Below are 57,671 nucleotides of genomic sequence, written 5' to 3'. Positions count from 1 at the left end.
GCTGATCGCCAAGAAGATCGTCGGCGTGCTGCGCAAGCGCAAGCAGCAGGCGGGCTTCACCAAGCCGAAGACCTTCGACTACGACATGGTCGTCATCGGTGCCGGTTCCGCCGGCCTTGTCACCAGCTATATCGCCTCCGCCGTCAATGCGCGTGTCGCGCTGATCGAGCGGCACAAGATGGGCGGCGACTGCCTCAATACCGGCTGCGTGCCCTCCAAGGCGCTGATTCGTGCCGGGCGTGCGGCTCATGAGATTCGTCAGTCCCAGCGCTTCGGGATCACCGCCAATGAGCCGGAAATCGATTTCGCCAAGGTGATGGGCCATGTGCATGACGTGGTGGAAAGCGTCGAGCCGCATGACAGCATCGAGCGTTACGAAGGCCTCGGCGTGGAAGTGCATACCGGCAGCGCCATGCTCAAGACGCCCTGGGAAGTGGAAGTCGATGGCCGCGTGCTGACCACGCGCAACGTGGTGATCGCTACCGGTGCCCGTCCGCGTGTGCCAGCTATCCCGGGTATGGAATTGATCACACCGCTGACCTCAGAGAACCTGTGGGACCTCAAGGTGCAGCCCAAGCGTCTGGTGGTGCTGGGCTCCGGCCCCATCGGCATGGAGCTGGGTCAGAGCTTCGCGCGTCTCGGCAGCCAGGTCTCCATCATCGAGGGCGCACCCCGTGTGATGCCGCGTGAAGACGAAGAAGTCAGCGCGCTGATGCATGAACAGCTCTCGGGTGAAGGTGTTGATCTGCGAGTGAACTCCAAGGCGACTCGCATTGAGGTGCTGACCGGCAAGGACGGCGAGCCGATGCGCAACATCGTGGTCGAATCACCGGAGGGCGAAGAGAGCTGGATCGAATTTGACGAGCTGCTGGTGGCCATCGGCCGCGAAGCCAACGTCGAAGGCTTCGGTCTGGAAGCGCTGGGCATCGCGGTCTCCGAGCGCGGCACCATCGATGTCTCCGAGTCGCTGCAGACCCTGCAGCCGAATATCTGGGCGTGTGGCGATGTGGCTGGTCCGTACCAGTTCACCCATGCGGCGGGCCACCAGGCGTGGCACGCGGCGGTCAACGCGCTGTTCGGTGGTCTGAAGACCTTCAAGGTCGACTACCGTATCATGCCGATGGTCACTTACACCGAGCCGGAAGTGGCACGTGTTGGCCTCAACGAGACCGAAGCCAAGGCCCAGGGTTACGAGTACGAGGTCACGCATTACGAGATGGGCGAGAGTGATCGCGCGCTGGCCGAGCGTGCGACGGAAGGCTTCGTCAAGGTACTGACCGAGAAGGGACGCGATCGTATCCTCGGCGTGACGCTGGTCGGTGCCTCGGCAGGGGAGTGGCTGGCCGAATTCACCATGGCGATGAAGCATGGCATCGGTCTCAACAAGATCCTGTCCACCATCCATCCGTATCCGACGCTGTCCGAGGCCAACAAGGCCGCGGCGGGCATGTGGAAGAATGCCCACAAGCCGGAAGGCGTGCTCAAGGTGCTCGACCGTTACTTCACCTGGCGCCGCAACGGCCGCTTCGAGCCGACCAAGACCCTCAAGGCAAATACTGCCGAGCGGACCGTGGCTGTCGAAAAACAGTAATTGCTGATTCATGCCGCGGGCCTGCAGATGCAGGGTCGCGGCATTTTTCCATCAGGAGAAGCCCTTCATGAAGACGAATCATCTGGCGGGTCGCCGTCGTGCCCTGGCGCTGATGGGCGGCTCGCTGGTCTTGCTGGCCGGCGTCACTGCCAGTCCCTGGGCCGCTTCTCTGGCGTATGCCGCCGACGCGCAGGCCGGGCGCCCGACCCCTGAGCTCGCCTCGCTCGAGTGGCAGGTGATCGCCGAGCGCGCGCGCGGTCAACGTATCGACTTTCATGCCTGGGGCGGCAGTGAGGCGACCAACGCCTATCTGCGCGACCAGGCCAAGACAGCGGCGGCTCAGCATGGCATCGAGGTGCGCCACGTCAAGATCGCCGATACCGCCGAGAGCGTCTCGACCCTGCTGGCCGAGAAGGCGGCCGGGCGCCGCGACGGCAGCATCGATGTGATCTGGATCAACGGCGAGAACTTCCGTGCGCTCAAGCAGGCCGAGCTGGTGTGGGGGCCCTTCGTCGAGCGTCTGCCCAACAGCGACTATCTGCTCGAGGAGATCGGTGCGCGCGATTTCGGACTCGCCACCGATGGTCTGGAGGCGCCCTGGGGGCGTGCGCAGCTGATCTTCATGTACGACACCGCGCTGCTGGAATCGCCGCCGCGCTCGATGCAGGCGTTGCTGGAGGTGGCCAGAGAGCATCCCGGGCGGGTGACCTATCCACAGCCGCCCAGCTTCCACGGCACCACCTTCCTCAAGCAGGCCTTGATTGAATTGATGCCAGTGGAGCAGCGCGAGGAGCTGGCCACTGCCGTGGCGAGTGATGCTCAGTTCGCTGAGGTGACCGCACCGCTGTGGGACTATCTCGATGCGCTGCATCCGCTGATGTGGGCGCAGGGCGAGCGTCAACCAGCCGGTGCCGAAGAGCAGATGAAGTTGCTCGCTCAGCGCAGCGTGTGGATCGCACTGACCTTCGTGCCCCAGGAAGTGGCCAATGCCCGTCAGGAAGGGCGGCTGCCACCGACCATCGAGCCGTATATCCATGACGGCGGCACCCTCGGCAATGTGCACTATCTGGCGATTCCGGCCAGTGCACCGCACAAGGCCGCAGCCCTGGTGTGGATCAATCAGTTGATGTCCGCCGAGGCCCAGGCTGCCAAGGCCGACCCCTCACGCTGGGGCGATGACACGGTGCTGGATGTCGCCCGCCTGCCGCCGCAAGAGCGCGCCGCCTTCGAAGCCTTGCCGCAGCTGCCCGGCAGCATGTCGCCCGAGGCGTTGGGCACACCACTCAGCGAGCCACACCCGAGCTGGACCGATGCGTTGGAGGCCGAGTGGGCGCGACGCTATCGCAACTGACGCAATGGGTCGCTGATCGCTGGCGTGTCGCTCCCGCCACTGGTCATGCGCCGCTGACGCCCGCCCGCGTGCTGCGCTGGGGCGTCTTGCTGTTGCTGCTCGGCCCGACGGCGCTGGGCCTGGCTGGACTGGTCGCGCCGGCCTTCGGGTTGTGGCCGACGCTGGGCTTCGAGCAAGTCTCGGCGGTCGCCTGGCAACGCTGGTGGGCCTTGCCCGGGCTGGCGGAGGGCTTTCGGCTGACGCTGGTCAGTGGCCTCGGCGGCACGCTGCTGGCGGTGCTGCTGACCATGGGGTGGGTCTCGGCGGCGGCCGGGACTCGCTTCGGTGAGCGCATGGAGCGCCTGCTGGCCCCGATACTGGCGATGCCGCATCTGGCGCTGGCACTGGGGCTGCTGTGGCTGGCCGCCCCGAGTGGCGTGCTGATGCGCCTGCTGCTGGCGCCCTTCGAGGTGCTGGTACCGCCGCAGTATCCGCTGCCGGATGCCCACGGCATCTCGCTGGCGATCGGGCTGGCGCTCAAGGAGGCGCCATTCTTGATGCTGATGGCGCAGACGGCGCTGTCACGCCTGCCGGTCACGGCGCAGCTGCAGGCAGGCCAGGCGCTCGGCTACAGCATCCCTCAGCTGCGCTGGCGCATTCTGATGCCACAGGTGATGCGCGCGATCGCCTTGCCCATCGGCGCGGTGCTGGCCTACTCGCTGGCGGTGGTAGATGTCGCGCAGGTGCTGGGGCCGACGCGTACGCCGACGCTGGCGGTGCGCCTGATCGAGCTGTGGCGCGACAGTGACCCGACGGCGCGCCTGCCGGCGAGTGTCGGCGCCCTGATGCTGGCCCTGTTGGTGATCGGGATGATGGCGCTGGGCGCGGCGCTGGGACGCGCTCTGCTCGCCTGGCATCGCGACTGGGTACTGAGCCATCACCCGGCGCGCGCAAGCCGCCTGGCGCTGGCGAGCGAAGCCATGTTCGGGCGTGTCGCGCGCGGAGTGCTGGGCGTGGTCACGCTGATCTCATTGCTCGCCTTCGTGGTGATCGGCGTGCAATCGGTGGCCAGAAGCTGGTTCTTCCCTGCGCTGTTGCCGTCTCGCTGGGGCTGGGAGAGTTGGCAACAGGCCCTCGCTGGCCTGGGGGATGCCTTCAGCAACAGCCTGTGGCTGGCACTGCTGGTGGCGACGCTGGCCGTCATCCTCAGCGTCGCGGTGTTCGAGCGAGAGCGGGAAAGTGGCCGTCTGCGCGGCTTCGTGGTCTGCCTCTATCTACCATTGCTGCTGCCGCAGGCCAGCTTCCTGTTCGGCTTTCAGGTCGGCTGGTTGAGCCTGGGGGCCAGCCCCGGTTGGGCGGGAGTGGTGATCGGCCATCTGCTGTTCGCCCTGCCTTACGCCTGGCTGACGCTGGCCGGCCCCTGGGCACGCTTCGATACCCGACTCGAGCAGGCGGCACGCCTGCTGGGGCGTTCACGCCTCGAGGTGCTGATCGGTATCCGTCTGCGTCTGATGCTCAGGCCGCTGGCCATCAGCTGGGCAGTGGCCTTCGCGGTCAGTATCGCGCAGTACGTGCCGACGGTGGTGCTAGGCGGCGGGCGTGTCCCGACCCTGACCACCGAAACCCTGGCCCTGGCGACGGGAGCCGACCCACGCCTGACGGCAGTGGCCGCCTGCCTGCAGGCCTGTCTGCCGCTGGTGGTCTACCTGCTGGCGCGTGCGGTGCCTGCCGGGCGCTCGGTCTCGCCGACGCGCGGCTGAGCGCCTGTCAGGCGCTGGAATGACGATGACCTCAACGACTTCATGGGAGTAGATGCAACATGCTGGACAAGTGGACCTCACGCTGGGTACAGCCGCCTCTGAAACGTCTTGCGAAAAGTGCGGCGGCGCGCGATCTGCATCCGGATCAGCTGACCCTCGCGGGCTTCGCCATCGGCATGCTGGCGTTGCCGTTGCTGGCTTATGGGCATTTCGGGCTCGCGCTGATCGCGATCCTGATCAATCGGGTGGTGGACGGGCTGGATGGCGCGCTGGCGCGGCACGCCGGCCTGAGCTCCGATGCCGGTGGCTTTCTGGATATCTGTCTCGATTTCCTGTTCTACGCCGCCGTGGTGGTGGGCTTCGCTCTGGCCGACCCTGGTGCCAATGCGATGGCGGCGGTGGCATTGCTGTTCGCCTTCGTCGGCACGGGCTCGAGCTTTCTGGCCTTTGCCATCATGGCGGCCAAGCATCAGCTGGAGCGACCCAATTTCACGCGCAAGGCCTTCTATTATCTGGATGGCCTGACCGAGGGCACCGAGACCATCGCCTTCTTCGTGCTGGCCTGCCTGATGCCACAGTATTTCGCGTGGTTGGCATGGATCTTCGCCGCGGCATGCATCCTGACCACGCTGACGCGCGTATGGGGAGGGTATGTCACCTTGCGAGCCCAGGATCAGAATGAGCATCACAGCACCGACCAGAGTTGATGCGCTGCGAACCTGGCCTTGCTGATGATACGGCTCGTTACCTTTCTCACTCGCCTTGCTCACTTGCCTTGCTCGGGCGCCTCGGAGTCCTGCCAATGAAGATTGCTTCCCGTCAGTTACCATCATTCCTGCCCCTGTTCGCGGCAGTCACCTCCAGCGGTCTGCTGACGGCGCTAATGCCCTCGGTGGCCCACGCGGCTGACAAGTCCTTCTCGCCTGCGCAGATTCTTGCCTGGGGCGAGAAAACCTTCGAAGGCCAGACGGCCTATCGCGTGGTGGAGCGCGACGGCAGGCCTGCGCTCGAGGCGCGCGCCCGGGGCAAGGCGTCCGCGCGCTATCTGGAGCAGGATATCTCGCTTGAAGAGACGCCCTATCTGAAATGGTGCTGGCAGGTGGATGGCATCTACCCGGGCGTGAACGAGAAGACCAAGGGCGGCGACGACTATCCGGCGCGTCTCTACGTGGTCAACAAGACCGGCATCCTGCCGTGGCAGGTCGAGGCCATCAATTACGTCTGGTCCAGCAATGAAGCCAAAGGCAGCCATTGGGACAATGCCTTCACGGATCGTGCCGTGCTGCTGGCCGTTGAATCCGGCGATGAGAAGGTGGGGCAGTGGGTGGCGGAGGTGCGTGATCTGCGGGCTGATTACGCGTCACTGTTTGGCAGCACGCCGAGCGAGATTGCCGGGCTTGCGCTGATGGCTGACGGTGACAATGCCGGCGGTGATGCCACGGCGCTGTTTCGTGGTCTGAGCCTTTCCAGCGATGCCACGCCGCCCAGCTGCGGTGCCTGATCCGGAATCATGAGTGATCAGGGCTGTGAAGAGAGGGCTGAGCCAGTCTGACAAGCGCGCCAAGCCAGTCAGGCCGACACGAAGCCAGACACGAAAAAGCCCCGCGACTGATGACTCAGTCGCGGGGCTTTCGGTTCCGGCCTCCCACAGTGTGGGAGGCGCTCATCTGAGGCATCGCCCCGGATGAGGGAAGAGGCGGAGCTTAGTGCTCCACGCCGCCTTCGCCGTGAACGTGGCCGTGTTCCAGCTCTTCGGCAGAAGCTTCACGCACGTTGGTGATCTGCACGTCGAAGTTCAGGGTTTCGCCGGCCAGCGGGTGGTTGCCATCGACAGTGACAGTGTCGCCTTCGACCTTGGTGACGGTGACCATCAGCGGGCCGCCCTGAGTCTGTGCCTGGAACTGCATGCCAGCTTCGATGTCTTCGACACCCTGGAAGGCTTCACGCGGCACTTCCTGGACCAGGGCTTCCTGGACTTCGCCGTAACCTTCTTCCGGAGAGACGGCAACTTTCAGCTCGTCGCCGGAAGTCTTGCCGTCGAGTTCCTTCTCGAGGCCCGGGACGATGTTGCCAGCGCCGTGGATGTAGGCCAGCGGCTCGCGACCTTCGGAGCTATCCAGCACTTCCCCTTCGTTGTTGGTCAGGGTGTAGTGGAAGGATACGACGGCATTCTGGGCGATTTGCATGATGAGAGCCTTTCGATAGGTATATGAACGTCAATGGTAACGTGCCCCTGAGGTGACTGTCAGGGGGGAAACTGGAAAAAAGCCGCGTATCACGTGGCTCCTGGCCCGCTGATGACATTGCCTGAGAGGCAATCCAGCGCACGTTACCTTGTCTTGAAAGTATAGGTGACGCTCGCAGGCGTACATTTCAACCCTGAAACAGGGTTTTTTCTCACCCCCGACGCCATCGGTGAAGAAAGGGGCAAAACGGTTGGATTATCAGGTGTCTGGCGGGGTTGCCCTGTCAGCGCACAGCGGCCTTGCTGCTGGCGGCCAGACAAGGTTGGGGCGATGGCTTGCGAGGGCCACAGGGTCTGGTTACTCTGCCTACTCGGATATTGCGGATTCTGACGCGCGGCCCGAGGTGGCCTCGCTCTGCACACTCTGTCCCGTCGCCTGACGGGAAATGACAACTCAGGCGCCATGCGACCCTATTTTTCAGGAGAGAATTTCGATGACCGTGACATTGATCTGGCTGGTGAGCTTCGCTGCGATCTTCATGCTGTGCTTGAACCGCTGGGAAGGCTCGCTGGGTGCCACCGTCAAGCGTGTCCTGCCGGAGGCTCTGAGCATCGATAGCGGTGACCGCTACGTCTGGGGCGTGGCCCTGGGTATCCTGGGTGCGACCTTCATCGTCAATCCCGTCTCCATGCTGATGGCATTGATCGTGCTGGCGCTGATCGTTCTGATCGGCGGCAAGCTGATCTGCTGGGGCATGAGCAAGGTCAAGATGCACTGATCTCACCAGCAGCAACCTTCCGGGAAGCATGACGTTTCCCGCAGACAGAAAGGCCGGGCTATCTGCCCGGCCTTTCTGTTTCTGCTCATCAGACTTTTCTCATCAGACTTTTCTCATCAGACTTTTCTCATCAGACACTTCTCATCAGGCTCTGCTTATCCAGCGCGTCTTGTCAGTGCCGCCTGCAGCTCAGCGCCGAGTCATAGCCAGGTCGAGAGCGTCAACGAGCCGAATTGATCGCTCTCCTGCTGCGTCTCGAATTCGTGGGTGCGCCACACGTTGACGAACGCCAGTTGCCAGCGTTGCCAGCTGAGTGCGAAGCCCAGCTGCAGGTCGCCGACCAGCGGACGACGGTCCACCGAGGCGCTGTCCTCGAAGCCATTGCCATCCAGCAGCATGTTGTAGGCCATCGCGCGGCCCTCGATATTGGCGAACAGGTACCAGGCGAAATCGCCGTCGGGATGGAAGTACTGTCGGCCGCCCTGGGCCGGCGCCACTGTCGGTATCCCGTAGCTGCGGGTCAGCCCCTGGCCGACGCGTACCCCGCCACCGACGCCCGCATAGGTGTAGAGATTGCCCAGCGCCACGGAAGCCGAGGGGCCGTACTCCACCTCCAGCCCTGCGGCCCTGGCCGGCAGCCATAGCTGCGTCTGCCAGCCGGTGCTGATCACCGGCTCGTTGTGCAGCTGGTGATCCCAACCCTCCGGCTCATCACTGCCGGTCAGCTTGTGCACCGCCTTCTGAGCATCCTTGGCGCCCGAGGCCGGGCCGACGATGCCGAGATCCAGATTGAAGGTGTCCACCCGTCGCCAGTCATCTCCCTCTTCACCGGCGAACAGCGAGACGCCACCGAACAGGTAGCCCGCGTAGGGGCGGTCATCCTGATCCGGTTGCTCTCGCTTGATGTCATTGGGGGTATAGATCTGCTGTCCGAAGCGGTAGGCCGTGGCGTCCAGTCGCGCCGCGCTGAAGCCGGGCACCCAGTCCGCGAATGAGCGTGACCAGTGCTGCTCTGGTGTCTTGAAGGTGTAGCTCAGCGCAAAGCCGTTGGTGTAATGGCCATCATCGCCGGAGGTGAGAATGTCGTTCTCGACCTTCAATGACAGCACGCCACCCTCGTCCTCGGCTGCCTCCACCATGGGGGCCAATGCCACCGCGCCCAGCATGATCAATGCCATGCCCAGGCGCCGGGTCGAGAAGGCCGGCGCCATCTGCGGGGCGTGGCTTGAGGCGGCGGTACCGCCGGGACTGTCATTGACTGGACTGGGATAAGCGCGGGGATCGTTGCTTGAAGATGACGTGACACAAGACAACTTGCGGGTGCCTGGGCGAGAACCTGGCGGACGGGCAGTGACGGGACGCATCGCAACTCCTGGGACGGGTAGTTGTGTACAGAGTCAAGTTAGGCTGCAGGCGTATAACTTTGCACAAAAATTCCCGATTTCATAGCCTGTTAATCAATAGGCAGTCTGCCTATCCCCACGGCAGCGAGCCGTGCCGGTGTGAGATCGAGGGAGGGTATGCGAAGCGAGGGGGGGGGGGCGTGTGGGAGATGCAGGAGCGCGAGAGGTGTGAGAAACGCGAGAGAGGCGAGAGACGCGAGAGAGGCGGGGATGCGTGAGCCAGGCGAGATGGGGGAGAGCGTGGCGGCGTTACCCGCGCAGGGCTGCGACAGGCGCCGCTGAAGGGCGCAGAAACAAAGCGGCTGGCGCCCCGGCAAGGGAGCGCCAGCCATCGAGAGGCTCAGTAAGGCGCGACGCTCAGGTTGGCGCCGTAGCCGACCAGGCGGACACGTTGGCCAACCGAGAAGGCGGTGTCGGCTTTCTGGACGACGATGAGGCTGTCGCCGGCATCGCGGCGGACTTCAATCTCGTAGGCGTCGATCTGGTCGACATTGTCAGCGATCGACTTGCCGGCCACGCTGCCGCCGATGGCACCCGCGGCAGTGGCGATCGCACGACCGGAGCCGCCGCCGATCTGGCTGCCGAGCAGGCCGCCGACGACCGCACCACCCAGGCCACCGAGCACGCCGCTGCCTTCATCCTGTGCCTGGATCTGCACCGGGCGCAGCGAGGTGATGGTGCCGTAGCTGACGGACTGTGCGCGCTTGGCCTGATCGCCGGTGTAGACGTTGCCGGAATAGATGTCGCTGTTCGCGCAGCCGCCAAGCGTCAGCACGCCGAGTGCGATCACGGGCAGCCAGCGGCGTGCGCCAGTCGATCGTTTGTGAGTCAGTGAGAGTGTCATGGTGTGTCTCCTCGCATGATGCGGTGCAGCTTGAGGTTGTGATGGAGAATGCTGAGTGCTGAGAGAGCAAGGCTCAGGTAGGCGATCACTTCCTTGGGCCGCCAGCAGGTTCTTGTCACGACGGGCGTGCGAGAACACTGTTTCTTAACATTATAGACCACGTCGACCATGACGGGTTCCCGACCTGAAACGCTGAGGTGACGCAACTTCCGCACTTCCCTGTCGCGTGAGTGCTACCACGTGAGTACCGACCACGTGAGTATCGGCGCATGAGTGCTGCCACGTAAGCACTTCCGCGTGAGCACTTCTTCTTGAGCCATGACGCGTAAATGTCAGCGGCAGGGCATCCGTCGACGTGGGTTGGCATCCACGGCGGGAATTCAAGGCGTAAAGCACGAAAAAGCCCGCGTGAGCGGGCTTCGGTCAGTCTGTTGGATTGGCACCTCGCGCAATCCGGTCATTGCGAGGTGCCATGTCTAGGTGTCATGCCGCGATAATCAGCGGCCTAGAACTGGTCTTCTTCCGTGGAGCCCGTCAGCGCGGTGACGGAGGAGTTGCCGCCCTGAATGACGTTGGTCATGTCATCGAAGTAACCGGTGCCGACTTCCTGCTGGTGCGCCACGAAGGTGTAGCCCTTCTCGGCTGCGGCGAATTCGGCTTCCTGCACCTTCTCGACGTAGTGCTTCATGCCTTCGCCCTGCGCATAGTCGTAGGCAAGATCGAACATGTTGAACCACATGTTGTGGATACCGGCCAGGGTGATGAACTGGTACTTGTAGCCCATGTCCGACAGTTCCTGCTGGAACTTGGCGATGGTGGCGTCGTCGAGGTTCTTCTTCCAGTTGAAGGAAGGCGAGCAGTTGTAGGCCAGCAGCTGGTCCGGGTATTCCTTCTTGATCGCTTCGGCGAAGCGGCGCGCCTCCTCGAGGTCCGGCTTGGCGGTTTCACACCAGATCAGGTCGGAGTAGGGCGCGTAGGCCAGGCCGCGGGCAATGGCTTGATCCAGACCGGCCTTGACGCGATAGAAGCCTTCGTCGGAGCGCTCACCGGTCAGGAACGGCTTGTCGTAGTCGTCGACATCGGAGGTGATCAGGTCAGCGGCATTGGCATCGGTACGTGCGATGACCAGGGTCGGGACACCCGCCACGTCGGCAGCCAGGCGAGCGGCCACCAGCTTCTGCACCGCTTCCTGGGTCGGCACCAGTACCTTGCCGCCCATGTGGCCACACTTCTTGACCGAGGCCAGCTGGTCCTCGAAGTGCACGCCGGAGGCACCCGCACGGATCATGGCGGTCATCAGCTCGTAGCCGTTGAGCACGCCACCGAAACCGGCCTCGGCATCCGCCACGATAGGCGCGAAGTAATCGACGAAGCCGGCATCGCCCGGATTGGCCCCTTTCTGCCACTGGATCTGGTCGGCGCGGCGGAAGGTGTTGTTGATGCGCTTGACCACGGTCGGCACGGAATCCACCGGGTAGAGCGACTGATCCGGGTACATGGCTTCACTGGTGTTGTTGTCGGCGGCGACCTGCCAGCCGGACAGGTAGATGGCCTCGATACCGGCCTTCACCTGTTGCATGGCCTGGCCACCGGTCAGGGCGCCCAGACAGTTGACGTAGCCCTTCCTGGCATCACCATTGACCAGTTTCCAGAGCTTCTCTGCACCGCGGGTCGCCAGAGTATTGGCTTCCGGAACGGAGCCGCGCAGGCGCACCACATCCTCGGCGGAATAGGGGCGAGTGACCCCTTTCCAGCGCGGATTCTCGGCCCAGTCCTTTTCGAGCGCGGCAATCTGATCGGCACGTGTGTGACTCATGGTGGCATCTCCTGATGGCTTCGTCGTCGGGGCTCAGCCCCTGGCGTGTTGTCTGTGTCTTGTGTCTGTTCACTTGTCTTTCGTCTGGCGGTCGACGCGAGAGCGACGCGTGAAATGGGAGTGTCGGTGCTCTGCGTCTTGAGTTGCTGCATGACAGTTTGTTGTTGTTATTGATCTTTCAGGCGTTACCAGTGGAGTCACGCCGTGCGACAGAAGGCGTCGTCGGTGGCGTTGTCGAGCTCCGCTGGCTCAGCAAGTCTGAAGCGAGCCTTGATCACGCCAAGGCAGGCAGTTTCCAGGCCGGGTGCCGCTGTCAGCGTGATGCTGTCCAACCAGGGCATCAGGAAGTACAGGCTGGCTTCCAGCGTGGGTAACGTGCAGTGGCTGAGGGTGAGGGCGATGCGTGGTGGCCTGCCGTCCGGCGCGCGCAGCCGTGAGATCAGCTCTCCCCAGCACAGCGCTTCGCGCACGCTGCTGATCTGGGCAATGGCCAGCACCGAATGACGTTCGCCGCGATGCCGCGCGGCGGCCAGGGTCCAGAGGGCCCGGGGGAGCGGGCGGTTGCCCAGCTGCATCCCCGTCACGCCATCGGTGAGTCCGGCAAGCGCCAGCTGGTCAGGCGCGTCCTGCGTCTCGCCTGCGGTTGCCGGCTGCACACTGCACTTCAGCTTCCCATTGCACTTCAGCTGCCAGCCGCTGCCCTGTGAGCGCAGTTGCCACTGCTCGCCGGGAAGCTGCCAGCGCTGGTCGCGACTCAGATGGCAGATCGTCTGCGCCTGTGCCGCCACCGACTCCGCTGTCTGCGGTGGCAGCAGGTCCTTGAGGGGACGTGCCAGCTTGAGAATCCGCGTGCGGATCTCGGCGTTGTGCCATTGCTCGGCCAGAGCGGCATCCTCAGGCTGCCCGAGTACCTGGTCACCTCTACCGCCCATCAGGGTGGTCTGCGTTCGTGAGTCTGAGGTGAGCATGGGCGAATCTCCTGAAGGCGGTGCCGGGTCGGGCAGCGTGTCATGTCGCAGTGCAGCGTAAATGACCTGATCTCTAGCATCGCTCCGAAATTGAGTGCTGTCTTTCATTCCTTGGTCGCATTAAAACGATCGTTTTATACCAGTTTCAACGTTGTGGAATTCCTGTCGACAAACAGTCGTTTTAATATTTCTCAATGACGTCATGATGTCAGTATCCATGGGCCTTGGGGAATGATGACTTGGTCAAGGAGCGGGTTGTAGCCAGACTACAAGAAACTTCAAGGCACAAAAAAACCGGCCCCAAATGGGGCCGGTTTTTGTAAGGCGGACGCTAAAATTCAGTTCAGAATCAAGCGCATGCTGCGGTGCGGTATGCCGGCATCGAGAAACTCGTCGCCGTAAGCCGTGAAGCCGAGGCGTTGATAGAATTCCAGCGCATGGGTCTGAGCATCCAGTAGCACTTCAGCATGACCAGCCTGGCGCGCAGCATGGATGACCGCTTCCATCAGGCGTTGGCCAAGCCCCAGTCCGCGTGCTTCGGAGAGGATGGCGACGCGGCCGACATGGCCGTCCGGCAACAGACGGGCCGTGCCGACGGTGCGGCCATCCAGATGCACGAGGAAGTGTTCGCAGGCGTCATCGCGCCCGTCCCACTCCTCATTCTGCGGCACCTGCTGTTCCTCGATGAACACGACGCGGCGGATCTCGCTGGCCTCGTTGCCCAACGTCTGCCAGTCGCCCCGTTCCAGGCTGATCATGGCGTCACTCATTCTTCATCGTCCTCTTCGTCCTGAAGGTCACATTCCAGTATCAGGCTGCCGCGGTTGATCAGCGCCGTCAGCAGGCTGACCACGGCACTGCGATCAAGGTCTGCCGTGGTGTAGTCAAGCAACACCGCCGTGAGGCGCTGATCGGAGGCCAGTGCTTCCGCCAGCAGCTGAGGGGCCAGGATGCCATCGCCATCGACGAACAGCGTGCTGGTGCCATTCTCGCCGTGACGGAAGGCGAAGCGTGAGCCCAGGGAGCGCACCAGTACGCCTTCATCTTCCAGATACTCGACCAGCTCATGGGTCTTGAGGGCCGGCTCGCGGGCGGCGAGCTGCTCCAGATACTTGGGCTGGGTCATGTAGCGACCGAACCACTGCGCCAGCTGGGTCGGGTTGTCCAGCGTGCTGAGCAGCAATTCACGCACGCGCTCGAGCGAGGCGTCGTCCAGCTCACCGGCATTGGCGACCGGTGCCATGCCCTGGTCACGGTAGCGCAGCGATTCCGGCAGGCTGGCACCCAGATAGTCGGCGTAGGAGGTGACGACTTCATCGGCGGAAGGCGCACGGAAGCCGACGGAGATGGTCATGCAGTCATCGGACTGGCTGACACCGTGGTGCGCCAGGCGCGGCGGCACGTAGAGCATGTCGCCGGGTTCCAGCACCCAGTCCTCGCCCGGAGTGACCTCGAAGTGCTTGAGGATGCGCAGGTCGATGCCATCGATGATCTCGGCGTCGTCACCGTGCATGCCGCCCAGCTGCCAATGACGCTGGCCCTGGGCCTGCAGCAGGAAGACATCGTAGTTGTCCAGGTGCGGGCCGACGCTGCCGCCGGTCGGCGCGTAGCTGATCATGATGTCATCGAGGCGCCAGCGCGGCAGGAAGGTGAAGGGCTCGAACAGCGCGGCGACGTCGGGGACGTAATGGTCCACCGCCTGTACCAGCAGGCTCCACTGGCTGTCGTCCTTGGCGTCGAGACGCGCGAAGGTCGCCTCATCGAAGGGGCCGTGGCTGACCTGCCAGGCCTTGTCCGGGCCGTTTTCCTCGACCAGACGGGCTTCGATGCCATCTTCACAGGCCAGACCGGCCAGTTCATCGGCTTCCAGCGGCGTCTCGAAGTCTGCGAAGGCTCCGCGGATCAGCAGCGGCTTCTGCTGCCAGTAATCGCGCAGGAATTCACGGATGCTCAGGCCGCCCAACAGTGCCAGTGGCGTGTCGGTGTCGCGGGGGGCGGGGGATGTGCTCATGCAGAACCTCTCGAACGCGAACGGCAACCTGTCAGGGGGCGGCGGTCTCGCGATGACGTCGTTGAAGCCGTGTTGCCGGATGGCAGACGGCGATGCGTTCCATGCCTAGCCTTGAGAGCGTGGCATGTCGTGCCCACTGACGGAGAGCGTCAGTGGTCGTGAATCCAGTGTGTCGTTCAGCGTGCTGCGTAATGCGTAATGTATGACGCCGGAGCAGAGGCCCCGGCGTCTTGAGACTTGCAGTGAACCTGCGCCGCTTAGAGCGCCTTGGCCTGTGCAATGGCGTTACCGATGTAGCTGGCCGGGCTCAGTGCCTTCAGCTCGGTCTTGACGTCGTCCGGCAGTTCCAGCGTCTCGATGAAGGCGGCGAAACCGGCCTGGTCGATACGCTTGCCACGGGTCAGCTCCTTGAGCTTCTCGTAGGGTTTCTCGATGCCGTAACGACGCATGACGGTCTGGATCGGCTCGGCCAGCACTTCCCAGCTGTTGTCCAGATCGGCGTTCAGGCGCTCCGGGTTGGCTTCCAGCTTGCTGATGCCTTTCAGGGTCGCCTGATAGGCGATCAGACCCTGCGCCAGGCCGGTGCCTAGGTTGCGCAGCACGGTGGAGTCGGTCAGATCACGCTGCCAGCGGGAGATCGGCAGCTTCTGTGCCAGATGGCCCAGCACGGCGTTGGCGATGCCCAGATTGCCTTCGGAGTTCTCGAAGTCGATCGGGTTGACCTTGTGCGGCATGGTGGAGGAGCCGATCTCGCCGGCCACGGTACGCTGCTTGAAGTAACCCAGCGAGATGTAGCCCCAGACGTCACGATCGAAGTCGATCAGGATGGTGTTGAAGCGGCAGATGGCATCGAACAGCTCGGCGATGTAGTCGTGCGGCTCGATCTGGGTGGTGTACGGGTTGAAGGTCAGGCCGAGGCTCTCGACGAAGGTTTCGGCGTTGGCCGCCCAGTCGATGGCCGGATAGGTGGTCAGGTGGGCGTTGTAGTTGCCCACGGCACCGTTGATCTTGCCGAGCATCTCGATGCGTTCGATCTGCGCCAGCTGACGACGCAGACGCGCGGCGACGTTGGCCATTTCCTTGCCGAGGGTGGTCGGGCTGGCAGTCTGGCCGTGGGTGCGCGACAGCATCGGCTGTTCGGCGTGCTGGTGGGCCAGTGCGACGATCGCTTCGGTCACTTCACGCATCTGCGGCAGCAGCACGTTGTCCAGGCCGCCACGCAGCATCAGGGCGTGAGACAGGTTGTTGATGTCTTCACTGGTGCAGGCGAAGTGGATGAACTCGGTGACGGCGTTGAGTTCGGCGTTGCCCTCGACCTTTTCCTTCAGGAAGTACTCGACCGCCTTCACGTCGTGGTTGGTGGTGCGTTCGATGTCCTTGATGCGCTGGGCATCCTCGACACTGAATTCACTGACGATGCTATCCAGCACGGCGTTGGCATCCGCGGAGAAGGCCGGCACTTCAGCGATCTCGGCGTGGGCGGCCAGGCGTTGCAACCAGCGCACCTCGACGATGACGCGGGCACGGATCAGGCCGAATTCACTGAAGTGCTCGCGCAGGGCCTCGGTCTTGGCGCCATAGCGGCCATCGACGGGAGACAGGGCGGTGAGGGCGGACAGCTGCATGATGAGAATCTTCCGATGGTGGCAGGACATGATGCGCTGCCGGTTCAAGTGTCTCGGAGCCCGGTTGATGGGCCCCAGCGTTGTTGAAGCGAATTCGGGTGTGAATCTGGTGCGTCAGGTGACGCGCTGGCGCTGGCGCGAGCGCGTAGGCGGGCTCGGCTCAGCCCAGCTGCTGCAATGACTTCTTGAGCGCGCTGCGCTGGAAGACCAGCTTCCAGCGACGGCCACCCTGCTGGTCCCACAGCAGCGCGAAGCGCACGCCTGCCAGTAGGGCGCAGCGGATGCGTTCCGGCATCATGCGCTGCTGCAGCAGGCCGGGGTCGCCCTGCACCACGATCCGGTAGCGGAAGGTGGAGAGGGTCTGCTGGTAAAGCTCGCCCAGACTTGCGATCACGTTCTCGTGGGTCGGCCCGAAGTGCTCGGCCTGGCCCTGGATGCGGGTCAGGCCCGCGCCCAGCTTGTCCAGCATGTCCGGGTCCTTCTTGAGCTTGCTCATCAGCATCACCAGCGAGAAGCCGTAACGCATCACCACGGGCGAGACCTGGCGACGTTCCATCACCGCACTGACGGTGTCGATGCCGAGCCGCAGGCGGTTATGGTGCCCGCCGTAGATGGCTTCGAAGCTTTCCGGATTGGTATCCAGCGTGGCATTGACTAGGGTTTCCCAGGCGCGCTCATCGCACTGGCCGTGGCGGGCCAGCTCATCGACCAGCGCGGCTGCCTGGAAGACGCCCGCCAGCGAAAGTGCCTGGCGGGTAGTGGTATCAGTGACGGGACGGATCGGCACGCTGGTCATTGCGCGGCGGACTCCTCGGGGCCAGAGAGCGGGGCGGTGGAAGCGCTGGCGTCCGCCGCCGGAAGTTTCCAGGCGGCATCGATCACGCCGCCGCCCAGACAGATGTCGCCGAGATAGAAGACGGCGGACTGGCCGGGCGTGACGGCGCGTTGCGGTTCATCGAAACGCACCTCGACACGCTGGCCGTCATTGACGATCAAGGTCGCAGCCTGATCTTCCTGGCGATAGCGGTTCTTGCAGCGAATGCGCAGCTCGCCATTGGCATCGGTCTGCGGCGGCTCGCCCGCGACCCAGTCGACGGATTCGGTGCTCAACGCCTGAGTGTAGAGCAGGTCGTGGTGCTTGCCCTGCACGGCGATCAGCACGTTGCGCTCCAGGTCCTTGGCACACACGAACCAGGGCGCGTCCGGATAGCGCTTGAGGCCACCGATTCCCAGCCCCTGGCGCTGGCCGAGGGTGTAGTACATCAGGCCCATGTGCTCGCCGATGACATCGCCATCGGGGGTCTCGATCTTGCCGGGCTGAGCGGGCAGGTACTGCTTGAGGAAGTCGGCGAAACGCCGCTCGCCGATGAAGCAGATGCCGGTGGAATCCTTCTTGCGCGCGGTGATCAGCTCATGCTTCTCGGCGATGGCGCGCACTTCGTGCTTCTCGAGCTCACCGACCGGGAACAGGGTGCGCGCGATGGCCGCCTGCGGCACGGCATGCAGGAAGTAGCTCTGGTCCTTGTTAGTGTCCAGGCCCTTGAGCAGGCGCGGAAGACCGTCACGCACGCCGCCACGCACGTAGTGACCGGTGGCGATCAGCTCGGCGCCCAGCATCTCGGCATACTCGAGGAAGACCTTGAACTTGATCTCGCGGTTGCACAGGATGTCGGGATTCGGCGTGCGACCGGCCTTGTACTCGGCCAGGAAGTGCTCGAAGACGTTGTCCCAGTACTCCGCGGCGAAGTTGGCGGTGTGCAGCTTGATGCCGAGCTTGTCGCACACGGCCTGGGCATCGGCCAGGTCTTCGAGGGCGGTGCAGTATTCGCTACCGTCGTCTTCGTCCCAGTTCTTCATGAACAGGCCTTCGACGTGGTAGCCCTGCTCCATCAACAACAGGGCAGAGACGGAGGAGTCGACACCGCCGGACATGCCGACGATGACCTTGGTTCCGGTACCGGTTTCAGCGGTCATCAGTTCTCTCGTCACCCGCATGGCCGCGGGTTGTCACAAACAGGGGAGGCGGCAGACCCGTCATTCTGGCGCCGCTTGAATGGGCGGGATTATACCTGAATGCGGGGGTGGGATTCACCCCGCCTGCGCCGTCTGCCGCACTGGGCCAGATGAGCCGCTCGACAGCACGCCCGGCGGCGGACTTCCGGCGCGGGCAATCGCTCAATCGTGCAGCACATCCAGCGGGAAACGCTTGCCACGTTGGCTGTCGCGAATACGCCGGGTCACCAGCGGGCTGCGCAGGCGACCCATGTCCTCGAGCTGCTCGATCTCCTCAAGCGACAGCCAGTGCGTTCTGACGATGTCAGGGTCCAGCGGCGTGCACAGGTGCTCAAGGGCGGCGGCCTCGAAACTGTGGGAGTGGAAGTGGGTGCCGTCCTCGGCCACATGCACATAGAGGCCGAGATAGCCGGTCAGCAGGATGCGCCAGGCGGTTTCCTCGCGGACTTCGCGTTGTACGCCGTCGATGATGCGCTCATGGGGTTCGAGATGGCCGGCCGGCTGGTTGAACACCGTGCAGGGCCCGCCCTTGTCTTCCTCGACGATCAGGTAGCGCCCGGCGCGTTCGACGACGCAGGCGACGGTGACATTCGGGGTCCAGCGAGCAGCCATCAGGATTTCCTTCCTTTCTTGGGGGATGAGGGACGACGGGAGGGGGCGCGGGCGCCGGGTGTCTTGCCTGAACCCTTGCCTTCAGTCTGGCCAGAACTCCGACGGGAACCCCGACCTGAGCCCTTGCCGCTCTTGCCCGCGCTGTTGCCTCTATTGTCACTGCCCCGGGGGCCAGCGTTGCCGGTGCGGCGCTCGCCCGGCTTGCCAGTCGCGCCCTTGTGGCGTGGCGAGCGGGACTCGCGACGAGGTGGCGCAGGCATCTCGACTTCCTCGCTGCGCCATTCACCGGGGGCAAGGCCGTCGAGCTTCCACGGCCCGATGGCCGCGCGGATCAAGCGCAGGGTCGGTAGGCCGACGTGGGCGGTCATGCGGCGCACCTGGCGATTGCGACCTTCGCTGATGATGATCTCCAGCCAGTGGGTCGGAATGCTCGCACGGAAGCGCACAGGGGGTTGCCTGTCAGGCAACTCGGGGGGCTCGATGCGCCGCACTTTGGCTGGGCGCGTCATGCCATCCTTGAGTTCGACACCGGCACGCAGCGCGGCGATGGCCTGCTCGTCAGGGGCACCTTCCACCTGTACCCAGTAGGTCTTGGGCTGCTTCTTCTTCGGGTGCGCGATCTGGTGGGAGAGTGCGCCATCACTGGTGAGCAGCAGCAGTCCCTCGGAGTCATAGTCGAGGCGCCCGGCGGCATAGACATCCGGTACGTCGATGAAGTCAGCGAGTGTCTGGCGGCCCTGATCGCGGTCGGTGAACTGGGTCAGGACGCGGTAAGGCTTGTGAAGCAGATATATGAGAGACATGGTTTAGACTTTTGTCGCGGCTGCCGTATAAGCCTACTGTGAGAAGCGGCACGGGTGCTATACTCGCGCCTCCACTGAATCCATGACAGGGGAGTTATCAATGGGGTTCCAGAAGATTGTCGTCCCGGAAGGCGGTGCCAAGATCACCGCTAATTCCGACAATACCCTCAACGTTCCGAATAATCCGATCATCCCGTTCATCGAAGGCGATGGTATCGGTGTGGACGTGACTCCGGCCATGAAGATTGCCATCGACGCTGCTGTCGACAAGGCCTATGGCGGCGAGCGCAAGATTCACTGGATGGAAGTCTACGCCGGTGAAAAAGCCACTCACGTTTATGATGCTGACACCTGGCTGCCGGAAGAGACTCTCGAGGCTGTCAAGGATTACATCGTTTCCATCAAGGGTCCGCTGACCACTCCGGTGGGCGGTGGTATTCGCTCCCTGAACGTCGCTCTGCGTCAGAAGCTGGATCTGTACACCTGCCTGCGCCCGGTGCGCTGGTTCACTGGTGTGCCGAGCCCGGTCAAGAAGCCGGCTGACGTCGACATGGTCATCTTCCGCGAAAACTCCGAAGACATCTATGCCGGTGTCGAATGGAAGGCGGGAACGCCGGAAGCCGACAAGGTCATCAAGTTCCTGCGTGAAGAGATGGGTGTCACCAACATCCGCTTCCCGGAGAACTGCGGTATCGGCGTCAAGCCGGTCTCCGAAGAAGGTACCAAGCGTCTGGTCCGTCAGGCTGTCCAGTACACCATCGACAACGACCGTGAGTCGCTGACCCTGGTGCACAAGGGCAACATCATGAAGTTCACCGAAGGTGCCTTCAAGGACTGGGGCTACGAAATCGTCAAGGACGAGTTCGGCGGCGAGCTGCTGGATGGCGGCCCGTGGATGACCTTCAAGAACCCGAACAACGGCAAGGACATTGTGGTCAAGGACGTCATCGCTGACGCCATGCTCCAGCAGATCCTGCTGCGTCCGGCGGAATATGACGTCATCGCCACCCTGAACCTGAACGGTGACTACCTGTCCGACGCTCTGGCGGCGGAAGTGGGTGGTATCGGTATCGCGCCGGGTGCCAACCTGTCCGACACCGTCGCCATGTTCGAAGCGACTCACGGTACTGCACCGAAGTACGCTGGCCAGGACAAGGTCAACCCGGGCTCCGTCATCCTCTCTGCCGAGATGATGCTGCGTCACATGGGTTGGGTCGAAGCGGCTGATCTCGTGCTGAAAGGCGTCGAGAAGGCCATCGCCAAGGGCGAAGTCACCTATGACTTCCATCGCCTGATGGACGATGCCAAGCTGCTGAAGTGCTCCGAGTTCGGTCAGGCTGTTGCTGACAACATGGATGCCTGAGACCCTGCGTTGATCTGATGCCCAGGCATCAGGTTGCGTGACAGGTTTCAGCAGAAGGCCCCCGGACATGTCCGGGGGCCTTCTTGCGTTTGAGATGGAAGCTTCTCGGTCGCGCGCTCAGTCTGCTGCCAACGATTGCCACTCCTGGGCGTTCTGCGCGGTAGCATTCCGGGTTCCATTGAGCGGCGAGACGCTTGAATGGGTCGCCAGTTGGCGACGCCTGTCGAGAGGTGTCTGTCGCGTATGTGAGCGAAAATGCATGCAAATGTCCGCATTCATGTCAGAGCGTCGCGATGAAGGCATGAACGTGTACGCCTGGACGTACGTGACTAAAGCTTGCAACCAGATCGACAAGCCCCCATCTTTTCCTTATCACACCCACATTGAGACGACGTGGCAGCGCTTGACCTTCTCCGCGGCGCGTTGAGGCAATCTGCTTCGTCACGGCTTGTGTTCACCGGATCAGCCCCTTATGTTCAAGACAGAGACATCGCGCGGCAGTCCTCCCTTTCTGGAGACACTGTCGATCAGCAATCAGGCCCCGTCGGCTCAGGAACCCGGATACCAGGAAGACCACGAAGGTGATCTGGCATTCGAGACCGCTGAGCCTGAACTGGCTCCACCGCCCATGTACAAGGTCGTTCTGCACAATGATGACTTCACGCCGATGGACTTCGTCGTGGAGGTGCTGACCACCTTTTTCAACAAGGATCAGGAGCAGGCAGTACAGATCATGCTCGCTGTCCATCATCAGGGAAAAGGAACCTGTGGCATCTTCAGTCGCGATATCGCGGAAACGAAATGCCACCAAGTCAATCAATATGCTCGAGAGTGCCAGCATCCGCTGCTGTGCGACATCGACCGGGCGGAGTGATCCGTCCAAGACGCGGCCTAGAGGGGACTTGCCATGTTGAGCAAAGAACTTGAACTGACCCTGAACACGGCCTTCACCGTGGCACGTTCCAAACGCCACGAATTCATGACCGTGGAACACCTCCTGCTGGCACTGCTGGACAATGCCTCCGCTGCCGATGTCCTGCGCGCCTGTGGTGCCAATCTGGACAAGCTGCGAGTCGACCTTCAGGACTTCATCAATTCCACCACCCCGCTGATTCCGGAAGAGCAGGAAGACCGCGAGACGCAGCCGACGCTGGGCTTCCAGCGCGTCCTGCAGCGTGCCGTCTTCCACGTGCAATCCTCCGGCAAGAGTGAAGTGACCGGCGCCAACGTGCTGGTGGCCATCTTCTCCGAGCAGGAAAGCCAGGCCGTCTACTTCCTCAAGCAGCAGAATGTCGCGCGTGTGGATGCGGTCAATTACATCGCGCATGGCATCTCCAAGGTCGCGGGTCACACTCAGACGCCCCAGGCGTCGGTCGAGAATGAAGAGAGCGAAGAGGCGAGCAGCGAGGGCGGCAACAACCCGCTGACCAACTACGCCACCAACCTCAACGAGCAGGCGCGTCTGGGCAAGATCGACCCGCTGATCGGCCGCGATGGCGAGCTCGAGCGCGTGGTGCAGATTCTGGTGCGTCGCCGCAAGAACAACCCGCTGCTGGTCGGTGAGGCCGGTGTCGGCAAGACCGCCATCGCGGAAGGTCTCGCCAAGCGCATCGTCGAGGAGGACGTGCCGGACGTCATCAAGGAAGCCGTGGTCTACTCGCTGGATCTCGGGGCGCTGCTGGCCGGCACCAAGTACCGCGGTGACTTCGAGAAGCGTCTCAAGTCGCTGCTGGCGGAGCTGCGCAAGGAGCCGAACTCGATTCTGTTCATCGACGAGATCCACACCGTCATCGGTGCGGGTGCTGCGTCCGGTGGCGTGATGGATGCCTCCAACCTGCTCAAGCCGCTGCTGTCTTCCGGCGAGCTGCGTTGCATCGGTTCCACCACCTTCCAGGAATTCCGTGGCATCTTCGAGAAGGACCGCGCCCTGGCGCGTCGCTTCCAGAAGGTCGATGTCATGGAGCCGTCGGTGGATGACACCATCCGCATCCTCAAGGGGCTGCGTGGTCGCTTCGAGGAGCACCATGCCATCAAGTACACCGATGCTTCGCTGGAAACGGCAGTGCGTCTGGCGGACCGCTACATCAACGACCGTCAGCTGCCGGACAAGGCCATCGACGTGATCGACGAGGCCGGTGCCCACCAGCGCTTGCTGCCGGAGAGCATCCGCGTCGATACCATTGATACCGAGCAGGTCGAGGCGATCGTCGCCTCCATCGCCCGCATTCCGCCGAAGACGGTCTCCAGCTCCGACAAGAAGCTGCTGTCCAATCTCGAGCGCGATCTCAAGATGCTGGTGTTCGGGCAGGACGACGCCATCACCGGGTTGTCCGCGGCGATCAAGCTGTCGCGTGCTGGCCTCAAGGCGCCGGACAAGCCGGTGGGCAGCTTCCTGTTCGCTGGCCCGACAGGCGTCGGCAAGACCGAGGTCGCTCGTCAGCTGGCGGCGCTGATGGGTATCGAGCTGGTGCGCTTCGACATGTCCGAGTACATGGAGCGCCACACCGTCTCGCGCCTCATCGGGGCACCGCCGGGCTACGTCGGTTATGACCAGGGTGGTCTGTTGACCGAAGCCATCACCAAGCAGCCGCACTGCGTGCTGTTGCTGGATGAGATCGAGAAGGCACACCCGGAAGTCTTCAACCTGCTGCTGCAGGTGATGGACCACGGCCGCCTGACCGACAACAACGGTCGCGAAGCGGACTTCCGCAACGTCATTCTGGTGATGACCTCCAATGCGGGTGCCGAGCAGGTGGCGCGTCGCTCCATCGGCTTCAAGCACCAGGATCACTCCACCGACGCCATGGAAGTCATCCGCAAGACGTTCTCGCCGGAATTCCGCAACCGCCTGGATGGCATCATCCAGTTCGGCGCGCTGGATCTCGCCGTGGTGCGCAATGTGGTCGACAAGTTCCTGGTCGAACTGCAGGCGCAGCTGGATGAGAAGCGCGTGCAGCTGGACGTCGCTGATGAGGCGCGCGACTTGCTGGCGACTCTCGGGTATGACCCGGCGATGGGCGCTCGCCCTATGGCACGCGTGATTCAGGAGAAGCTCAAGAAACCGCTGGCAGAGATGATCCTGTTCGGCGACCTATCCGAGTCGGGCGGCATCGTGCATGTCACGGTCGACAATGGCGAGCTGCACCTGGAAACGGAAGCGGAAATGGCGTAATCTGACGCTCAGCTTGCTGCCCTGAAGGGGCGACATGAACGGTCAGTGCTCAAGCACTGGCCGTTTTTTATGCCCGTCAGTCAGCAAGCTGTCCGCACTGGGCGTGCGTCGAGTCGATCGCCCAAGGCCTGATGCGCGCGCACGCCAAGGGGCTCGCCATCCTCAAGGGAAGGGCGGGGAGTTGGATGAGTACTGGAGGAGGCGAATGCGTACTGGGGGAGAAGATGCCCAGCGGGGATGAGCCGCCTGTCATCATTGAATGGGAGCGAAGACCAGATTGGCGTTCGGGCTCAAGACGCATTCATGGGACAAGGCGGCATCATCGGAATACTCAGGCATACGCCATCGAGGTGGCGGGTGTCTCGCCGCGAAGGGCAAGTCTTGCAACCTCGATGCGTTCCGGGTCCGGGCGGAGGGTTCAGGCGGAGGTGACGCTGGTGCCTGAGATGCCGGGAACGACCGGTTCAGCCAGCCGGTGTCATGATGATCGCATGCAGGTCCAGGACGTGCAGAGTGATCGATGGCATGGCAACCGGCAGGGCAGTCTGACCGTGCTTAGCGCGAACGGTAGACGATACGGCCCTTGGACAGGTCGTACGGAGTCAGCTCAACCTTGACCTTGTCGCCAGTCAGGATGCGGATGTAGTTCTTGCGCATCTTGCCGGAGATGTGAGCGGTCACGATGTGGCCGTTTTCCAGTTCAACACGGAAAGTGGTGTTCGGAAGGGTGTCGACGATGACGCCTTCCATTTCAATATGATCTTCACGCGCCATATAGGCTGATCCTCACTTATTACAGGGAATACTGCTGGTAGTTCCGAGCCGCCTCAGCACAAAAAGTGCCCGATTCGGGACTTCGATACGCGATATTGTGCCGTAAGGGCGGCGGCAAGGCAAAGTCGAAGCGCGATTGTACGCTCCTTGAGCGCCTGTGGGCAGCTCAGGAGGAAGATAAAAATCGGCATCTTGCGCCGGGGCAACTCCCGGCAGGCGGTTGGTCGGCACTCGGCGCTGTCTGGTGAGCCCAGCCAGCTGAGCGTTGCGTCACCTTAGCGTTGTCAGAGCGCTTGCGTCGAGAGGGCGCCTGGAGAGAGTGTCGAAAGAGCCTATGGAATGAGCCCTTGGAATGAGCCCTTGGAATGAGCCCATGCAATGAGCTCAGCGCGTCACTCGCCGGATGTCACTGACGCGCCTTGCTTGACCAGGCTCAGTGGCAGATGACTGTCGGTATGATTGGCCGGGATGCGTCGCCGCCAGTGGCTGCCATCCAGATACTCGAGCGGCTGGAAATGCTGCTTGTAGTTCATCTTGCGGCAATCACGGATCCAGTAGCCCAGATAGAGGTGGGTCAGGCCTTCGCGGCGTGCCTGCTCAATCTGCCACAGCACCGCGTAGGTCCCCAGCGAGCGCTGATTCAGTGACTCATCCGGATCGTAGAAGGTATAGATGGCGGACAGGCCATGACTCATGCGGTCCATGGCGGCGACGGCCACCAGACGGCCATCGAGGCGAAAGCTCACCAGGCGGGCATAGTCATCGCGGGAGGTGAGGAAGGTGCGATACTGCTCATGACTGGGCGGGAACATGTCGCCATCCGCATGACGGCTGCGGATGTAGTGGGCGTACAGGCGATAATGCTCGGGGTCGAAGAGTGCCGGCCCCTCTTCGATGACCAGGTCGGCATTGCGACGCACCAGACGCTTCTGGGTGCGGTTGGGCGTGAAGTCGGCGATCGGCACGCGTACGGAAATGCAGGCACGGCAATCACCGCAATGCGGACGATAGAGATGAGAGCCGCTGCGGCGAAAGCCGAGCAGGGCAAGGGCGTCATAGACACCGGAATTGGGCGCTTCCTGCGGATCGAGAAACAGCGTGGTCGCCTGGCGGCCTTCCAGATAGCTGCAGGCGTGCGGTACCGTCAGAAAGAAGCGCAGATCGCGTTGCGGTTGCTTGGGGGTATTGCTGCTCACCGTTGCATCATCTCCCTCTTGGAATTGCCGTGGCCATCATTCCCGGGCGTGCTGCGTGGGCCAGGATGTCAGTGACCACTTGCCCTCATGCCCTTGGCCAGTGGCATACTGGTCAAGATAGCTGATGAAATCGCTGCGGGCGATGCTGCGGGCGCCAAGACTTGCCAGGTGCGGAGTATGCATCTGACAGTCGATCAACGGAAAATCCCGTGCCTTCAATTCCTGGCACAGGATCACCAGCGCCAGTTTCGAGGCATCGGGCACGCGCGAGAACATCGACTCGCCGAAGAAGATGCGTCCACAGGCGACGCCATACAGGCCGCCCACCAGAGAATCGCCCTGCCAGACTTCAACGCTGTGGGCATGTCCCATGGCATGCAGGGCGATGTAGGCCTGCTGCATTTCTGGCAATATCCACGTGCCTGCCTGGCCATCGCGAGGAATGCTGGCACAGGCATTGATCACACCGGTAAAGTCGCGGTCGATACTGTAGCTCAGGCCTGCATTGCGCAGGCGCTTGGCCAGACTGCGGCGTACACGGACTTCCTCTGGCTTGAGCACCATGCGTGGGTCCGGTGACCACCATAGGATGGGGTCACCCGGACTGAACCAGGGAAATATGCCGCGGGGGTAGGCCGCCAGCAGCCACTCGGGACTGAGTTCGCCCCCTGCACACAGCAGGCCGTCGGGCTCGCTCAGGGCGGTGGAAGCATGCGGAAAGCGGACAGGGGCAGGGGGAAGCCAGGGAAGCATGGGCAGCCTCTTGTCGGTTCGGGAACATGCACGGAGCAATGGGCTCCTGGCGCCTTGGCGTCATGAGCAGACGTGAATCGGCAATTATGACGTCACTGCCATCGAATGGTTATGATAACCGGCTGAAGGTACATGGAAAATCGCCCACAAGGTGCAAGGGGGATGGCGACTTGACTGCCAAGAGTGCCAGAAAGACAAGTCGGGAACAGGCCAAGCCTGAAACCCGTAGCCGCCGTGCGGCAGCAACACCCAGGAAGCGTGCCCGTCAGAAAGCGGACTCGCCGGGCTTCTTCGCGCGTCTGCGCGGTGCTTCGGCCACTGAGTCCAGCCCGGCACGCAAGACGCCGCGCGTCTCGGGCAAGCCCGCGAGGAAGGACGCCAGCGGCCAGCCTGCTGCCAAGGCCAGAAACAAGCCGCGCGTGCAGGAAGAGAGTCCTGCAGCCCAGCGCCGCGCCGAGCGTCAGGCCGAACGCGCCGAACGCCAGGCCATCCGCGCCGAGCAGCGTGCGGAGAAGGCAGCGCGACCACCGTCACGCCTGACCACCACCCTGCAGGGCGTCAGCCGTGAAGGCGTGGTCATTCTCATGCTCAGCCTCTGTGTCTTCATGCTGCTGGCGCTGTTCAGCTATGCGCCGACGGACCCCGGCTGGTCCTACAGCGGCCCTGAGCTGACGCCCAGCAACTGGATGGGCAGCATCGGCGCCTGGCTGTCAGACGTACTGTATTCGCTGTTCGGCGGCAGTGCCCTGTGGTGGCCGGCGATGCTGGGCTTCGGTGCCTGGCGTCTGATGCGTCAGCCCAGTACAGAGCTGGTGTGGGACCCGACGACCATCGCGGTGCGCGCTGGCGGCCTGTTCCTGCTGATCATGGCGACCTGCGTCATCGGTGATATCCAGTTCTACAGCCCCGACAGCCAGCTGACCAACGGCGCAGGTGGCATTCTCGGCAAGGGCATCGCCGGGGCACTGACGCCATTGATCGGCATGGGCGGCACGGTACTGGTCGCGATGGCCAGCTTCCTGTGCGGCTTCACGCTGTTTACCGGCATGTCGTGGCTGACGGTCATGGATGAGCTGGGCAATGGCTGCATGCGGGTGTCCGGCTGGTTCGCCGAGCGCTTCAACAGCCGCCGAGACGATCAGGACGGCTACGATGACGAGGCAGCCTACGCCGAAGAGTCGCTGACGCACGAGGACGGTGAAGAGGATGACTCGGATCGCGACCCGGCCCCCAGACTGAGCTGGTGGCAGCGTCTGCTGCCGGGCCGCCGTGCCCGCGAGGAGGAGCGGGACGAGGACAGCGACGAGATTCTGCTTGGTCGCCGGCAGGAGGCAGAAGGCATCGCCGCCGAGCCGCGCGGCCAGCGCCGTGTCGAGCCGTCTCTGGATGGCGGCACCGACGAGGCGATCAGCGCTCGCGATGACTTCGCGGATGACCGCAGCACCGATATCCCGTGGCAGACCGCTGAAACCACGCCTTCCGCCAAGGTGCCGGGCGCTGCCTACACCGAGCGCATGACGGTGCAGAGCGCCAATGTCAGCATCGAAGGGGTTGATCTGGCCGCGGCCCTGAAGACCGCCGTGGCGGCAGAGGCCGCCTCCGCGCCGCGTGTCGCGCATGCCGATGTCACGCGCTCCCGTCTGCCGCAAGCCGCTGCCATTGAGGCCGAGCGCCAGCGTCATGCTGACGCCTCAGCCACGACACAGGCTCCCAAGGCGGCGACGCCAACCCCTGGCGTCGAAGACACGGCATCAGCCTCCGACAGCACGGCTGCCCCTGCTGCCTGGGACGCCGCCTCTGCCTTTGCGCCGACCGCTCGTCACGACACGGCTCGTCATGAGACCGCCCGTCACGAGACGGCGCAAGACGCTCAGGTGCAGAGCGAGGCCGAAGCTCACAAGGCACAGGCACAAGCACAAGCTCAGGCTCAAGAGCTGGCTCGCGAGCAGGAGGCGCAGCGCGAAGCTGAACAGAAAGTACAGCGTGCAGCCGAGCAGCAAGCGGCAGAGCGACAAGCGCAGCTTGAAAAGCAGGCACAGCTCGAGAAACAGGCGCAGATTGAGAAAGAGGCACAGCGTGAGCGCGACGTGCAACTTGCGCGCGAGCGCAGCGATGCCGCACCGGATAGCCGCAATCAGCCGCCGGAGCCCAGGGACGACGATGATGCGCCCCTGCCCGGCAATGGTGGTCAATTCGCCACGGCCGCAGGGCTGGCTGCCGGTGCGGGTGTGATGGCGGCCGGTGTCGCGGCGGCCTCATCCGAGACTCCCGCTCGCAAGGCGGTCGTCTCCTGGGATGATGCCTTCGAGCAGCCGACGGGCAACGCGCCGACACAGGCAGACGCGCCTGCGGCGCCGAGCAGCCCGTCTGCCACGCCGCAGCAGCATGCCCCTGAGCCGCGTCAGCCTGCAGTGCCTCATCAACCGGCCGAGCCGGTCGCGCCAGCGGAGCCCGATTCCGTGGCGCCTCAGGCCGAGCATGTGCCGCCTTTCGAGGCGCCGACAGCCACGCCGGAAGCGACCCCCACTCCGGCCGAGCGCCCCTCCTGGGCCTATGACGGCGATGAGTCCGGCATGGTGCCGGGCGGCGGTCGTCTGGCGACGGCGGAGGATGCACAGGCGGCTGCCAGTGATCCCTCCGGCCCGACCCTGTGGACCGTGGAGCACATGCAGAGTCAGCGCCATGAAGGTGCCGATCACGAGGACGAGCCGGAAGGGGACCTGCCGCAGCTGAGCCTGCTGACGCCGCCGGATGCCCAGAAGCCCAACTACAGCGAAGAAGAGCTCGACCAGATGGCCGAGCTGCTGGTGGTGCGTCTGCGCGAGTATGGCGTCAAGGCCGAGGTGGCGGATGTCTGGCCGGGGCCGGTCATCACGCGCTTCGAGATTCAGCCGGCGCCGGGCGTCAAGGCGTCCAAGATCTCCAACCTGTCGACGGACCTGGCGCGTTCACTGCTGGTCAAGAGCGTGCGTGTGGTCGAGGTGATTCCGGGCCGTCCGACGGTCGGCATCGAGATCCCCAACCCCAACCGCGCCATGATTCGCCTGCGTGAAGTGTTCGATTCCGATGCCTATCAGCTGGCGGAATCTCCGGTCACGCTGGCGCTGGGGCAGGACATCGGTGGCGCCCCTGTCGTGGCCAACCTCGGCAAGATGCCACACCTGCTGGTCGCCGGTACCACCGGTTCGGGCAAGTCAGTCGGCATCAACTCGATGCTGATCTCGATGCTGCTCAAGGCCACGCCGGACGAAGTGCGCATGATCATGGTCGACCCCAAGATGCTGGAGCTGTCGGTCTATGACGGCATTCCGCACCTGCTGGCGCCGGTGGTGACCGACATGAAGGAGGCCGCCAACGCCCTGCGCTGGTGTGTCGCCGAGATGGAGCGTCGCTACAAGCTGATGGCCGCCATGGGCGTGCGCAACCTGGCCGGCTTCAATGCCAAGATCGATGAAGCCGAGGCACATGGCGCCCAGATCGCTGACCCGCTGTGGGAGCCGCAGCCCTGGGAGATGCACCAGCATCCGCCGGTGCTCGCCAAGCTGCCTTACATCGTGGTGGTGATCGACGAGTTTGCCGACATGTTCATGATCGTCGGCAAGAAGGTCGAGGAGCTGATCGCACGTCTGGCCCAGAAGGCGCGCGCCGCGGGCATTCACCTGATTCTGGCCACCCAGCGTCCGTCGGTGGACGTCGTGACCGGCCTGATCAAGGCCAATATCCCGACGCGCATGGCCTTCCAGGTCTCTTCCAAGATCGACTCGCGCACCATCCTCGATCAGGGCGGCGCCGAGGACCTGCTGGGCCACGGTGACATGCTCTACCTGCCGGCCGGTGCCGGCATGCCGACGCGCGTTCACGGTGCCTTCGTCGATGATGACGAGGTTCACCGCGTGGTCGATGACTGGAAGCGTCGCGGCTCGCCGGAGTACATCGAGGAAATCCTCACCGGTGGTGTGCAGGCCGATGCATTGGCCGGTCTCGAGGCCGAAGGCGAGGACAGCGATGCCGAGCAGGATGCGCTCTACGATGAGGCCGTGGCCTATGTGGTCGAGTCGCGTCGTGCCTCCATCTCTGCCGTGCAGCGTCGCTTCAAGATCGGGTACAACCGCGCCGCGCGTCTGGTCGAGGCGATGGAGATGGCGGGTGTCGTCTCCGCGATGGGCACCAACGGCTCGCGGGAAGTGATCGCGCCCAACCACAGCGGCTAGTCGCCGCAGGCCTGGTCGCTGAAACACACGAAGGGGAGCTTTTTGCTCCCCTTCGTGTCAAAGACGTCAGATAACAGATCACTGCCAGCAGGCTGTTGGCAGCAATCATCCCGAATCGCTGAAATGATGATGGTCAGCTGCAGGGCCTCGGTGCCGAGGCTTGCCACTGGTCTTCCTCATCGCAAGGAGTTTCATGAAGACATTGTCCCGTTCTTTCGCTTCTTCGTTGACCGCTCGTCTGGCCAAGGGGCTGGGTGCCGCCCTCATGCTGGGCATGGCCGCTCTGCCAGCGCACGCCGAGGAATCGGCAGGCGATCGTCTGTCGCGCCTGCTGGAGCCGCTCAAGACCTATGCTGCCGACTTCGATCAGCAGATCCTCGATGCCTCCGGTCAGCGTCTGCAGGAAGCCAAGGGCAAGATGTGGCTGTCGCGCCCGGGCAAGTTCCGCTGGAGCGTCGATGCGCCGTACCGTCAGGAAGTGGTGTCGGATGGCAAGGAAGTCTATCTGCATGATCCGGACCTCGAGCAGGTCACCGTGCAGCCGCTGGATGAGCGCGTCACCCACACGCCGGCGCTGTTGCTGTCCGGTCGTGCCAGTGAGCTGACCGCCAACTATGCGGTCAAGCGTCAGCAGCAGGGCGCGCGTGAGACCTTCACGCTGACGCCAAAACAGGCCGATACGCTGTTCGAAAGCCTCAAGCTGACCTTCGACAGCGAGCAGCTCGACATGCTGCAGATGGCGGATTCCACCGGCCAGCGCACGGCGATCGACTTCAGCAACGTGCAGTACAACCCGTCGCTGCAGGATAGCCGTTTCGTGTTCCAGATCCCGCAAGGCGCCGACGTCATTCGCGAGCAGTGATCACGCCCAAGGTGCAGCGCAAATCCTGAATACGCTTGACCAGACAGGAACGCCCGGACCAGGTGGTCCGGGCGTTCTTGTCTGTGCCAGTCGCGACTCGGCAGCCACGTGCGCGCAGGATTCGCCGCTGATCAGCTCTGTCCGGGCGTCTCGCCACGGTCTGCGGCGGCGTCCTGCTCGCGGCGCCAGCGCTCAATCTCGGCGAAGCGCTTCTCGCCACCATGCTGGGTCGGGCGGTAGAACTGCTGGGTCGGCAGCTCTTCTGGCCAGGCATCGTGAGAGCGGCCGGCCGGATAGCCATTGGGCTCGTTGTGGGCATAGCGATAGCCTTCGCCCATGCCAAGCTCCTTCATCAGCGTGGTCGGGGCATTGCGCAGGTAGACCGGCACCCCGAAGTGGGGCTGCTGGCGCACGAAGGCCTTGGCTTCCTTCCAGGCCACCTCGATGGCATTGCTCTTGGGCGCGATGGCCAGGTGGATCGCCGCATGCGCGATGGCGCGCTGGCCCTCGTAGTCACCGAGGCGCAGATAGGCGTCCCAGGCGGCAATGGTCAGCGGCAGGGCGCGTGGGTCGGCGTTGCCGACATCTTCCGAGGCAATCGCCGTCAGACGCCGCACGACATCGAGCGGGTCGCCGCCGCCATCCATGAAGCGCGCCATGTACAACAGCGCCGCGTCGGGCCGCGAGGAGCGTATCGACTTGTGGATCGCCGACAGTAGGTCGTAATAGTCATCGCCCTGCTTGTCGAAGCTGGAGGCCTGATGGCCCAGCACGGCCTCCAGCGAGCTGTCCTCGAGTATCTCGCGCGTTCCCCCCTGAGCGTCTGGCTCACGACGCACGAAGTCACAGGCGGTCTCCAGCAGGCCGAGAGCGCGGCGTGCATCGCCGGAGGCCGAGCGCGCGATGCGGGTCAGCGTCTCGCGGCTGGCTTCGATATGACGCTTGCCGAGGCCGTTGACCTCATCCTGCAGGGCGCGCGTCAGCACCTCGATCAGGTCGTCCGTCTCCAGGGCCTTGAGCACATAGACCCGCGCCCGTGACAGCAAGGCCGAGTTGACCTCGAAGGACGGGTTCTCGGTGGTCGCACCGATCAGCGTCAGCAGGCCGGATTCCACATGCGGCAACAGGGCGTCCTGCTGGCTCTTGTTGAGGCGGTGGATCTCATCGAGAAACATCACCGTCTGGCGATCGCTGGCCTGGAAGTGTCTGGCGCGCTCCACCACCTCACGGATGTCCTTGACGCCGGCCATCACCGCCGAGAGCTGCTCCAGGTGCGCATCACAGCCCTTGGCGAGAATCTCCGCCAGCGTCGTCTTGCCGACCCCCGGCGGCCCCCACAGGATCATCGAGCGCACCACGCCGGAGGCCACCATCTGGCGCAGCGGCATGTCAGGCCCGACCAACGCTGTCTGTCCGATGTAGTCGTCCAGGGTGCGGGGACGCATGCGGAAGGCCAGTGGCGCATGGGAATTCGAGGCGGTATCGGCAAAAAGATCCATCGGCGAGTCTGGCTCCGGCAGGCGTGGGGCAGTATTGCGCTCATCATGGCCGATCCTGCAGGCCTGTACAAATCAGCAGGGGCGGCGCGGTCAGTCAGCGGCCTCAGGCCGCGCGTGGCATTGCACCAGACTGTCATGTTTTCCTGACAGCATGACACGCTCATTTAGGCAATCCCACCCAACGTCTAACTGGCGCTCGGGGGATGTGTCCTACACTTCTAGGTGACGACATTGCTACATTCGGTAGCAATGCCCGAGGCGGCAGCGCTGTCTGCCAGCATCGGCCACCTGTTCCGTAAGGAGGAGGAAGTCATGCCCAATGTGACTCAGCTGCGCCAGGACCACGCCAACATGGCCCGTCTGCTGCACGTGCTTTCGCACCGCCACAAGACGCTCGTCAGTGGTGAGCGTCCCGACTTTCGCATGATGCGTGAGGTGGTGGATTACATTCTCGATTACATGCAGGGCTTCATCATTCCGCTGGAGCGTCAATGCACCCAGATGCTGTGCGAACGCTCCGAAGACGCCGCGCCACTCTGTCAGCGCCTCATCCAGCAATATCGCACCCTGCACGAGCGTCTGGACAAGCTGTCCGACAATCTCGACAGCATCCTGATGGACCAGATCATCCCGATGGATCAGTTCAATGCCGACCTGCGCGAGTATGTGGAGGCACACCGTGACTACCTGCGTGCCGAGCGCCAGGAGCTGTTCCCGCTGATGCGCGACAACCTCAGTGACGAGGAATGGCAGCAGCTGACCGATGCCATCCCGCATGCGCGCACCGAGCTTGAGCGTCTCCAGGAAGCCTATCCGGAACTCTACGCCGAGCTGACCGAGAGTGATGTCGTGACCGCCTGAGCCACGTCGGTCCGATCAGTGACGCTCTGATCCATAACGGTCTAGTCAGGAACTCGCCACACAGAAAGAATCCGCACTTTGCCCGCCACAACAGAAAGAACGCCAAGTCGTTGGCGGGTATTCCGAAAGTCTCCACGTCCCATCTCCCCCACACTGAGGTCATCACATGACGCCCGCCGCGTTTCGGTGGGCGTTGTCTTTGGCGGTGTTCCGCCTTCTCTGATGACGGCCGTGCGGCCCGGGAGACAAGCGATGAGTGCTCAATCTCTTGCACGACAGTGGGCAACTTCCCAGGACGGAGCGACGTCCGAGCCCGCCCAGTTCGCCAGCCAAGGCATTGCCCTGGAAGATCCGCGCCTGTTTCGCCAGCTCGCCTACGTGAATGGCTGCTGGGTGCATGGTGAAGGCGGACGCGAGGAGGCGGTCTTCGACCCCGCCACCGGCGAGCGTCTCGGCCAGGTGCCGTGGCTCGAGGAGGCGCAGATCGACGCCGCCATCGCCACTGCCGATGAGGCCCAGCGTGAATGGCGCAAGCTGCGCGTCGACCAGCGCGGCGAGCTGCTGGATGCCTGGTACGACCTCATCCGCGCCCACAAGGAAGACCTGGCCATGCTGATGACGCGTGAGCAGGGCAAGTCGCTGGACGATGGGCGTGGCGAGGTGGAATACGGTGCCAGCTTCGTACACTGGTTCGCCGAGGAGGGCAATCGTGCCTTCGGCGAGACCATTCCCAGCCATATCCCGAATGCCGCGCTGGGCACCGTGCGTGAGCCTATCGGTGTCGCGGCGCTGATCACGCCGTGGAACTTCCCGCTGGCGATGATCACTCGCAAGGCCGCGGCCGCGCTGGCGGCGGGCTGCACGGTGCTGGTCAAGCCGGCCGGCGAGACGCCGTTCTCGGCGCTGGCGCTGGCGGAGCTGGCCGAGCGTGCCGGCATTCCCGCAGGTGTCTTCAGCGTCATCACCGGCGAGGCCTCCGAGGTCTCCAGGCAGCTGTGTGACGACCCGCGCGTCGCCGGGCTGTCATTCACCGGCTCCACCCGGGTCGGGCGTCTGCTGCTGAAACAGTGCGCCGACAGCGTCAAGCGTGTCTCGCTGGAACTGGGCGGCAACGCCCCCTTCATCGTCGGGCCGGACATGGACCCCGAGGAGGCTGCGCGCGCCGCCGTCGATGCCAAGTTCCAGACCTCCGGTCAGGACTGCCTCGCGGCCGACCGTATCCTGGTCCACGACAGCCTCTACGAGGACTTCCTGAGCCACTTCGCGCGCATCATGAAGCAGCTCAAGGTCGGCAATGGCCAGGTGAAGGGGATCGACCTTGGCCCGCTGATCCACCGCGACGCCGTCGCCAAGGCGCAGACCATCGTCGATGACGCCGTCGAGCGTGGCGCGCGGCTGATCCACGGCGACCAGAGCATGGCGCCGGGCCCCAACTTCTTCATGCCGGTGCTGCTGGCCGACATCACGCCGGACATGCGCGTCTGGCGCGAGGAAACCTTCTCGCCGGTGGCCGGCATCACCGCCTGGCACGATGAGGAAGAGGTGATCGCGATGGCTAACGACACCGAATACGGCCTCGCCGCCTACGTCTATACCCACGATGTGCGCCGCATCTGGCAACTGATGCGTGGCCTGCGCTTCGGCATGGTCTCGGTCAATTCCGTCAAGATGACCGGCGCGCCGATTCCCTTCGGTGGCGTCAAGCAATCCGGCCTGGGTCGCGAAGGTGGCCGTCAGGGGCTCGAGGAATATCTCGATATCAAGTACTACTGTCTGGGTGGACTGGAAAGCGCCTCCGGAAGTTGAGACGGACATCCTTCACTGTCACATGTCGATCATGGCGACCGGTGGCCATTGAGCACCGCCGGTCGATCGCCCCTAGTTGAGCATTCGGAGAGTCACATGAGCACCGATAACACCCTGAGTCAGGCCGCCAGCTTCGACGACGCGACCTCGACCGATGAGCTGATTCGCCGTGATCGCAAGGTCACCTTCCATGCCTCGACCCACCTGCGCGATTACGCCCAGGGCGATGCACCGGGTCGCGTGATCACAGGTGGCGAAGGCATCCGCATCCGCGAGCGTGACGGGCGTGAGCTGATCGACGGCTTCGCCGGCCTCTACTGCGTCAACATCGGTTACGGACGCACGGAAGTCGCCGATGCCATCCACGAGCAGGCCCTCAAGCTCAGCTACTACCACACCTATGTCGGCCACTCGAACGAGCCGCAGATCGCGCTGTCCGAGAAGATTCTCGAATTGGCCGGCCCCGACATGTCCAGGGTCTACTACGGCATGTCCGGCAGTGATGCCAACGAGACCCAGCTCAAGCTGGTGCGCTATTACCACAACGTGATCGGCAAGCCGGAGAAGAAGAAAGTCATCTCGCGCTGGCGCGGCTATCACGGCTCCGGCATCGCCTCAGGCTCGCTGACCGGGCTGGCGGCCTTCCATGATCACTTCGATCTGCCGATTCCCGGCATCCTGCACACCGAGGCGCCGGACTACTATCGCCGTCCCGCCGAGTGCGCCGAGATGAGCGAGCGCGAATTCTCCACCTGGTGCGCCGAGAAGCTCGAGGCGATGATCCAGGCCGAAGGACCGGAGACCGTCGGCGCCTTCATCGGCGAGCCGGTGCTGGGCACCGGTGGCATCGTGCCGCCGCCGGAGGGCTACTGGGAGGCCATCCAGGCCGTGCTCAAGCGCCACGACATCCTCTTGATCTGCGATGAGGTGGTGTGCGGCTTCGGGCGCATCGGCAGCCAGTTCGGCTACCAGCACTTCGGCATCAAGCCGGACCTGGTCACCATCGCCAAGGGCCTGACCAGCGCCTATCAGCCGCTGTCCGGGGTCATCGTCGGTGACCGCGTGTGGAAGGTGCTGGAGCAGGGCACCGGCGAATTCGGCCCCATCGGCCACGGTTGGACCTACTCCGGCCATGCGCTGGGCGCCGCCGCCGGTGTCGCCAACCTGGAGATCATCCGTCGCGAGGGCCTGGTCGACAACGCCCGCGATACCGGCGCCTATCTGCAGAACGCCATGCAGGAGGCTTTCGCCGATCACCCCATCGTCGGCAATGTGCGTGGCATCGGCCTGCTGGCAGCGCTGGAGTTCTCGCCGCAGCCGTCACAGCGCAAGGCGTTCGACTCAGCGCTCAAGGTCGGCCCGCGCATCTCCGCGGCAGCCCTCGAGGAAGGCCTGGTCGCCCGCGCCATGCCGCAGGGCGACATCCTCGGCTTCGCGCCACCGCTGGTGGTCACGCCCGAGGAAATCGATGACATCGTCGCCCGCGCGCGTCGCGCCGTGGACAAGGTGCATCAGGAGCTTGTCGACAATGGCGATCTCACGTCCGGTGATCCCGCTTCTGGTGACCCCGCATCTGGTGACAAGTAGGCCATGGCATTGACCTTACCCCCGCTCAAGAGCACACGGGAAACGCCGCTGGCGCTGGCCGATATCTATGCCGCGCGCCAGCGGCTGTTTCATTCATCGATGGCCACGGGTGTCGAACGCACGGCGCTGGTGCCTTCACCGGCGCTGTCGCGACGCTTCGATGCCGAGATTCTGCTCAAGCTGGAGACCCGCCAGCCCACCGGCGCCTTCAAGCTGCGCGGGGCCAGCAATCTGCTGGCCGCCGTGGCGGAGCAGGCCGCCGGGGAGGCCTTCGAGCGCCTCCAGCGCGGCGTGACCACCGCCTCCACCGGCAACCATGGTCGCGCGCTGGCCTACGCCGCGATGCGCCGTGGCCTCAGGGCGGTCATCTGTCTCTCCGAGCAGGTGCCCGCCAACAAGGTGCGTGCCATCGAGGCGCTGGGTGAGCTGGGTGGTGCCACTGGTGGCAGTGTCGAGGTGCGCCGGGTCGGGCGCAGCCAGGACGAGGCCTTCCACGAGGTCAATCGGCTGGTCGAGGAGGAGGGCATGCTGGCGGTGCCACCCTTCGATGACCCGCTGATCGCGGCCGGTCAGGGCACCATCGGGCTTGAGTTGATGGAGGATTGCCCGCAGCTCGATCAGGTACTGATCGGACTGTCCGGCGGCGGCCTGCTCGGCGGCATCGGGGCGGCGCTCAAGGCGATTAGCCCCGAGACGCAGGTGCATGGCATCAGCCTCACCGAAGGCGCGGCCATGTGGCACAGCCTGCAGGCGGGCACACCGGTGGAGGTGGAAGAAGTCGCCAGCCTCGCCGATTCGCTGGGCGGCGGCATCGGGCTTGGCAATCACACCACGCTGCCGCTGGTGCGCCGCGTGATGGATGAACACCATCAGGTCAGCGAGCGCGCCATCGCTCGCGCCATGCTGATGCTGCTGGAAGAGGAGAAGCTGCTGGTCGAGGGCGCCGCCGTGGTCGGGCTTGCCGCACTCGAGGCCTCGCGGCTGGGCGAGACCGACCCGGCGCTGGCCGAGTCGATCCGTGGCCAGCGTGTCGCGCTGATCATCAGCGGTAATGGGGTCAGTCTGGAGACCTTCGATCAGGCCCGAGCGCTGCTGGCGGACGCTCAGCAGTGATTTTTTCGCCCATGGCTCACAGCGTGAGACAGATGACGGCACACCAGGAGGAGGGCGCATGACGGAACCGACTCAAGAAAGCATGCAGACGTATTCCCGTGAACAGATCGAGCAGGTCGTGGGGCTGGACGCCACGGCACTGGGCACCATTCGCGATGCCTTCATCGCGCTGGGCCAAGGCAAGGTGGTGCAGCCGCCGATCCTGTCGATGGCCATCGAGGAGGCCAACGGCGAGGTGGACGTCAAGACCGCCCATATCCAGGGGCTCAAGCACTTCGCGATCAAGATCAGTCCCGGCTTCTTCAACAATCCCGCCCGCGGCCTGCCAAGCCTCAATGGCCTGATGGTGGTGTTCTCCGCCGAGACGGGACTGGCCAAGGCCCTGCTGGATGACGGTGGCTATCTCACCGCCATTCGCACCGCGCTGGCCGGTGCCGTGGCGGCAGAGGCCCTGTCACGCCCCGACAGCAAGCGCGTCGCGCTGATCGGCGCCGGTGAGCAGGCGAGCCTGCAGCTGGAAGCGCTGCGACTGGTGCGCGATATCGAGAGTGTCGATGTCTGGGCACGCGACAAGGAGCGCGGCGAGCGCTTCGCGCGGGACACCGAGCAGCGTCTTGGCCTCACCGTGCGCAGCCATGACAGCCTGCATGCGGTGTGTCAGAACGCCGATATCATCATCACCGCCACGCCGTCCCACACGCCGCTGCTGGATTACTCGATGCTGCCGGAAGGCGTGCATGTCACCGCGATGGGCTCCGACAGCCCCGAGAAGCGTGAGCTGGAAGCCGACGTGCTGACCGATTGCGACTACTTCGTGTGTGACAGCCGCGCCCAGTCGGAAATCAATGGCGAGCTGAAGGGGCTGGATGAAGACCAGGCCAAGGCATGCGAGGTCTACGAGCTGGGCAAGCTGCTGGCCGATGGGCGTCGTCTGCGTGACGGTGACCAGAACAGCGGTGACCAGAACAGCGGTGACCAGAACAGCGGTGAACAGGCCGAAACCGCCACTGATACCCTCATCACGGTGGCAGACCTTACCGGTACCGGCGTGCAGGACACCGCGATTGCCAGCCTGGCGCTGGCTCGGCTCGCCCAGCGCTAGCGCCGCACGCAGCGACAGCGGGTCATGAAGGCGCGACGGACTTGCCCAGCGCGGCGCCGCATGCGAGGGTCACGCAGTAACGGCAGGAAGCCGTTGACTCCCTCGTCCACTCGGAGCCTGTCGTGACTCGAACCATGCCCTCACCCTCTGCTGCGCCGCGCGCCCTCAATGCTGCCCCCGGGGTAGAGGTCCGCCGCTCGCCGCTGGCGGATCTCTGTGCCGACTGCGATGCCGTGACGCTGCTGCCACCGCTATCGCCGCCGGGTGAGGGGTATCTGCGCCATTTCTGCCAGCTGGATTCCCCGCTGGCGGTGTTCGATCTCGACGATACCCTGCTCGACGGCGACTGCACCGGCATGTGGATGCGCTGGATGGCCGCCTGTGGCTGGATCGAGGATGTCGAGGCCTTCATGGCCATCGGCGAGCGCCACCAGAGCGAGTATCACGCCGGCACCCTGGACATCCACGAGCACACCGGCCATCTGCTCAGCCCGCTCATCGGACGGCACCGCGATGAGGTACGTCGTGAAGTCGATGATTTCGTGGAAGAAATGGTGATGCCGCGTCTGCTGGAAGGCGGCATCGCACGGCTGGCCGAACACGGCGAGGCGGGCCATCGCACCCTGATCATCTCCGCCTCCATGCATCATCTGGTCGGCCCCATCGCCAGTCGCCTGACCGCCGATGGCGCGCTGGCCACCCATCCTGCCTTCGATGATCAGGGCCGCTTCACCGGCGAGACCACCGGCATCGTCACCTTCCGCGAAGGCAAGCTGGCGGCGCTGGATGCCTGGCTGGAAGACGCCAGCCAGCTCAAGCGTGCGCCGCAGGCACTGTGGGGCTACTCCGATTCCCACAACGACCTGCCGCTGCTCGAGCGGGTCGATCATCCCCACGCCACCCAGCCGGATGCGCCGCTGCGCCAGTTCGCCGAAGCGCGTGGCTGGCCGGTGGTCGACTGGCGCCAGTCGCACCTGTCCATCGAATCGGACTGAGCGTGCATGAAGCCGTCGACTGACTCCCATCTTTCCCGTGATCACAGCCCGGATGCCAGAGCCCTGCAGGCGCGCGGCGTCGCGCTGACGGCGCTGGGCGTACTGCTGATCTCGCCGGATGCGCTGTTGCTGCGCCTCGCCGATGTCGCCGATGGCCCGCTGGTGTTCTGGCGCGGCCTGCTGACGGCCATCGGCTTTGCGCTGATTCTGCTGCTCACCCAGCGCGGCGGGCCTGGCCAGCGCTGCGCCAGTGCGCTGGCGCGCATGCGTGGCTGCGGGCGCACGGGGCTGTGGGTCGCGCTGCTGTTCACCGGCTCCACGCTGGGCTTCGTGCTCGCCAATCAATACACCCGCGCCGGCAATGTGCTGATCATCCTCGCCGCCAGTCCGCTGTTCGCGGCGCTGATGTCACGGCTATGGCTGGGCGAGCGCCAGCCGCGCCATGTGTGGGGCGCGATTCTGGTCTCGCTGGCGGGCATCACGCTATTGGTGATGGACGAGGCGGGCAGCGGCTCGCTGACCGGCAATCTGCTCGCGCTGGGCTGCAGCCTGTCACTGGCGGGCAACTTCACGCTGTGCCGCACGCGCCCGGGCCTCGACATGAGTCCGATGCTGACACTGTCGGGACTGCTGACCGCGCTGTGTGGCCTGCTGGCCTGCATATGGTTGGCGGTCTCTGGGGTAGGAGAGGGTGCAGCAGAGGGCCTCGAGAGCGTACTCACCCAGCTGTGGCCCTCGCACAGCGATGATTTCGCCCGGCGCGCCGGCTGGCTGGTGCTGCTGTGTCTGGTGCTCTCGCCGCTGGGCTTCACGCTGATCCAGCGTGGCCCGCTGTATCTGCCGTCCGCCGAGGTGGCGCTGCTGATGCTGCTGGAAAGCGTGTTCGGCATCCTGTGGGTGTGGTGGGTGCTGGACGAGTCACTGACCCTGCGCGGCTGGGTGGGCGGCGCCATGGTGCTGGGCGCGATGCTGATCAAGAGCCTGATCGACCGCCGCCTGCGTCACCTGCAGGCCACGCGCACGCCTTCTGCGGATGCGTCTGCGGGCGGCAACTGATACAATCCCGCCCATCCCCGAGTTTATTCACTGTCAAATGACAGCCCTCTGGACGCCTCACGGCGACCGGAGCGAAGAGCTCATGGCGCGAAGAAAGCCACAGGGCGACCGGAAACGACGGCGACTTCACGACGCGAGCCAGGCGCGAGCGACACTGCCCCTGACGGCAGTGATGAAGATTGCAACAACCGGACGCCAGACTGACTCGACAGCGCCAGGATTCAGCACGCACACCACCTTCCCCAACCTGTTGCGGACGACTCGATGACAAGCAGCCTCAAACAGCAGTGGCTCTCCAACCTCCGGCCCGACATCCTGTCCGGCCTGGTGGTGGCGTTGGCCCTGATCCCCGAAGCCATCGCCTTCTCCATCATTGCCGGTGTCGACCCCAAGGTCGGCCTGTATGCCTCCTTCTCCATCGCCGTGGTGACTGCCATCGCCGGTGGCCGTCCGGGCATGATCTCCGCCGCCACCGGTGCCATGGCACTGCTGATGGTCGACCTGGTCAAGGACCACGGCCTGGAATACCTGCTGGCCGCCACCGTGCTGACCGGCGTGATCCAGATCATCTTCGGCTACTTCAAGCTCGGCTCGCTGATGCGCTTCGTATCGCGCTCGGTGGTCACCGGCTTCGTGAATGCGCTGGCGATCCTGATCTTCATGGCCCAGCTGCCGGAGCTGACCAACGTCACCTGGCACGTCTACGCCATGACGGCGGCCGGTCTCGGCATCATCTACCTGCTGCCGCTGGTGCCGAAGGTCGGCAAGCTGCTGCCGTCGCCGCTGGTCTGCATCATCGTGCTCACCATCTTCGCGATGGTCGTCGGTCTGGATATCCGCACCGTCGGCGACATGGGCGAGCTGCCGGACAGCCTGCCGGTGTTCCTGATTCCGGACATCCCCTTCAATCTGGAAACCCTGTGGATCATCCTGCCGTACTCGCTGCCGCTGGCGGTCGTGGGCCTGCTGGAATCCCTGATGACGGCCACCCTGGTCGATGATCTGACCGATACGCCGTCCGACAAGAACCGTGAGTGCAAGGGCCAGGGCGCGGCCAACGTCGTCACCGGCTTCCTCGGCGGCATGGCGGGTTGCGCGATGATCGGCCAGACGATGATCAACGTGAAGTCCGGCGGTCGTACGCGTCTCTCCACCATGGTGGCGGGTGTCGTGCTGCTGATTCTGGTCGTGTTCCTCGGTCCGTGGGTCTCGCAGATTCCGATGGCCGCACTGGTCGCGGTGATGATCATGGTCTCCATCGGCACCTTCTCCTGGCAGTCGATCCGTGACCTCAAGACCCACCCGATGTCCACCAACATCGTCATGCTGGGCACCGTGGCCGTCGTGGTCGCGACCCACAACCTGGCGATCGGCGTGCTGGTCGGCGTGCTGCTCTCGGCGCTGTTCTTCGCCAACAAGATCGGCCAGGTGCTGCATATCGGCAGCGACATGAATGCCGATGGCCGTACCCGCGAATACCGCGTGGTCGGTCAGGTGTTCTTCGCCTCCAGCGAGCAGTTCCAGGCCGGTTTTGACCTCAAGGAGACCGTCGAGCGTGTCGTCATCGACGTCAGTCGCGCGCACTTCTGGGACATCACCGCCATCGGCGCGCTGGACACCGTGGTGGTCAAGTTCCGCCGCGAGGGTACCGAGGTCGAGGTGCGTGGCCTCAACGAAGCCAGCGCCACGCTGGTGGATCGCTTCGCGGTGCATGACAAGCCGGATGCGGTCGAGAAACTGATGGGTCATTGATCCCGTTGGCGCCACCCGCCTGAACGAGGGCGGGGGCGCCAGCAGCGTGATTGATGCGTAAAGACGGCGGGCAGTCCTTCACGGGCTGCCCGCCGTTTGCGTTGGTGGGGTCGGAAAGTGGTAATCTCGAAACAGGCGCCTGAAGCGCCACCTTGATCGTCAGCATAAGGAAGCACGCCATGAGCCAATCCTCTGCCAGTGCCCTGACAGGCCATGACAAGGTCACCGCCTGCATTGACGGCTCCGCCTTTGCCGTCTCCGTGTGTGATGCCGCCGTATGGGCAAGCCAACGTCTCGCGGCGCCGCTGAGCTTCCTGCATGTGATCGACCGCCAGGAAGGGGCGGGCGAGGCCAGCAGTGATCTCTCCGGCAGCATCGGGCTCGGCGCGCGCGAGCACCTGCTGGAAGAACTCGCCACCCTGGATGAACAACGCGGGCGTATTGCCCAGGAGCAGGGCCGCCTGATGCTGGAGGCCGCCTACGAGCGCGCCGTGCAGGCGGGTATCGCGGAGCCGCGGCCACGCCAGCGCAATGGTGAGCTGGTCGAGACCCTCGCGGAGCTGGAAGACGAGATTCGCCTGCTGGTGATCGGCAAGCGCGGCGAAGGGGCAGAGCAGGCCAGCGAGCACCTGGGCAGTAATCTGGAGCGCGTGATTCGCAGCCTGCATCGTCCGGTGCTGGTGGTGCCGGGCGAGTTCAATCAGCCGACGCGGGTGCTGATCGCCTTCGATTGCAGCACCACCATCAAGCGCGCCGTTGAGGTGTTGGCGGCAAGCCCGCTGCTGCAAGGCGCGGAGCTGCATCTGGTGATGGTCGGCGCCGAGTCGGTGGAACATCAGGCCCCGCTGGACGCCGCGCGCGACACCCTCACCGCGGCAGGTTTCAGCGTGCAGGCCAGCTTCAGAGCAGGGGAGGTGGAAGCCTGCCTGCGCGAATATGCCAAGGAACACGCCATCGACATGCTGGTGATGGGTGCCTATGGCCACTCGCGCATCCGTCAGCTGCTGGTCGGCAGTACCACCACCGAGATGATTCGCAACGCCACGGTGCCGCTGCTGATCCTGCGCTGAGCCGTGTCTGAGTCGCTCAGGCGGCTCTCCGAGCATTGGCTGATGAGCGAGCCGCTCCATCATTGCCGTGACGCCGCGCATCCGTCATCTCTCGGGCGCGGCGTCTTGCTGTCTGGCGGGTGTCTTCGTATACCGGCAGTCTTGAGTTCACGCCCGTTTTCCTGCATCACCGGCAGCATGCGTGAAACAACAGGTGTCACCACAAGAGCCACCACAAGAGACCTCATAACTGAAACCACAGGTTCCCATGATGCAGGGTAATATCCCCCGCAGGTCGCGTTGCGCCGCTCGCGCGAATCTGGAACGCTGAAGGACTGATCTCACCCTGCTTCGCCAGCGGTCTTTTCTGTATCAGCGCCGTTGGCGGCATTTTTCCACTACCCAAGAAGAACAGCACAAGGACACTCTCGATGAACATCCAACGCCATGACACCAAGCCGCGTATGAGCCGCGCCGTGATCCACAACAACACCATCTACCTGTGTGGCCAGGTCGCCGGTCCGGACCATCGCTTCGGTAATATCACGGACCAGGCCAACAGCATGCTCGCGCGTGTCGATGCGCTGCTGGAAGAAGTCGGCACCGACCGCGAGCACCTGCTGTCTGCCACCGTCTATCTCAAGACAATGGACGACTTCAAGACCTTCAACGACATCTGGGACACCTGGGTACCACAAGGCCATGCCCCCGCCCGCGCCTGCGTACAAGCCGCCATGGCCAGCCCGGAACTGCTGTGTGAAATTACCGTGGTCGCTGCCGTTAAGTAGTATTTAAAAAATAAGCCCTTCTTTTACTACATGTAATGGGAGGGTCTTTAATATGGACAAGAGTAATTATATGGATATTTATAATGTGGGTGATCTGATAGACCAGCGTTTTAAAGTTACTGGAGTATGCAGTAATGCGGGAGGTATGGGGCAAGTTTTATTTGTCGATGATGAAAGCGGAACACTTCAAGGCGAATTGGCTTTAAAATACTGCAAAAGTGATAATGAAGAATACAAAACTAGGTTTCGTCGTGAAGTTAGATTGCTTGAAGAATTCGTCGGCAATCCTCGAGTTGTAAATATTTTATCTAGTAATGTTGATTTTGAAGTTCCTTATTTTGTCATGCCTTATTACTCGCAAGGGGATCTTTACAGCAATATAGATTTAATTGTTGGTAAACATGAAGTTCAAGATATAGTTTTTATGAAAATGATAGATTCTCTTTCTCAGCTTCATGAGAAAAACATTTATCATAGAGATATCAAGCCTCAAAATTTTCTTATGAATGGTGAAGAAATACTTGTATCTGATTTTGGGCTAGGTTTGGAGCCTTCATCAGAAACAAGAATTACTAGCAGTGCTATGTTTGCTGGCACCCACGGTTATTTACCTCCAGAATTCAGAAATGGTGGATTTAAGCGAGCATCTGAGGCAAGTGATATATTTATGTTAGGTAAGAGTTTCTATGTTTTAATGACTAACCAAGATCCTACTTACATTATGGATGGTGCTATTCATCCTGCAATGAAATATGTTATTGACAGAGCTTGTCATCTTGATGCAAATAAACGTTATCAAAACCTTTCTGAGTTGAAACAATCTATTAAACAGGCATATGATGTTATTCTAAATCGAGGTGGGGAATTAGGCGTTGCAAATCAGCTTTTATCTACTATATGTGATAGATTAGATAATGAAAGCAAGTATAGTCCTCCAGATGTTATAAGGTTTATAGAAAATCTCGCCCTTACTGAAGAGCAAGATAAAGTTCGTGTTTGTCAAGAGATTCCAGATAAGTTCTTTAGGATTTGTGGCCAAGATAAAATAATACCGCATGTTCCTAGTCTAATTGAGTCCTATAGGTGTATGGTTGAGAGCAATAATTACTCTTTTGCTTTTGCTGAGAGTATAGCACGTAGAATGAAGTTGATTTTCGATATGCCCGTTATTTCATGCGAGACAAGAGTTCTATCCCTAGAGTTGGCAATAGATGCCGCTTATAGAATGAATAGATATGTGGCAATGGATACTTGTGCGGTTATGATAAAATCTGTAAAAGATGCTAATCTAGCGATTCATGTTGCAGCTATTATGGATAGAAATAAGCACGATTTTATCACTAGCATCGAACCTTCCCAATGTAATAGTGGCCCTATTATGGATTTTTTGAAGGCTAGTTAACTATTATAAATTTTTACTCCACTCTCATACCTCACCCATTCTCGATAAAACCCGTCCAGTCGTTCTGTCTCGCTGAGGTGTGATGCTTCAGCGAGGCGTTCGCGTGCGTCCAGGGGCAGCATGGCGATGCGGGCGTCGAGGTCGTGGGCGTGGCGGGGGTTGCGGTATTCGAGGTCCAGCCCGAGTGGGAGGGTGGCGAGGCCGACGAGGACATGGCCGTGGCGGTGGGCGATGGAGACATAGAAGCCTGCCGGTAGCGCAGGATGATGGGGTGCCTGGCCACGCGGCGACCAGTCGGCCTGTGGCAGCGCAATGCCTTGGGCAGCGGCGAGTTCGCCAAGTAGAAGGCGGGCGAGGTGCGATTCGGCTTCACGTTGCTGGCGACGGCGGGCCTTGGTAGATGACACGGGGGTGTCCGCGTTATCCACATCCGCATGGCGTGCGCGCAGCGAGCGACGGGGGGAAGCCCCAGTCGAGGAGTTGTTAGAGGGAGCAGAGGAATCAGCACAGGATGCTGGCAGCACACAGGCCTCGGCCAGCCACAGGCGGGCTGGCCGAGAGGGTGATGCAGAGCAGTGATTCGGCAAGGCGCAGGCAGCGCCGCCAGACGCAGATGCCAGGCAAGCGGCGAGGGCGTGGGGATCATGCGAGATCAGCGGCTCGGTGCTTGGCGGCTCGTTGTTAAGCAAGCCAGTGCTAAGCGAACCAGCGCTCAGCGAAGCGGAGCCATCCGCTGCAGCATGCCCCAGCACCACACAGCGATAGGCGGGGTGATCGGTCGGGCGCGTCGCAGACTCACCAGCCGAATTATCCTCAACCGGCTCGCTTGTCTCGCTCACATCCTTGTCTTGCCTTGCCATCATGATGGCGAATCAGTTGTTCGGATGCAGGATCACCAGATCCCCACGCAACGCGACGCCCGCGACGATATTGCCCGCATGGCACTCGTACTTCTCGCTACTGGAGTAGGGCACCTTGTCATAGTCGCTGCGAATGTTGATGACCGCATTGGCCCCATATTCGCGCGCCTTTTCCTGCAACTCACGCAGCGCCGACAGGAACACCCAGCGGCAGGCTTCCGCATCGCTCTTGTTGGTCGCGTTGGTCTTCGGGTTCACCCGCGCCCAGCCGCGCTTCTCGATCCGCTCGTAGGGCTGCTTGTCACCGAAGAAGAAGGCCACGTCCTTGCCCAGACGCTGACTGGCCGCGGTGCTGGCCATCACCGGCATGATCGGCAGGAAGTGCTGCGTGTCCCGCGCCACCGCCGGGGCGGAGGCCACAAGCCCCGCAGAGCCGAGCAGCAGTGCAGATACCAGTGTCAGCACACGCGAGGCGCGACCCGCGCGGGCGCGCGTGGCAGGTGCCGCGGAACGTTTCGAGGATGCAAGCGACTGAGCAGAACGTGACGCCATCTGAGACCTCTCCTAACAGGGTGATTGACTGGCGCGACGCCAGTGAATATCGCCGTCAGCCAGCCAGGGGCGTGAGCCAATCACACCATAGACCATGCAGCGGGCGCGTATCTTGCGCCAGATCCGACCCGCTGCAAAGTCGTACGTTGGCGACATCCTGCAAAGGCGTCAGCGCGAAGCGTGATGACTGGTACCAGATCAGATTGCCAGTGACTCACTCACCCTGCCAGCGACGCAGAATCAGCGAGGTATTGATGCCACCGAAGGCGAAATTGTTGCTCATCACGGTGTCCGTCTCGAACTCGCGGCCTGCGCCGGTGAGGTAGTCGAGCTGCGCACAGCGCGGGTCGAGACTGGTGAGATTGGCGGTGCCGTGGAACCAGCCATCGCGCATCATCTCGATGGCGATCCAGGCCTCCAGCGCGCCACAGGCGCCCAGGGTATGGCCGGTGTAACTCTTGAAGGCGCTGATCGGCGTGGAATCGCCAAACACGGCATGGGTGGCGTGGCTCTCGGCGATATCGCCGCGCTCGGTGGCGGTGCCATGGGCGCTGACATAGCCGATCTCTGAGGCCTCGACACCGGCATCCTCCAGCGCCATGCGCATCGCGGCTTCCATCATGTTGGCGTCCGGCTGGGTGACGTGACGGCCATCGGAGTTGGTGCCGAAGCCGAGAATCTCGGCGTGGATGGTCGCGCCGCGCGCCAGGGCGTGCTCCAGCTCTTCCAGAATCAGCGTGCCGGCGCCTTCACCGATCACCAGGCCATCACGCTCGGCATCGAAGGGCCGCGGTGACAGGTCCGGGCGCTCATTGCAGGTGCTGGTGGCGAACAGGGTATCGAACACGGCGGCATCGGCGGCGGACAGCTCCTCGCAGCCACCGGCGACCATCGCGGTCTGGCGGCCGAAGCGGATCGCCTCATAGGCGTAACCGATGCCCTGGCTGCCGGAGGTGCAGGCGCTGGAGGTGGTGTGGATCCGCCCCTTGATGCCGAGGAAGACACCGATATTGACCGGCGCGGTGTGCGCCATCATGCGGATATAGGAATTGGCGCTGAGCCCGTCGGTGGAGTGGTTGATCAGCATGTTGCCGAAGTCGGCCACCGCATCCGGCTCACCGGCCGAGGCACCGTAGGCGATGCCCATCTGGCCGCTCTCCTTGAGCGGGCTGTCACTCAGGCCAGCCGCTTCCAGCGCCAGTTCGCTGGAGCGGGTCGCCAGCTGCGCCACACGGCCCATGCTGCGCAGCGCGCGACGGTTGTAGTGACTGGGCAGCTCGAAATCGTTGACCGGCGCGCCGAGGCGGGTGTTGAGGCCGTCGTACTTGTCCCAGTCCTCGATATAGCGGATGCCGGTGCGCCCGGCGGCCAGATTGGCGCGCAGGGTCGGCCAGTCATTGCCGATGGGCGAGAAGCCATGCATGCCGGTGACCACGACACGTCTGCCGCGCAGTACGTGAGAGGAAGTCGTCATCAGAACATCCCCCCGTTCACCGCGATGGTCTGGCGGGTGATGTAGCCGGCGTCCTTCGAGCACAGGAAGGCCACGGTGGCGGCGACTTCCTCGGCTTCCCCCGCGCGGCGCATGGGAATCATCTTCAGCGCCTCTTCCATCTCGACGCCTTCGGTCATCTCGGTGGCGATGACGCCCGGTGCGACGGCATTGACGGTGATGCGGCGCTTGGCCAGCTCCACCGCCAGCGCCTTGACCGCGCCGATCAGCCCCGCCTTGGCGGCGGAATAGTTGACCTGACCCCGATTGCCCATCATGCCCGACACCGAGGACATCACGATGATGCGCCCCGGCTTGCGGCGGCGTACCAGCGGCATGGAAAGCGGCTTGATGACGTTGTAGAAGCCATCGAGGTTGGTGCGGATCACGCTGTCCCAGTCTTCATCGGTGAGCGCCGGGAAGGCGTTGTCGGCATGGATACCGGCATTGCAGACCACCCCGTAGTAGCAGCCGTGGGCCTCGATATCGGCTTCCAGCGCGCTGCGTGCGGCGTCACGGTCGGCGACATCGAAGCTCAGGATGCGCGATTCACCGCCCAGGGCGCTGATCTCACGCGCGACCTCCTCGGCGGCGTCACGGCGCGAGCGACAATGCAGCACCAGGTTGTAGCCTTCGCGGGCCAGACGCAGCGCGATGGCGCGGCCGATGCCACGGCTGGAGCCGGTGACCAGAATCCACTCGCGCGCTTCAGGGGCAGCGGTGGCAGTTTCAGTAGCGGGGGGTGTGACAGACATCAGACATTACCTTGCGATGAGGCACCGGCAGCATCCTGCTGTCCGGGTGAGGATTCTTGTGCGGTGTCTTGCGTAGACGCCGCGGAGGGCAGCGCCTCGGGCGCCGGCTCGAAGACATTCACGCCGGCACGCGCGACTATGGCGCCGTGCTCGTCGCTGATGGTGGCCTCGAAGGCGCCCAGGCCGTTGTCGGCGCGATAGTCGAGCTGAACATGAATCTGCCAGCGACAGTCGCAGGAAAAGGCGGCGACTTCGCTCTCATAGCGGCGACTCCCGAGCAGAAAGCCGACCCGTGGCGGCTGGCCGCTGCGCGCAGCCTGCATGCCCGACCAGGCGGCGATGGCCTGCGCCATCCATTCAAGCCCGACCCAGGCGGGAATCACGGCCTGGCCGTCGGCGTCCGGCTCGGCGAACAGATTGTCTGGCGTCGGGGTGATGTCGGCGCTCAGCGAATGCTCGTCACAGCGCAGTACGCTATCCAGCAGGCACATGCCCGCATCATGGGGCACGTAGGGGCCGATGGCGCAGGGCATGGCGGGATAGCGCGCCTCACGGGGCTGCACCTCAGCGCCAGCAAGGGAAACTGAGTCGGTGCTCGGGGTCAGCATGCAGAGGACTCCGGGTCGGTGGTGTGGCGCTCCAGCACCAGCGAGATATTGTTGCCGCCGAAGGCGAAGGCATTGCTCATCACCCGCAGCGGCGGGGTCTCGGGGCGGTCACGATAGACGATGTTGAGCGCAGGCAGCGTCGGGTCCAGCGCCTCACGCGGCGTGGCATGCGGCGGCAGGCGGCCATGTTCCAGCGCCAGCCAGCAGAAGGCGGCTTCCAGTGCCCCGCAGGCGCCCAGCGTATGGCCGGTGAGGGCCTTGGTCGAGCTGACGGCGGGCAGACGGGCGTGATCGATATCAGAACCGGCATCAGAACCGCTGTCAGAGTCGGCGTCCGTACCGAACAGACGGCTGATGGCGAGGCTTTCCATCGCGTCATTCAGCGGCGTGGCGGTGCCGTGCAGGTTGATGTAGTCGATCTCGCTGGGGGCACGACCGGCACTGGCGAGCGCGCCGCGCATGGCGGCCTCGGCGCCGCTGCCATCGGGGCAGGGCGCGGAAATATGGTGGGCATCGCTGGATTCGCCGACGCCGGTCAGCTGTACGCCGCCGCGCTCCGGCGTGACCACGAACAGCACCGCGGCCTCGCCCAGATTGATGCCATCGCGCTCGGCTCCCAGCGGCTGGCTCTGCTTGCGGCTGACGGCCTCCAGGCTCATGAAGCCTTTCACCGTCATGTGACACAGGCTGTCGGCGCCACCGGCGATCACCGCATCGCACTGACCGGAGGCCAGCAGACGCCGTGCACTGGCCAGGGCCTTGGCGCTGGAGGTGCAGGCGGTGGACAGGGTGTAGATCGGCCCGCGCGCGCCGCTCAGCCAGGCGACACACTCGGCGGGTGCGCCCAGTTCCTGACGACGATATTCAAAGCTTTGCGGCCAGCTGTCGGCGCTCGGCGTGCCCTGGGCGACGGCGGCGCGCTGGGCGTCCATCGCGGCTTCCGTCTCGCCGATGCCGGAGGTGCTGGTACCGAGCACCACGCCGATGCGCTCCGGCGCGATGCCCTGACGCTTGAGGGCTTCAAGTTCCGGTGCCAACTGCTCAAGCGCGGTGGCCAGCAGGCGGTTGTTGCGTGAGCGCAGCGGGGCCGGCCAGTCGCTGTCATCCACCAGCCGCGCGGTGACGCGCCCCAGTGACAGTGGCGTGCCGGGGCTGAAGTCATCACTGACACGCAGGCCACGGCTGGCGCTGAACAGCGCACTGCTGATCAGGCCGTGGTCTGCGCCCAGCGGGCAGACGATGCCGGGGCGTGACAGGCGACAGGCGTTGCCAGTGTCGCGGCCCTTGGGGGTAGCGGTGGCCACGGTTGCAACAGATTCAGTCATGCGCGGGAGCTTCCGGTGAGTCGTCAGGGTCGTTCTGTGTGCTGGGCGCTGCCAGCGGTTCCAGCGTCAGCTGCATGTCGGCTGCCGGGTCGCGCAGGGTCACGCGGCCGCTGGCATCGCGGGTCAGCTCGGCGATGGTCACACCATCTTGCGTGATGATGCGCTGCGCGGGCTGGCGACCTTGTTGCCAGTCGCCGCGTTGTACCAGCTGCCAGCCTGTGTTCGCAAAGGCGTCATCGATCGCGGCCTGCGGCCAGTGCACCCAGGCGATACGCCGCGCCAGCCAGTCGGCGCTGAAGGGCAGCTTCTCGAGCACTTCGGGGCGTGCCTTCTCGAAACGGCTGCCGTCGGCGTCGTGCACCAGCGTCAGCAGGCGTTGGCCCTGCACGCTGAGCATGACCAGCCGCATGGCCTCGGGCGATTGACGCAGGACGCCGATGAGAGGCGGCAGATTCTGCTCCTGCGCACCCTCGCCAGCCTCGGCATCGGCGTCGGCCCTTTCATCGGCATCGACATCGACAGTCCGCTTTGCGCTGTCATCACTCTCTATACGCGCCACACGCAGAATCAGACGTTGGGTGCTGGTCTGCTCGAGACTCGCAAGCGTCGGCATCGGGCTGACAGCCTCCAGCGGCTGTGGGGCGAGCAGGCTGCAGCCGCTCAACAGCAGCGTGGCGGCCACGGCGAGGCTGGCCAGCCCGAGGCGGCTGCGCAGCCCTGCTGAACGCAGCCCGACTGTGTGCAGCCCAGTAGAGCGCAGCCCTGCTGAGCGCAGCCCGACTGAGAGCAGCCCTGTGGAAACAACGTGAGAGGCGAAAGACATGTTTTTCATGACGCTACTTTACCTGTTCTCACCGACGCTTGCTGCGCGGCCGAAGGCGCTGAGGCCAGCGAGCGAGTCGCTTTCCGGCACCGCGTCTGGCGCGAGTGTCTGCTCGGGCGCGGTCAGTCTGGCAAGGGCCGTCAGGCGGCGGCGACTGGCACTGACGAAGGGGTTGGCCGTGTCCCAGGCGTAACCGGCGAGCACCGCGCTGATCATCTGGCGAATCCGCGCATGCGGCTCGGGATGATAGATGATGTCGGTCAGGCGGCTGTCGTACCAGGCGGTGACGAATTCGCGGAAGACCTCGATGCCACGGCGCAGCGGCTGCTCGTATTCACTGGCCCAGTCGGGGCGCTGCTCATCGCGGGTCGCGGTAAGCTCACGTGCGACCAGCGGCGCGGCACGCAGCGCCGATTCCAGTGCGATGGTCACGCCGGAGGAGAACACCGGGTCCAGAAATTCTCCGGCATTGCCGAGCAGCGCATAGCCCGGGCCATGCAGGCGACTGACATCGGCGCTGTAACCGCCCAGCGACTGCACGGCGTTGGCCGGTCGAGCATCACGCAGCAGCTCCGCCAGGCGCGGTTCTTCCATCACCCACTGCCACAGGCGTGTCTGCGCATCGTCCTCGGCGGCAGGCTCGATCAGCTCGCGCGGGCCGACCACGCCCAGCGAGGCGCGGCCATTGGCGAAGGGAATCAGCCAGTACCAGACATCGGGATGCGTAGGATGCGAGGCGATCAGGATATTGTCGCGGCGATAGCCCTCGGCGGGCGGCGCGAGGTCGGCGATGCCATCGTGGACATGGCCGAACAGCGCCATGCGCGGCTCCAGGCGCGGGTCGCGCTCAAGCGATTCGAGGCGCGCCAGCACGCGGCCATAACCGCTGGCATCCAGCACGAAGGCGGCCTCAAGCTCGCGACCATCCGCCAGCGTGAGGCGTGGCCCCTGTGCATGGCTGGTGACGTCGCTCTGCGCGGGGCGGGCGGGAGTGAAGCCCGTGACCGTGACACCGAATTCGACCTCGGCGCCCGCCGCCCGCGCGCCCTCGATCAGACGCTGATCAAAGTCGGCGCGCTCCACCTGCCAGGTGGTGCCGGGGCCGTCACTGAACTTGTCGCGGAAGTCGATCACGCGATGCTCGCCGCGGCGGGTGAAGGCCGCACCGGTCTTGCGCTGATAGCCACCGGCGGCGGCGGCCTCCATCAAGCCGCAGGCCTCCAGATGCTGCATGCAACGCGGCAGCAGGCTCTCGCCGATGGAGAAGCGCGGGAAGTGGCTGCGTTCCAGTACGCGCACCGCATGGCCCGCGCGTGCCAGCCACGCCGCCGCCGCCGCACCGGCGGGCCCGGCGCCGATGATGATGACTTCCTTGCGTGGTGGGTTGTTGCTGCGATCTGCCGATTCCATGGCATCGTCCCCTGTCGTTGTCGTTGTCGATATCGTTATCGTTATGTGTTCATGCTGCGCTGCGTTCCCTGCGGCTTGCTTGTCTTTCGCTTCAGACCCGCCTCAACTGCGCGCGAAGGGCACCAGACACCAGGTGGCGCTCAGCCCCAGCAGGCAGGCCAGCCCCAGTGCCGCCAGCGCCGGTGTCTGGCTGAAGCTCAACAACCCAAAGGCTAGCAGGCTGGAGGCGCACGACAGCGAAATCGCCAGCAGGCTGGCCTGCGATGCACGGCTGGCGCTGGCCTGTGCTTTGCCTTGTTCGGCTTTTTCATTTGCGCTGCGCGTGGGATTACCTTTATCTGCGCTGCGCGCGGGATGCTCGGCACAGAAGATGCCAGCATCCAGGCCAATCCCCAGTACCAGCAACAGGCCCAGCAGGTGGAAGAGGTTGAGGCCGACGCCTGCCAGTGTCAGGGCCGCCAGTGTCAATACCAGTCCGCCCAGCGGCGGCAGCAGGGCTCGCCAGGTGCTGCGACGATAGCGCAGCGCCAGCAGCAGGCTGATCAAGACCACCGCGCCGCCGACCAGCCAGGCCATCTCGCTGCGAATCCTGCCCAGCGTCGTCGAGAGCCTGGCGACCTGATCCACATACTCAAGGCTGTCGTCATCCGCAGCGAGGCGCGCAAGCGCTGCGCTGCCCTCGGCCGTGACATCCCCGAAGCGCACGATGCCGATAGCGGCGCTGCGCGAATCGAGCCACAGTCGCTGGCCCATCTCGCCGGCGGGCAGCGCGACCCAGTCCGCCGGGCGCAGCGGGTGGGCGTCTGCGATGGCCTGCTCGGCACGCGCGACCAGCTCGGGTGGCAGGCCTGCGGTGCTCAGCACCTGGGGCAGCAGGGTGCGGGTGCGCTCACGCATGGCGCCGAGGTTGGCCTGCTGCTGTTCAAGTGTCGGCAGTTGCTGAGCGAGGCTCGCCCAGTGACCCAGCTGCTGGCGTGCATTCAGCTGCTGGAAGGTGCCTTCCAGCGCATGCAGGCGCGTGAGCAGGGCGGCGTCAGTCTCGGCCTGAACGATCAGGTAGCGCAGGCCGTCCGGTTCGGCGAGCAGGCGCTGGACCTCGCGTTGCTCATTGATCAGGGACGCAGGCGAGGGATTGAGCTGCGTGAGGCGGTCATCGCTGCGCAGTCCGTAGAGGCTGGCCAGCGCGACCAGCAGCAGCAGGCCCAGTGCCTGCCAGCTGCGCTTGCCGGGAATGGCGCGCGCCAGACATCCTGCGGCGCGGACGGCGGGGGAGTCCACGCGGGTGGCCTGCGCCGGCAGTGGCAGTTGCGGCAGCCACAGGCGCACGCTCAGCCAGGCACCGATCAAGCCGAGCGCCGCGAACATGCCCATCTGGCGCAGGCCGGGCATCGGCGTCAGGGTGATGGCCAGATAGGCGGCGAGACTGGAGCACAGTCCCAGCGTCAGGCCCGGCCACAGCGCGGCGAGCCCGCCACGGCCATTCGTCGTCGCCAGGCGGCGCATACACTCCAGATGCAGCACGTAATCGATGGAGATGCCGATCAGGCTGGCGCCGAAGGCCAGCGTCAGCACATGCAGGCTGCCGAAGGCCCACCAGGTCAGTGGCAGCGCGAACAGCACGCCGGTGGCCACCGGCACCAGAAGCAATGGCAGCCGCCGTGGGGTGCGAAACACCGCCCACAGCAACAGCAGCACGCCGATCAGCGAGCCGAGCCCGATGGTCGACATCTCCTGCTTGGCCTGCCGCGCGCCATTGCTGGCATGGAAGACCAGCCCGGAGCGCAGCAGGCGAATGTCGGGATAGTCGGCCTTCACGCCATTCACGGCCTGCTCCAGCGCTTGCTGGTCACTCATCGCGTAGGCGCTGCCTGTCAGGGTGGCGCTGATCAGGCGATAGCCGTCCTGTTCGTCACGGTCCTGTTTATCACTATCTTGTTTATCACTGACTGAGCCAGCGGAAGCCGGCGCGCGCAGCAACAGCTGGCCGCCGGACAGCGACAGGTTGGCGGGCGTCAGCCAGCTCTGCCAGGCGCCGGCGAGACCGAAGGGGTCACGGATCAGGTCGCGCTGGCCGCCGGGCTGGAACAGCTGTCTGAGGGCGCGCGCCTGCCAGTCATCGTCACTCAGGCCTGCAAGCGACGGGGCGATCAGCGCCGGCTGGACCTCTGTCGGCAGGCGCAGGCTTTCGAGGCTCTTGCCGTCATCCAGCCTCGCGATGGGCGCGAGCGCCTGACGCAGCGCCTGGGCGGCGGCGTCACGCTGCTTGCGTGCGGCGGCGCTGGCATCGCGACTGCCGACCAGAATCACCAGCCGGTTGGCGGTGTCATCCAGCGATTCGGCGCGCGCCGCCAGCGGGCTGCGTTCCTGCTCCGGCAGCATGGTGGTGATGCGGGTGTCGATCGACCCACGCCATGGGCTCTGCGGGGCGATCTTCGCGGCCAGCATCAAGGCGCACAGCAGCAGGGCGGCGGCCCACAGCCAGCCCCAGATGGCGCGATCCAGCCCCTTGCGCGGCTCACGGCTGGGCGAGGTCATCGCTCGCAGTGACCGCCGGCGGTGAGCGTCAGCTCAAGGCGGTCACCGTCGCCGCTGTCGAGGTTCACGTGTTCCAGCCAGCTGCCACCGTCGATCTCGAGGCGCTCGATGGCCTCGGCGAGGCGGGCATCGTTGGGCGTCAGGCTGGCCTGCCAGTCATCCGGCGTACCCGTCAACGTGAGGGAGAAGTGCTCCTCGAGCGCCTGCCAGTCGCCGTGGAAGAAGCTGAT

Annotated in this window: 49 protein-coding genes (2 of these 49 running past the window's edge); 22 read left to right on the top strand and 27 right to left on the bottom strand. The window is 63.9% G+C overall.

Features of this window, described 5'->3' with window-relative positions; all coding sequences use genetic code 11:
- From CLAM6_RS14040 to CLAM6_RS14020, 5 genes are all read left to right on the top strand, one after another.
- Positions 1-1,591, top strand: partial view of an FAD-dependent oxidoreductase gene (locus tag CLAM6_RS14040; RefSeq protein WP_153636436.1) — the 3' portion only. The gene continues 632 nt to the left of window position 1, outside the view; the window shows 1,591 of its 2,223 coding nt (coding positions 633-2,223); its start codon lies off the left edge, out of view; the stop codon is at positions 1,589-1,591.
- A gap of 67 nt (positions 1,592-1,658) precedes the next feature.
- Positions 1,659-2,942: an ABC transporter substrate-binding protein gene (locus CLAM6_RS14035; protein WP_172978715.1), complete on the top strand. Its 1,284-nt coding sequence runs from the start codon at positions 1,659-1,661 to the stop codon at positions 2,940-2,942.
- On the top strand, positions 2,918-4,681 hold the full coding sequence (locus tag CLAM6_RS14030; protein ID WP_153636434.1) for an ABC transporter permease: 1,764 nt from the start codon (positions 2,918-2,920) through the stop codon (positions 4,679-4,681). Before CLAM6_RS14035 ends, CLAM6_RS14030 begins: the two co-directional genes overlap by 25 nt.
- A gap of 59 nt (positions 4,682-4,740) precedes the next feature.
- On the top strand, positions 4,741-5,388 hold the full coding sequence (locus CLAM6_RS14025) for a CDP-alcohol phosphatidyltransferase family protein (protein WP_153636433.1): 648 nt from the start codon (positions 4,741-4,743) through the stop codon (positions 5,386-5,388).
- A 95-nt stretch (positions 5,389-5,483) separates the two neighbouring features.
- Complete coding sequence (locus CLAM6_RS14020; protein WP_153636432.1) at positions 5,484-6,182, top strand: DUF3047 domain-containing protein; 699 nt, start codon at positions 5,484-5,486, stop codon at positions 6,180-6,182.
- A 202-nt stretch (positions 6,183-6,384) separates the two neighbouring features.
- Here CLAM6_RS14020 and CLAM6_RS14015 read toward each other — a convergent pair whose 3' ends face one another.
- Positions 6,385-6,867: an FKBP-type peptidyl-prolyl cis-trans isomerase gene (locus CLAM6_RS14015; protein WP_043333860.1), complete on the bottom strand. Its 483-nt coding sequence runs from the start codon at positions 6,865-6,867 to the stop codon at positions 6,385-6,387.
- Between the two features lie 493 nt (positions 6,868-7,360).
- Here CLAM6_RS14015 and CLAM6_RS14010 point away from each other — a divergent pair, with 493 nt between their 5' ends.
- A complete protein-coding gene (locus CLAM6_RS14010) occupies positions 7,361-7,645 on the top strand; it encodes a hypothetical protein (protein WP_043333859.1) in 285 nt (94 codons plus the stop codon).
- A 200-nt stretch (positions 7,646-7,845) separates the two neighbouring features.
- On the opposite strand, the gene CLAM6_RS14005 is transcribed toward CLAM6_RS14010, so the two are convergent.
- From CLAM6_RS14005 to CLAM6_RS13950, 12 genes are all read right to left on the bottom strand, one after another.
- Positions 7,846-8,823 carry a lipid A deacylase LpxR family protein gene (locus tag CLAM6_RS14005; RefSeq protein WP_153636431.1) on the bottom strand — a complete coding sequence of 326 codons (978 nt, stop codon included), beginning with the start codon at positions 8,821-8,823 and terminating at the stop codon, positions 7,846-7,848.
- Between the two features lie 565 nt (positions 8,824-9,388).
- A complete protein-coding gene (locus CLAM6_RS14000) occupies positions 9,389-9,892 on the bottom strand; it encodes a glycine zipper 2TM domain-containing protein (RefSeq protein WP_052384587.1) in 504 nt (167 codons plus the stop codon).
- Positions 9,889-10,062 carry a hypothetical protein gene (locus CLAM6_RS13995; RefSeq protein ID WP_153636430.1) on the bottom strand — a complete coding sequence of 58 codons (174 nt, stop codon included), beginning with the start codon at positions 10,060-10,062 and terminating at the stop codon, positions 9,889-9,891. Before CLAM6_RS13995 ends, CLAM6_RS14000 begins: the two co-directional genes overlap by 4 nt.
- Before the next feature lie 335 nt (positions 10,063-10,397).
- Positions 10,398-11,708: an isocitrate lyase gene (gene aceA, locus CLAM6_RS13990; RefSeq protein ID WP_153636429.1), complete on the bottom strand. Its 1,311-nt coding sequence runs from the start codon at positions 11,706-11,708 to the stop codon at positions 10,398-10,400.
- Between the two features lie 197 nt (positions 11,709-11,905).
- Positions 11,906-12,676: a hypothetical protein gene (locus CLAM6_RS13985; protein WP_153636428.1), complete on the bottom strand. Its 771-nt coding sequence runs from the start codon at positions 12,674-12,676 to the stop codon at positions 11,906-11,908.
- A gap of 338 nt (positions 12,677-13,014) precedes the next feature.
- Positions 13,015-13,446 (bottom strand): GNAT family N-acetyltransferase, encoded by a 432-nt coding sequence (locus tag CLAM6_RS13980; protein WP_153636427.1) that lies wholly within the window; start codon positions 13,444-13,446, stop codon positions 13,015-13,017.
- Complete coding sequence (locus CLAM6_RS13975) at positions 13,443-14,687, bottom strand: cupin domain-containing protein (RefSeq protein ID WP_153636426.1); 1,245 nt, start codon at positions 14,685-14,687, stop codon at positions 13,443-13,445. The genes CLAM6_RS13980 and CLAM6_RS13975 overlap by 4 nt, the downstream gene beginning before the upstream one ends.
- 257 nt (positions 14,688-14,944) lie before the next feature.
- Positions 14,945-16,312 (bottom strand): adenylosuccinate lyase, encoded by a 1,368-nt coding sequence (gene purB / locus CLAM6_RS13970; protein WP_153636425.1) that lies wholly within the window; start codon positions 16,310-16,312, stop codon positions 14,945-14,947.
- A 160-nt stretch (positions 16,313-16,472) separates the two neighbouring features.
- On the bottom strand, positions 16,473-17,108 hold the full coding sequence (gene hflD, locus CLAM6_RS13965; RefSeq protein ID WP_043333854.1) for a high frequency lysogenization protein HflD: 636 nt from the start codon (positions 17,106-17,108) through the stop codon (positions 16,473-16,475).
- Complete coding sequence (gene mnmA, locus CLAM6_RS13960; protein ID WP_054555617.1) at positions 17,105-18,286, bottom strand: tRNA 2-thiouridine(34) synthase MnmA; 1,182 nt, start codon at positions 18,284-18,286, stop codon at positions 17,105-17,107. The genes hflD and mnmA overlap by 4 nt, the downstream gene beginning before the upstream one ends.
- A gap of 201 nt (positions 18,287-18,487) precedes the next feature.
- Positions 18,488-18,937: an NUDIX domain-containing protein gene (locus CLAM6_RS13955; RefSeq protein WP_043333853.1), complete on the bottom strand. Its 450-nt coding sequence runs from the start codon at positions 18,935-18,937 to the stop codon at positions 18,488-18,490.
- The gene (locus tag CLAM6_RS13950; RefSeq protein WP_153636424.1) at positions 18,937-19,740 is read right to left on the bottom strand and encodes a pseudouridine synthase; all 804 of its coding nucleotides are present in this window, start codon (positions 19,738-19,740) and stop codon (positions 18,937-18,939) included. Before CLAM6_RS13950 ends, CLAM6_RS13955 begins: the two co-directional genes overlap by 1 nt.
- Before the next feature lie 100 nt (positions 19,741-19,840).
- Between CLAM6_RS13950 and icd the strand changes: the two genes are divergently transcribed.
- The 3 genes from icd to clpA all read left to right on the top strand — a co-directional run bounded on the left by icd (position 19,841) and on the right by clpA (position 24,275).
- Complete coding sequence (icd, locus tag CLAM6_RS13945) at positions 19,841-21,103, top strand: NADP-dependent isocitrate dehydrogenase (RefSeq protein ID WP_043333852.1); 1,263 nt, start codon at positions 19,841-19,843, stop codon at positions 21,101-21,103.
- 472 nt (positions 21,104-21,575) lie between these two features.
- Positions 21,576-21,977, top strand: a complete 402-nt coding sequence (clpS, locus tag CLAM6_RS13940) for an ATP-dependent Clp protease adapter ClpS (protein ID WP_082388342.1) — start codon at positions 21,576-21,578, stop codon at positions 21,975-21,977.
- A gap of 33 nt (positions 21,978-22,010) precedes the next feature.
- The gene (clpA, locus tag CLAM6_RS13935; RefSeq protein ID WP_043333850.1) at positions 22,011-24,275 is read left to right on the top strand and encodes an ATP-dependent Clp protease ATP-binding subunit ClpA; all 2,265 of its coding nucleotides are present in this window, start codon (positions 22,011-22,013) and stop codon (positions 24,273-24,275) included.
- A 555-nt stretch (positions 24,276-24,830) separates the two neighbouring features.
- Here clpA and infA read toward each other — a convergent pair.
- The 3 genes from infA to aat form a co-directional block, all read right to left on the bottom strand.
- The gene (infA, locus tag CLAM6_RS13930) at positions 24,831-25,049 is read right to left on the bottom strand and encodes a translation initiation factor IF-1 (RefSeq protein WP_024953359.1); all 219 of its coding nucleotides are present in this window, start codon (positions 25,047-25,049) and stop codon (positions 24,831-24,833) included.
- A 392-nt stretch (positions 25,050-25,441) separates the two neighbouring features.
- Positions 25,442-26,245, bottom strand: a complete 804-nt coding sequence (locus CLAM6_RS13925) for an arginyltransferase (RefSeq protein ID WP_054555616.1) — start codon at positions 26,243-26,245, stop codon at positions 25,442-25,444.
- Between the two features lie 36 nt (positions 26,246-26,281).
- Complete coding sequence (aat, locus tag CLAM6_RS13920) at positions 26,282-26,998, bottom strand: leucyl/phenylalanyl-tRNA--protein transferase (protein ID WP_043333849.1); 717 nt, start codon at positions 26,996-26,998, stop codon at positions 26,282-26,284.
- Positions 26,999-27,168: 170 nt separating this feature from the next.
- Here aat and CLAM6_RS13910 point away from each other — a divergent pair, with 170 nt between their 5' ends.
- The gene (locus CLAM6_RS13910) at positions 27,169-31,209 is read left to right on the top strand and encodes a DNA translocase FtsK (protein ID WP_277876243.1); all 4,041 of its coding nucleotides are present in this window, start codon (positions 27,169-27,171) and stop codon (positions 31,207-31,209) included.
- Between the two features lie 193 nt (positions 31,210-31,402).
- Positions 31,403-32,071, top strand: a complete 669-nt coding sequence (gene lolA / locus CLAM6_RS13905) for an outer membrane lipoprotein chaperone LolA (protein WP_054555615.1) — start codon at positions 31,403-31,405, stop codon at positions 32,069-32,071.
- A gap of 131 nt (positions 32,072-32,202) precedes the next feature.
- On the opposite strand, the gene CLAM6_RS13900 is transcribed toward lolA, so the two are convergent.
- A complete protein-coding gene (locus CLAM6_RS13900) occupies positions 32,203-33,570 on the bottom strand; it encodes a replication-associated recombination protein A (RefSeq protein ID WP_153636423.1) in 1,368 nt (455 codons plus the stop codon).
- A gap of 312 nt (positions 33,571-33,882) precedes the next feature.
- On the opposite strand from CLAM6_RS13900, the gene CLAM6_RS13895 reads away from it, so the two are divergent.
- The 11 genes from CLAM6_RS13895 to CLAM6_RS13845 all read left to right on the top strand — a co-directional run bounded on the left by CLAM6_RS13895 (position 33,883) and on the right by CLAM6_RS13845 (position 47,081).
- The gene (locus tag CLAM6_RS13895) at positions 33,883-34,431 is read left to right on the top strand and encodes a hemerythrin domain-containing protein (RefSeq protein WP_043331576.1); all 549 of its coding nucleotides are present in this window, start codon (positions 33,883-33,885) and stop codon (positions 34,429-34,431) included.
- A gap of 252 nt (positions 34,432-34,683) precedes the next feature.
- The gene (locus tag CLAM6_RS13890) at positions 34,684-36,237 is read left to right on the top strand and encodes an NAD-dependent succinate-semialdehyde dehydrogenase (RefSeq protein WP_153636422.1); all 1,554 of its coding nucleotides are present in this window, start codon (positions 34,684-34,686) and stop codon (positions 36,235-36,237) included.
- 96 nt (positions 36,238-36,333) lie between these two features.
- Positions 36,334-37,824, top strand: a complete 1,491-nt coding sequence (locus CLAM6_RS13885) for an aminotransferase (protein WP_153636421.1) — start codon at positions 36,334-36,336, stop codon at positions 37,822-37,824.
- 3 nt (positions 37,825-37,827) lie between these two features.
- Positions 37,828-38,937 carry a pyridoxal-phosphate dependent enzyme gene (locus tag CLAM6_RS13880; RefSeq protein WP_197738688.1) on the top strand — a complete coding sequence of 370 codons (1,110 nt, stop codon included), beginning with the start codon at positions 37,828-37,830 and terminating at the stop codon, positions 38,935-38,937.
- A gap of 58 nt (positions 38,938-38,995) precedes the next feature.
- Positions 38,996-40,039, top strand: a complete 1,044-nt coding sequence (locus CLAM6_RS13875) for an ornithine cyclodeaminase family protein (protein WP_242007684.1) — start codon at positions 38,996-38,998, stop codon at positions 40,037-40,039.
- A gap of 134 nt (positions 40,040-40,173) precedes the next feature.
- On the top strand, positions 40,174-41,034 hold the full coding sequence (locus CLAM6_RS13870; protein WP_054555611.1) for an HAD family hydrolase: 861 nt from the start codon (positions 40,174-40,176) through the stop codon (positions 41,032-41,034).
- 6 nt (positions 41,035-41,040) lie between these two features.
- The gene (locus CLAM6_RS13865) at positions 41,041-42,090 is read left to right on the top strand and encodes a DMT family transporter (RefSeq protein ID WP_153636420.1); all 1,050 of its coding nucleotides are present in this window, start codon (positions 41,041-41,043) and stop codon (positions 42,088-42,090) included.
- 264 nt (positions 42,091-42,354) lie between these two features.
- A complete protein-coding gene (locus CLAM6_RS13860; RefSeq protein ID WP_054555610.1) occupies positions 42,355-43,842 on the top strand; it encodes a SulP family inorganic anion transporter in 1,488 nt (495 codons plus the stop codon).
- A gap of 179 nt (positions 43,843-44,021) precedes the next feature.
- Entirely contained in the window at positions 44,022-44,912 is an 891-nt protein-coding gene (locus CLAM6_RS13855; RefSeq protein ID WP_153636419.1) for a universal stress protein, read from the top strand.
- Positions 44,913-45,322: 410 nt separating this feature from the next.
- Positions 45,323-45,679 carry a RidA family protein gene (locus tag CLAM6_RS13850; protein WP_043331456.1) on the top strand — a complete coding sequence of 119 codons (357 nt, stop codon included), beginning with the start codon at positions 45,323-45,325 and terminating at the stop codon, positions 45,677-45,679.
- Between the two features lie 70 nt (positions 45,680-45,749).
- Positions 45,750-47,081, top strand: coding sequence for a protein kinase domain-containing protein (locus tag CLAM6_RS13845; protein ID WP_172978714.1), 1,332 nt, complete (start codon positions 45,750-45,752; stop codon positions 47,079-47,081).
- Here the strand turns inward: CLAM6_RS13845 and CLAM6_RS13840 are convergent.
- The 10 genes from CLAM6_RS13840 to CLAM6_RS13795 form a co-directional block, all read right to left on the bottom strand.
- On the bottom strand, positions 47,078-47,488 hold the full coding sequence (locus tag CLAM6_RS13840) for a hypothetical protein (protein ID WP_153636417.1): 411 nt from the start codon (positions 47,486-47,488) through the stop codon (positions 47,078-47,080). The two genes, CLAM6_RS13845 and CLAM6_RS13840, sit on opposite strands and share 4 nt — an antisense overlap.
- Before the next feature lie 465 nt (positions 47,489-47,953).
- A complete protein-coding gene (locus CLAM6_RS13835) occupies positions 47,954-48,493 on the bottom strand; it encodes a heavy metal-binding domain-containing protein (RefSeq protein WP_242007683.1) in 540 nt (179 codons plus the stop codon).
- Positions 48,494-48,707: 214 nt separating this feature from the next.
- Positions 48,708-49,967, bottom strand: coding sequence for a beta-ketoacyl-ACP synthase (locus tag CLAM6_RS13830; RefSeq protein WP_153636416.1), 1,260 nt, complete (start codon positions 49,965-49,967; stop codon positions 48,708-48,710).
- The gene (fabG, locus tag CLAM6_RS13825) at positions 49,967-50,740 is read right to left on the bottom strand and encodes a 3-oxoacyl-ACP reductase FabG (RefSeq protein ID WP_153636415.1); all 774 of its coding nucleotides are present in this window, start codon (positions 50,738-50,740) and stop codon (positions 49,967-49,969) included. Before fabG ends, CLAM6_RS13830 begins: the two co-directional genes overlap by 1 nt.
- Positions 50,740-51,348, bottom strand: coding sequence for an ApeP family dehydratase (locus tag CLAM6_RS13820; RefSeq protein ID WP_197738687.1), 609 nt, complete (start codon positions 51,346-51,348; stop codon positions 50,740-50,742). The genes fabG and CLAM6_RS13820 overlap by 1 nt, the downstream gene beginning before the upstream one ends.
- Positions 51,342-52,673, bottom strand: coding sequence for a beta-ketoacyl-ACP synthase (locus CLAM6_RS13815; protein WP_153636414.1), 1,332 nt, complete (start codon positions 52,671-52,673; stop codon positions 51,342-51,344). The genes CLAM6_RS13820 and CLAM6_RS13815 overlap by 7 nt, the downstream gene beginning before the upstream one ends.
- Positions 52,666-53,505, bottom strand: a complete 840-nt coding sequence (locus CLAM6_RS13810; RefSeq protein ID WP_153636413.1) for a DUF3261 domain-containing protein — start codon at positions 53,503-53,505, stop codon at positions 52,666-52,668. The genes CLAM6_RS13815 and CLAM6_RS13810 overlap by 8 nt, the downstream gene beginning before the upstream one ends.
- A gap of 9 nt (positions 53,506-53,514) precedes the next feature.
- A complete protein-coding gene (locus CLAM6_RS13805) occupies positions 53,515-54,906 on the bottom strand; it encodes an NAD(P)/FAD-dependent oxidoreductase (protein WP_153636412.1) in 1,392 nt (463 codons plus the stop codon).
- Positions 54,907-55,008: 102 nt separating this feature from the next.
- On the bottom strand, positions 55,009-57,441 hold the full coding sequence (locus CLAM6_RS13800) for an MMPL family transporter (protein ID WP_153636411.1): 2,433 nt from the start codon (positions 57,439-57,441) through the stop codon (positions 55,009-55,011).
- Positions 57,438-57,671, bottom strand: the end of a protein-coding gene (locus tag CLAM6_RS13795) for a LolA-related protein (protein ID WP_153636410.1). It continues 387 nt past the right edge of the window; 234 of the gene's 621 nt are visible here — the last part of the coding sequence; the start codon falls outside the window, past its right edge — the gene reads right to left on this strand; it ends in the stop codon at positions 57,438-57,440. The genes CLAM6_RS13800 and CLAM6_RS13795 overlap by 4 nt, the downstream gene beginning before the upstream one ends.

The sequence above is a fragment of the Cobetia sp. AM6 genome (assembly GCF_009617955.1).
In the GTDB taxonomy this organism is placed as follows: domain Bacteria; phylum Pseudomonadota; class Gammaproteobacteria; order Pseudomonadales; family Halomonadaceae; genus Cobetia; species Cobetia amphilecti.
This window is presented reverse-complemented; position numbering and strand designations above follow the sequence as displayed.

Bases quoted from the DNA above. Each gene is read 5' to 3' on its own strand.
- CLAM6_RS14035 (WP_172978715.1), top strand. From the start codon at position 1,659: ATGAAGACGAATCATCTGGCGGGTCGCCGTCGTGCCCTGGCGCTGATG.
- CLAM6_RS14025 (WP_153636433.1), top strand. From the start codon at position 4,741: ATGCTGGACAAGTGGACCTCACGCTGGGTACAGCCGCCTCTGAAACGT.
- CLAM6_RS14020 (WP_153636432.1), top strand. From the start codon at position 5,484: ATGAAGATTGCTTCCCGTCAGTTACCATCATTCCTGCCCCTGTTCGCG.
- CLAM6_RS14015 (WP_043333860.1), bottom strand. From the start codon at position 6,867: ATGCAAATCGCCCAGAATGCCGTCGTATCCTTCCACTACACCCTGACC.
- CLAM6_RS14010 (WP_043333859.1), top strand. From the start codon at position 7,361: ATGACCGTGACATTGATCTGGCTGGTGAGCTTCGCTGCGATCTTCATG.
- CLAM6_RS14005 (WP_153636431.1), bottom strand. From the start codon at position 8,823: ATGGCATTGATCATGCTGGGCGCGGTGGCATTGGCCCCCATGGTGGAG.
- CLAM6_RS14000 (WP_052384587.1), bottom strand. From the start codon at position 9,892: ATGACACTCTCACTGACTCACAAACGATCGACTGGCGCACGCCGCTGG.
- CLAM6_RS13995 (WP_153636430.1), bottom strand. From the start codon at position 10,062: ATGGTCGACGTGGTCTATAATGTTAAGAAACAGTGTTCTCGCACGCCC.
- aceA (WP_153636429.1), bottom strand. From the start codon at position 11,708: ATGAGTCACACACGTGCCGATCAGATTGCCGCGCTCGAAAAGGACTGG.
- CLAM6_RS13985 (WP_153636428.1), bottom strand. From the start codon at position 12,676: ATGCTCACCTCAGACTCACGAACGCAGACCACCCTGATGGGCGGTAGA.
- CLAM6_RS13980 (WP_153636427.1), bottom strand. From the start codon at position 13,446: ATGAGTGACGCCATGATCAGCCTGGAACGGGGCGACTGGCAGACGTTG.
- CLAM6_RS13975 (WP_153636426.1), bottom strand. From the start codon at position 14,687: ATGAGCACATCCCCCGCCCCCCGCGACACCGACACGCCACTGGCACTG.
- purB (WP_153636425.1), bottom strand. From the start codon at position 16,312: ATGCAGCTGTCCGCCCTCACCGCCCTGTCTCCCGTCGATGGCCGCTAT.
- hflD (WP_043333854.1), bottom strand. From the start codon at position 17,108: ATGACCAGCGTGCCGATCCGTCCCGTCACTGATACCACTACCCGCCAG.
- mnmA (WP_054555617.1), bottom strand. From the start codon at position 18,286: ATGACCGCTGAAACCGGTACCGGAACCAAGGTCATCGTCGGCATGTCC.
- CLAM6_RS13955 (WP_043333853.1), bottom strand. From the start codon at position 18,937: ATGGCTGCTCGCTGGACCCCGAATGTCACCGTCGCCTGCGTCGTCGAA.
- CLAM6_RS13950 (WP_153636424.1), bottom strand. From the start codon at position 19,740: ATGTCTCTCATATATCTGCTTCACAAGCCTTACCGCGTCCTGACCCAG.
- icd (WP_043333852.1), top strand. From the start codon at position 19,841: ATGGGGTTCCAGAAGATTGTCGTCCCGGAAGGCGGTGCCAAGATCACC.
- clpS (WP_082388342.1), top strand. From the start codon at position 21,576: ATGTTCAAGACAGAGACATCGCGCGGCAGTCCTCCCTTTCTGGAGACA.
- clpA (WP_043333850.1), top strand. From the start codon at position 22,011: ATGTTGAGCAAAGAACTTGAACTGACCCTGAACACGGCCTTCACCGTG.
- infA (WP_024953359.1), bottom strand. From the start codon at position 25,049: ATGGCGCGTGAAGATCATATTGAAATGGAAGGCGTCATCGTCGACACC.
- aat (WP_043333849.1), bottom strand. From the start codon at position 26,998: ATGCTTCCCTGGCTTCCCCCTGCCCCTGTCCGCTTTCCGCATGCTTCC.
- lolA (WP_054555615.1), top strand. From the start codon at position 31,403: ATGAAGACATTGTCCCGTTCTTTCGCTTCTTCGTTGACCGCTCGTCTG.
- CLAM6_RS13900 (WP_153636423.1), bottom strand. From the start codon at position 33,570: ATGGATCTTTTTGCCGATACCGCCTCGAATTCCCATGCGCCACTGGCC.
- CLAM6_RS13895 (WP_043331576.1), top strand. From the start codon at position 33,883: ATGCCCAATGTGACTCAGCTGCGCCAGGACCACGCCAACATGGCCCGT.
- CLAM6_RS13890 (WP_153636422.1), top strand. From the start codon at position 34,684: ATGAGTGCTCAATCTCTTGCACGACAGTGGGCAACTTCCCAGGACGGA.
- CLAM6_RS13885 (WP_153636421.1), top strand. From the start codon at position 36,334: ATGAGCACCGATAACACCCTGAGTCAGGCCGCCAGCTTCGACGACGCG.
- CLAM6_RS13880 (WP_197738688.1), top strand. From the start codon at position 37,828: ATGGCATTGACCTTACCCCCGCTCAAGAGCACACGGGAAACGCCGCTG.
- CLAM6_RS13875 (WP_242007684.1), top strand. From the start codon at position 38,996: ATGACGGAACCGACTCAAGAAAGCATGCAGACGTATTCCCGTGAACAG.
- CLAM6_RS13870 (WP_054555611.1), top strand. From the start codon at position 40,174: ATGCCCTCACCCTCTGCTGCGCCGCGCGCCCTCAATGCTGCCCCCGGG.
- CLAM6_RS13865 (WP_153636420.1), top strand. From the start codon at position 41,041: ATGAAGCCGTCGACTGACTCCCATCTTTCCCGTGATCACAGCCCGGAT.
- CLAM6_RS13860 (WP_054555610.1), top strand. From the start codon at position 42,355: ATGACAAGCAGCCTCAAACAGCAGTGGCTCTCCAACCTCCGGCCCGAC.
- CLAM6_RS13855 (WP_153636419.1), top strand. From the start codon at position 44,022: ATGAGCCAATCCTCTGCCAGTGCCCTGACAGGCCATGACAAGGTCACC.
- CLAM6_RS13850 (WP_043331456.1), top strand. From the start codon at position 45,323: ATGAACATCCAACGCCATGACACCAAGCCGCGTATGAGCCGCGCCGTG.
- CLAM6_RS13845 (WP_172978714.1), top strand. From the start codon at position 45,750: ATGGATATTTATAATGTGGGTGATCTGATAGACCAGCGTTTTAAAGTT.
- CLAM6_RS13835 (WP_242007683.1), bottom strand. From the start codon at position 48,493: ATGGCGTCACGTTCTGCTCAGTCGCTTGCATCCTCGAAACGTTCCGCG.
- CLAM6_RS13830 (WP_153636416.1), bottom strand. From the start codon at position 49,967: ATGACGACTTCCTCTCACGTACTGCGCGGCAGACGTGTCGTGGTCACC.
- fabG (WP_153636415.1), bottom strand. From the start codon at position 50,740: ATGTCTGTCACACCCCCCGCTACTGAAACTGCCACCGCTGCCCCTGAA.
- CLAM6_RS13820 (WP_197738687.1), bottom strand. From the start codon at position 51,348: ATGCTGACCCCGAGCACCGACTCAGTTTCCCTTGCTGGCGCTGAGGTG.
- CLAM6_RS13815 (WP_153636414.1), bottom strand. From the start codon at position 52,673: ATGACTGAATCTGTTGCAACCGTGGCCACCGCTACCCCCAAGGGCCGC.
- CLAM6_RS13810 (WP_153636413.1), bottom strand. From the start codon at position 53,505: ATGAAAAACATGTCTTTCGCCTCTCACGTTGTTTCCACAGGGCTGCTC.
- CLAM6_RS13805 (WP_153636412.1), bottom strand. From the start codon at position 54,906: ATGGAATCGGCAGATCGCAGCAACAACCCACCACGCAAGGAAGTCATC.
- CLAM6_RS13800 (WP_153636411.1), bottom strand. From the start codon at position 57,441: ATGACCTCGCCCAGCCGTGAGCCGCGCAAGGGGCTGGATCGCGCCATC.